This is a genomic window from Vallitalea guaymasensis (genome assembly GCF_018141425.1).
Classification (GTDB): Bacteria; Bacillota; Clostridia; order Lachnospirales; family Vallitaleaceae; genus Vallitalea; species Vallitalea guaymasensis.
The window spans coordinates 1153429-1211099 of sequence record NZ_CP058561.1 but is presented as its reverse complement, the minus strand read 5'-3'; the positions used below and the strand labels follow the sequence as shown (position 1 = coordinate 1211099).

51 protein-coding genes and 1 other annotated feature (2 of these 52 only partly in view) are annotated in these 57671 nt (G+C 31.8%); of the genes, 38 read left to right on the top strand and 13 right to left on the bottom strand.

The genetic code is table 11. From position 1 onward, the window contains the following. The 4 genes from HYG85_RS05505 to HYG85_RS05490 all read right to left on the bottom strand — a co-directional run. A protein-coding gene (locus HYG85_RS05505; protein WP_212692635.1) for a DegV family protein crosses the window boundary here: on the bottom strand, positions 1-399 show its 5' portion. It extends 459 nt beyond the left edge of the window; 399 of the gene's 858 nt are visible here — the first part of the coding sequence; its start codon is at positions 397-399; its stop codon lies beyond the left edge, outside the window. A 250-nt stretch (positions 400-649) separates the two neighbouring features. Further along, positions 650-1051, bottom strand: coding sequence for a hypothetical protein (locus HYG85_RS05500; protein WP_212692634.1), 402 nt, complete (start codon positions 1049-1051; stop codon positions 650-652). 18 nt (positions 1052-1069) lie between these two features. Continuing rightward, entirely contained in the window at positions 1070-1819 is a 750-nt protein-coding gene (locus HYG85_RS05495; RefSeq protein WP_212692633.1) for a hypothetical protein, read from the bottom strand. Further along, complete coding sequence (locus HYG85_RS05490; RefSeq protein ID WP_212692632.1) at positions 1797-2333, bottom strand: MotA/TolQ/ExbB proton channel family protein; 537 nt, start codon at positions 2331-2333, stop codon at positions 1797-1799. The genes HYG85_RS05495 and HYG85_RS05490 overlap by 23 nt, the downstream gene beginning before the upstream one ends. A 379-nt stretch (positions 2334-2712) precedes the next feature. On the opposite strand from HYG85_RS05490, the gene mgtE reads away from it, so the two are divergent. From mgtE to melA, 21 genes are all read left to right on the top strand, one after another. Continuing rightward, positions 2713-4041, top strand: coding sequence for a magnesium transporter (gene mgtE, locus HYG85_RS05485; RefSeq protein ID WP_113672011.1), 1329 nt, complete (start codon positions 2713-2715; stop codon positions 4039-4041). A 114-nt stretch (positions 4042-4155) separates the two neighbouring features. Further along, positions 4156-5007 carry a class II fructose-1,6-bisphosphate aldolase gene (locus tag HYG85_RS05480; RefSeq protein WP_212692631.1) on the top strand — a complete coding sequence of 284 codons (852 nt, stop codon included), beginning with the start codon at positions 4156-4158 and terminating at the stop codon, positions 5005-5007. A 468-nt stretch (positions 5008-5475) separates the two neighbouring features. Further along, positions 5476-7113 carry a transcription termination factor Rho gene (gene rho, locus HYG85_RS05475; protein ID WP_212692630.1) on the top strand — a complete coding sequence of 546 codons (1638 nt, stop codon included), beginning with the start codon at positions 5476-5478 and terminating at the stop codon, positions 7111-7113. A 143-nt stretch (positions 7114-7256) separates the two neighbouring features. After that, positions 7257-7469, top strand: coding sequence for a 50S ribosomal protein L31 (gene rpmE / locus HYG85_RS05470; RefSeq protein WP_113672008.1), 213 nt, complete (start codon positions 7257-7259; stop codon positions 7467-7469). A gap of 146 nt (positions 7470-7615) precedes the next feature. Next, positions 7616-8554, top strand: a complete 939-nt coding sequence (locus HYG85_RS05465) for a DUF1385 domain-containing protein (protein ID WP_113672007.1) — start codon at positions 7616-7618, stop codon at positions 8552-8554. Continuing rightward, positions 8523-9380, top strand: a complete 858-nt coding sequence (gene prmC, locus HYG85_RS05460; RefSeq protein WP_212692629.1) for a peptide chain release factor N(5)-glutamine methyltransferase — start codon at positions 8523-8525, stop codon at positions 9378-9380. The genes HYG85_RS05465 and prmC overlap by 32 nt, the downstream gene beginning before the upstream one ends. A 98-nt stretch (positions 9381-9478) precedes the next feature. Further along, complete coding sequence (gene prfA / locus HYG85_RS05455; protein ID WP_212692628.1) at positions 9479-10552, top strand: peptide chain release factor 1; 1074 nt, start codon at positions 9479-9481, stop codon at positions 10550-10552. A 380-nt stretch (positions 10553-10932) separates the two neighbouring features. Continuing rightward, entirely contained in the window at positions 10933-12168 is a 1236-nt protein-coding gene (locus tag HYG85_RS05450; protein ID WP_244971283.1) for a cation:proton antiporter, read from the top strand. A gap of 123 nt (positions 12169-12291) precedes the next feature. Beyond that, on the top strand, positions 12292-12699 hold the full coding sequence (locus tag HYG85_RS05445; protein ID WP_212692627.1) for a hypothetical protein: 408 nt from the start codon (positions 12292-12294) through the stop codon (positions 12697-12699). Positions 12700-12729: 30 nt separating this feature from the next. Next, entirely contained in the window at positions 12730-13083 is a 354-nt protein-coding gene (locus HYG85_RS05440) for a P-II family nitrogen regulator (RefSeq protein ID WP_212692626.1), read from the top strand. 112 nt (positions 13084-13195) lie between these two features. Further along, complete coding sequence (locus tag HYG85_RS05435) at positions 13196-13627, top strand: CBS domain-containing protein (protein WP_212692625.1); 432 nt, start codon at positions 13196-13198, stop codon at positions 13625-13627. A 490-nt stretch (positions 13628-14117) separates the two neighbouring features. Further along, the gene (locus HYG85_RS05430; protein ID WP_212692624.1) at positions 14118-15386 is read left to right on the top strand and encodes a dihydroorotase; all 1269 of its coding nucleotides are present in this window, start codon (positions 14118-14120) and stop codon (positions 15384-15386) included. Positions 15387-15410: 24 nt separating this feature from the next. Next, positions 15411-16334 carry an orotidine-5'-phosphate decarboxylase gene (pyrF, locus tag HYG85_RS05425; RefSeq protein ID WP_212692623.1) on the top strand — a complete coding sequence of 308 codons (924 nt, stop codon included), beginning with the start codon at positions 15411-15413 and terminating at the stop codon, positions 16332-16334. A gap of 124 nt (positions 16335-16458) precedes the next feature. Beyond that, positions 16459-17538 carry a carbamoyl phosphate synthase small subunit gene (locus HYG85_RS05420; protein ID WP_212692622.1) on the top strand — a complete coding sequence of 360 codons (1080 nt, stop codon included), beginning with the start codon at positions 16459-16461 and terminating at the stop codon, positions 17536-17538. Continuing rightward, a complete protein-coding gene (carB, locus tag HYG85_RS05415; protein WP_212692621.1) occupies positions 17531-20749 on the top strand; it encodes a carbamoyl-phosphate synthase large subunit in 3219 nt (1072 codons plus the stop codon). Before HYG85_RS05420 ends, carB begins: the two co-directional genes overlap by 8 nt. A 140-nt stretch (positions 20750-20889) precedes the next feature. Beyond that, on the top strand, positions 20890-21666 hold the full coding sequence (locus HYG85_RS05410; RefSeq protein WP_212692620.1) for a dihydroorotate dehydrogenase electron transfer subunit: 777 nt from the start codon (positions 20890-20892) through the stop codon (positions 21664-21666). Then, complete coding sequence (locus tag HYG85_RS05405; RefSeq protein WP_212692619.1) at positions 21666-22568, top strand: dihydroorotate dehydrogenase; 903 nt, start codon at positions 21666-21668, stop codon at positions 22566-22568. The genes HYG85_RS05410 and HYG85_RS05405 overlap by 1 nt, the downstream gene beginning before the upstream one ends. A gap of 424 nt (positions 22569-22992) precedes the next feature. Further along, positions 22993-23667 carry an orotate phosphoribosyltransferase gene (gene pyrE, locus HYG85_RS05400; RefSeq protein ID WP_212692618.1) on the top strand — a complete coding sequence of 225 codons (675 nt, stop codon included), beginning with the start codon at positions 22993-22995 and terminating at the stop codon, positions 23665-23667. A gap of 311 nt (positions 23668-23978) precedes the next feature. Beyond that, complete coding sequence (locus HYG85_RS05395) at positions 23979-27305, top strand: NPCBM/NEW2 domain-containing protein (protein WP_212692617.1); 3327 nt, start codon at positions 23979-23981, stop codon at positions 27303-27305. Positions 27306-27401: 96 nt separating this feature from the next. Beyond that, positions 27402-28286 carry an AraC family transcriptional regulator gene (locus tag HYG85_RS05390; protein ID WP_212692616.1) on the top strand — a complete coding sequence of 295 codons (885 nt, stop codon included), beginning with the start codon at positions 27402-27404 and terminating at the stop codon, positions 28284-28286. Between the two features lie 105 nt (positions 28287-28391). Then, positions 28392-29750: an alpha-glucosidase/alpha-galactosidase gene (melA, locus tag HYG85_RS05385; RefSeq protein ID WP_212692615.1), complete on the top strand. Its 1359-nt coding sequence runs from the start codon at positions 28392-28394 to the stop codon at positions 29748-29750. A gap of 58 nt (positions 29751-29808) precedes the next feature. Here the strand turns inward: melA and HYG85_RS05380 are convergent, their stop codons facing one another. Further along, on the bottom strand, positions 29809-31089 hold the full coding sequence (locus HYG85_RS05380) for a peptidoglycan-binding protein (protein ID WP_212692614.1): 1281 nt from the start codon (positions 31087-31089) through the stop codon (positions 29809-29811). Between the two features lie 554 nt (positions 31090-31643). Between HYG85_RS05380 and deoC the strand changes: the two genes are divergently transcribed. Further along, entirely contained in the window at positions 31644-32294 is a 651-nt protein-coding gene (deoC, locus tag HYG85_RS05375; protein WP_212692613.1) for a deoxyribose-phosphate aldolase, read from the top strand. A 40-nt stretch (positions 32295-32334) separates the two neighbouring features. Here the strand turns inward: deoC and HYG85_RS05370 are convergent, their stop codons facing one another. From HYG85_RS05370 to HYG85_RS05355, 4 genes are all read right to left on the bottom strand, one after another. Beyond that, the gene (locus tag HYG85_RS05370) at positions 32335-33432 is read right to left on the bottom strand and encodes a pyridoxal phosphate-dependent aminotransferase (protein ID WP_212692612.1); all 1098 of its coding nucleotides are present in this window, start codon (positions 33430-33432) and stop codon (positions 32335-32337) included. A gap of 101 nt (positions 33433-33533) precedes the next feature. Further along, positions 33534-34625, bottom strand: coding sequence for a GerAB/ArcD/ProY family transporter (locus HYG85_RS05365; RefSeq protein ID WP_212692611.1), 1092 nt, complete (start codon positions 34623-34625; stop codon positions 33534-33536). Positions 34626-34639: 14 nt separating this feature from the next. Then, the gene (locus HYG85_RS05360; protein WP_212692610.1) at positions 34640-36052 is read right to left on the bottom strand and encodes a spore germination protein; all 1413 of its coding nucleotides are present in this window, start codon (positions 36050-36052) and stop codon (positions 34640-34642) included. Between the two features lie 12 nt (positions 36053-36064). Further along, complete coding sequence (locus HYG85_RS05355) at positions 36065-37198, bottom strand: Ger(x)C family spore germination protein (RefSeq protein ID WP_212692609.1); 1134 nt, start codon at positions 37196-37198, stop codon at positions 36065-36067. Positions 37199-37383: 185 nt separating this feature from the next. Here HYG85_RS05355 and HYG85_RS05350 point away from each other — a divergent pair, with 185 nt between their 5' ends. From HYG85_RS05350 to HYG85_RS05340, 3 genes are all read left to right on the top strand, one after another. Beyond that, complete coding sequence (locus HYG85_RS05350; protein WP_212692608.1) at positions 37384-38532, top strand: hypothetical protein; 1149 nt, start codon at positions 37384-37386, stop codon at positions 38530-38532. Positions 38533-38751: 219 nt separating this feature from the next. Continuing rightward, positions 38752-39001, top strand: a binding site (T-box leader). 53 nt (positions 39002-39054) lie between these two features. After that, entirely contained in the window at positions 39055-39273 is a 219-nt protein-coding gene (locus tag HYG85_RS05345; protein ID WP_212692607.1) for a hypothetical protein, read from the top strand. A 97-nt stretch (positions 39274-39370) separates the two neighbouring features. Continuing rightward, on the top strand, positions 39371-42016 hold the full coding sequence (locus HYG85_RS05340; RefSeq protein ID WP_212692606.1) for a valine--tRNA ligase: 2646 nt from the start codon (positions 39371-39373) through the stop codon (positions 42014-42016). A 277-nt stretch (positions 42017-42293) separates the two neighbouring features. Here HYG85_RS05340 and HYG85_RS05335 read toward each other — a convergent pair whose 3' ends face one another. Together HYG85_RS05335 and HYG85_RS05330 are read right to left on the bottom strand one after the other, a co-directional pair. Next, the gene (locus HYG85_RS05335; RefSeq protein WP_212692605.1) at positions 42294-42701 is read right to left on the bottom strand and encodes a DUF443 family protein; all 408 of its coding nucleotides are present in this window, start codon (positions 42699-42701) and stop codon (positions 42294-42296) included. Positions 42702-42722: 21 nt separating this feature from the next. Then, positions 42723-42926: a helix-turn-helix transcriptional regulator gene (locus HYG85_RS05330; protein WP_113671981.1), complete on the bottom strand. Its 204-nt coding sequence runs from the start codon at positions 42924-42926 to the stop codon at positions 42723-42725. Positions 42927-43398: 472 nt separating this feature from the next. Between HYG85_RS05330 and HYG85_RS05325 the strand changes: the two genes are divergently transcribed. From HYG85_RS05325 to spoVAE, 12 genes are all read left to right on the top strand, one after another. Further along, positions 43399-44706, top strand: a complete 1308-nt coding sequence (locus tag HYG85_RS05325; protein WP_212692604.1) for a bifunctional folylpolyglutamate synthase/dihydrofolate synthase — start codon at positions 43399-43401, stop codon at positions 44704-44706. Beyond that, entirely contained in the window at positions 44699-44845 is a 147-nt protein-coding gene (locus HYG85_RS05320) for a hypothetical protein (RefSeq protein ID WP_193774394.1), read from the top strand. The genes HYG85_RS05325 and HYG85_RS05320 overlap by 8 nt, the downstream gene beginning before the upstream one ends. A 15-nt stretch (positions 44846-44860) precedes the next feature. Beyond that, positions 44861-46273, top strand: a complete 1413-nt coding sequence (locus HYG85_RS05315) for a tetratricopeptide repeat protein (protein WP_212692603.1) — start codon at positions 44861-44863, stop codon at positions 46271-46273. Positions 46274-46531: 258 nt separating this feature from the next. Beyond that, a complete protein-coding gene (gene spoIIAA, locus HYG85_RS05310; RefSeq protein ID WP_244971282.1) occupies positions 46532-46879 on the top strand; it encodes an anti-sigma F factor antagonist in 348 nt (115 codons plus the stop codon). A 99-nt stretch (positions 46880-46978) separates the two neighbouring features. Continuing rightward, positions 46979-47416, top strand: coding sequence for an anti-sigma F factor (gene spoIIAB, locus HYG85_RS05305; RefSeq protein WP_113671977.1), 438 nt, complete (start codon positions 46979-46981; stop codon positions 47414-47416). 7 nt (positions 47417-47423) lie between these two features. Next, positions 47424-48146 carry an RNA polymerase sporulation sigma factor SigF gene (gene sigF / locus HYG85_RS05300; RefSeq protein ID WP_317133796.1) on the top strand — a complete coding sequence of 241 codons (723 nt, stop codon included), beginning with the start codon at positions 47424-47426 and terminating at the stop codon, positions 48144-48146. 240 nt (positions 48147-48386) lie between these two features. Next, positions 48387-48530: a hypothetical protein gene (locus HYG85_RS05295; protein ID WP_193774393.1), complete on the top strand. Its 144-nt coding sequence runs from the start codon at positions 48387-48389 to the stop codon at positions 48528-48530. A gap of 4 nt (positions 48531-48534) precedes the next feature. After that, complete coding sequence (locus HYG85_RS05290) at positions 48535-49158, top strand: stage V sporulation protein AA (RefSeq protein ID WP_113671975.1); 624 nt, start codon at positions 48535-48537, stop codon at positions 49156-49158. Next, the gene (locus HYG85_RS05285; RefSeq protein WP_113671974.1) at positions 49158-49589 is read left to right on the top strand and encodes a stage V sporulation protein AB; all 432 of its coding nucleotides are present in this window, start codon (positions 49158-49160) and stop codon (positions 49587-49589) included. Before HYG85_RS05290 ends, HYG85_RS05285 begins: the two co-directional genes overlap by 1 nt. A 28-nt stretch (positions 49590-49617) precedes the next feature. Continuing rightward, positions 49618-50073, top strand: coding sequence for a stage V sporulation protein AC (gene spoVAC, locus HYG85_RS05280; protein ID WP_212692601.1), 456 nt, complete (start codon positions 49618-49620; stop codon positions 50071-50073). Positions 50074-50123: 50 nt separating this feature from the next. Further along, entirely contained in the window at positions 50124-51140 is a 1017-nt protein-coding gene (spoVAD, locus tag HYG85_RS05275; RefSeq protein ID WP_212692600.1) for a stage V sporulation protein AD, read from the top strand. Positions 51141-51161: 21 nt separating this feature from the next. After that, on the top strand, positions 51162-51518 hold the full coding sequence (gene spoVAE / locus HYG85_RS05270) for a stage V sporulation protein AE (RefSeq protein ID WP_212693703.1): 357 nt from the start codon (positions 51162-51164) through the stop codon (positions 51516-51518). Positions 51519-51583: 65 nt separating this feature from the next. Here the strand turns inward: spoVAE and HYG85_RS05265 are convergent, their stop codons facing one another. Beyond that, complete coding sequence (locus HYG85_RS05265; RefSeq protein ID WP_212692599.1) at positions 51584-54319, bottom strand: transglycosylase domain-containing protein; 2736 nt, start codon at positions 54317-54319, stop codon at positions 51584-51586. Between the two features lie 171 nt (positions 54320-54490). Next, positions 54491-57163: a transglycosylase domain-containing protein gene (locus HYG85_RS05260; RefSeq protein WP_212692598.1), complete on the bottom strand. Its 2673-nt coding sequence runs from the start codon at positions 57161-57163 to the stop codon at positions 54491-54493. A gap of 362 nt (positions 57164-57525) precedes the next feature. Here HYG85_RS05260 and yunB point away from each other — a divergent pair, with 362 nt between their 5' ends. After that, positions 57526-57671 carry the start of a sporulation protein YunB gene (gene yunB, locus HYG85_RS05255; protein WP_113671969.1) on the top strand. It continues 565 nt past the right edge of the window, so only the first 146 of its 711 coding nucleotides appear in the window; the start codon lies at positions 57526-57528; the stop codon falls past the right edge of the window.

The window sequence follows — 57671 nt, the reverse complement described above, 5'->3', positions numbered from 1 at the left end:
ACTCAAATAAACTATTAGACCAAAACCAAGAGAAGCAGCTTTTGAATCAATAACAGTTAAATCAAAATCTGGATATTCCTCTTTGATATCTTGCTCAACAATCTTAGCTGTTTGATATGTACCTGATAATTCTGAAGAGAAAGCGATATAAATACATGGCTTGCCACAATCCACATATTTCCTGAACATTATATCAATACTTTCATATGTTGCCTGAGCAGTTTTTGCTATGCCGCCCTCACGCATATATTTAAATAGTTCTGCTGGTTTAACATCTACATTATCTTTATACTCTTTATCATTCATATAAACAATCAATGGTAAAACGTCTATATCATATTTGCTAATTATATCATCAGGTAAATCACAGGCGCTGTCTGTTATTATTTTTACATTCATTTAGTATCCCTCCTTAGATAGTTATAACTATATTGTACACTAATTTCTAATTTTATACTATCATTTTTACTGATTTTTTAGGTATATACTCACAACAGAGTCCTAATACACGAAAATACCATATATAATGATAAGAACGCCTTTTACAGGTTGTTACTACATCTAAATTAGATAATAGCAACAAATGTAACAGAAGTGATTATCATTATATATGGTATCAACATACTACCGTTGTCTTATGCTACACAAACTAATTATCATTTATAACACTAGAAGTAATAACCTTAAAACTTCCCTCATTCAAATAATTCTCTATCCTAGTAAAAGTCTCATTATAAGCTCCATTATCCATCAAATTAATTGTACACTTATCAGAATCCAACTTAGATAACTCAGACTCTAGATTCTGTATACTCATAGATTTGTCATTTAAAGTAATCTCATCATCCTTAACTACAATATTATAATATTTACCATCCTTATCTTTGCTAGCCTTATTTGATTGTGCAGAATTAGAAGATTTATTCAAATCTATTTTAAAATTAAACCAATCAAAACCAAAATTATCAGCTCCTAGAAATACAAGTAACCCAAGAACGATGATTGTTAAAGAAACTTTACCCTTCCTACTTTTTTTTCTATATCTTGACATCTTCATTTCTCCTTTTATCTAACCTATCGGTAAGACATATTTTGTTTTGAAAATCTTATCTGTTCCGTGTTTCTGTTGGATATCTTTTATAGCATCCCATACAAGGTTAAAGGCATATCTATAAACGTGATCCTCTTCACTTAATGTAATCAATATGAAAGTATAACCACCTTCTCTATCATCAATAACTTTCTCAATAATATCTTTTAGCTGTTCTTTTTTATTATTTCTACCATCTTTGGAATCTATTTCTTCCAAGGTAATATAAGTATTCATATCTTGCTCGTTGATAAACAATTCATTTTGTGTCGATTTCAACTTGATATCAATAAAAAAATACTTTTTAGATATAGTTTCATATTTGTGGAGTTGATTTAAGATTGAATCATCATCAATCAACTTATCTATATCTTTACTATCAGCAATATCTTCTAGAGTTTTTTCATTATCAGAAAACCATTTTGTTAGGTTCTCTGACACATTAAGTAATGTATCCCTTTCATTAGCTATATCAAAAGACATCTCATCAATGTTATCATTAAGATTATCAACTTCTTTTTGCAGATCTATAATAGTATTTTTCAGGTCTGTTATATGTTTGTCTTTTTCGTTGATTGTAGATTGCAATTCATTATTTAACTTTTCTTCACCATTAATCTTGGTATCTTTCTCTGAACTAGCTGCATTTACATTTAACATAAATGCGAAAAGCAATATTAGTACAACATCAAGCAATGGCGTCAGATCAAGAAATATTTTTTGTTTCATAATCATCACCTTTACTTGTATATCTATCAATTCTGCTTATCAATAGATTGAAATTATCATCATTAAAAGCTATCTTAGGTGAAACTGTTCCATCAATTGCTTTAAAAATTATAGCACATACTAATCCCCAGAAAGTAGAAGTTAAAGCCGTAGTGAAATTCAGCATTATTGTATCACTATTAAAAGAAACAAGCCTAAGTAAAGAGATTATGGTTCCAAGTATACCCATAAGTGGGAAGATAGTTGTTATTGAAACAAATACGTGATAGCACTTTGTTTCTTTTTCTTTTAGTTTGCGTAATAAGTGCAGATCCAATTCAGAATTATTATTCTGTCTAATTGAATTGATTATCTTTTCTATGGGAAGATAGATAGTTGGTTGCAAAGAATGTTCTAACTCAGCATTATATTTCTTTAACCTAGGTAAAATATAAAATAGATTAACAAGGGCTAAAATAATAATTAAACCATCATAGCCAAGTAAGTTTTTAAAGATTATTACAAAAAACTGCATAGGTTACCCCCTAAAATTATGTTTACTCAATATTGTTGCTAACCAAATTATACCATAAAATGAGTTGATGGGTAGAAAAAAATAATTTGTCACCAATAGTTTATTAAATGAATATATTAAAAAAACTAGACAATATGTAAAGAGTGTAGTAAAGTACTAATGAAAAGGTAAAAATATAAATTAACTAATTAAATTAAGTGAATGATAAAAAGGAAAAAATAAACTTAACTTGGAAAGGAGATGGTAGCATGGACGCAGGGCCTGGGTGCAGTTATCATAAAAAAACTAAATATTATCTACCATCTCAAAACCAAGAGTATTAATAGCATTTAGCTCTTTGTGTTTCGTTTATGGTAGAATACATAAAGGGAGGATCTATATGGATTTAAAAACACTAAGAGAGCTATTAAAGGATAAACAATTAACTAAGATTAGAAATGAGTTATCAGTCCTCCAAGAGGCTGACATAGCTGAATTGCTTGAAGATATAGAGATAAAGGAATCATTATTAATTTTTCGCTTGCTTCCCAAAGAAGTTGCAGCAGAAGTCTTTTCTTTTTTTGATGTTGAGAGACAATCAGAAATTTCCTCTTTAGTTAGTGATAAGGAACTTGCAGATATAATTAATGAATTGGATTTTGATGATAAGATAGATTTAATTGAAGAAGTGCCTGCTAACTTGGTTAACAGGATATTACAACACTCTACAGTTGTTGAACGTAGACTTATTAATGAATTCTTAAATTATCCGGAAGATTCAGCTGGTAGTCTGATGACTATAGAATTTGTGGGTCTGAAAAAAGAAATGACAGTTAATGATGCTATGGATAAAATAAGACGTATCGGTCTTGACAAAGAGACTATTTATACAAGTTATGTAACAGGTTCAAAACGAACTCTAGAAGGAATAATATCCCTAAAAGATTTGGTACTCAGTGACAAAGAAACAGTTATATCCAATATTATGGAGACTGGTGTCATATCTGTTAATACCCATGATGACCAAGAGGATATTGCAGAAGTATTCAAGAAATATAATTTCTTATCATTACCAGTAGTTGATAATGAAAATAGATTAGTTGGTATTATCACCATTGATGATATCGTGGATGTTATTGAAGAAGAAACAACTGAGGATTTTCAACGTATGGCAGCGATTGAGCCTACTGAAATAGAATATCTTGATGCATCAGTATTAGTATTAGCAAAGAAGAGATTACCTTGGTTGATAATTCTTATGTTTTCAGCCTATTTGACTGAAATGGTAATGAACCATAACAATGGTCTGATTATACAGTTTGCATTAGCTATATATACTCCTATGCTTATGTCAACAGGAGGTAATGCAGGAGCTCAATCAGCAACATTAGTGATACGTAGTATAACTTTGGGAGAAATAAAATTCATGGATTTCTTTCGTGTATTATGGAAAGAGATAAGAGTAGGATTAATGGTTGGTACTACACTTGGTATACTTAATTGTATTAGAATATATCTTACTGATGGTGAAGTATCAAAAGCAATAATGGTAGGTTTAACATTAATATGTACTACTACGTTTGCAGCTATAATTGGTGGAACACTTCCAATAGTAGCCAAGAAATTAAGACTTGACCCAGCAATAATGGCAAGTCCAATGATTACTACTATTGTAGATGTGACAACATTACTAATATTTTTTAGAGTTGCATCACTTATTTTGGCATAGAATTATTTGCATTATTATATGTGTTTATGATAAAATAACTTGAATATCAAATATTGCTAAGGTAGAAATAATTATTAATAATAAATAACGTAAGACAAACAAGGAGGAAATTAAATGTTAGTAACAGGAAAAGAAATATTACAAAAAGCTCATGAAGAAGGATACGCAGTAGGTGCTTTCAATACAAGTAATCTAGAAATGACTAGAGCAGTAATTGAAGCTGCAGAAGAAGAAAAATCACCAGTAATCATTCAAACAAGCCAAAGTGCTATTACTTATGCTGGTAGTACAGAAATAGCTATGATCGTTAGATTATTAGCAGAAGAAGCTTCTGTACCTGTAGCATTACACCTTGATCATGGAACTGATTGGGATGTAGTTATGAAGTGTCTTAGAGACGGATGGACTTCAGTAATGTTCGATGGTTCAAAATATGAATTTGATAAAAATATCGAAATTACTAAGCAAGTAATAAGCATAGCTCATCCAATGGATGTTTCAGTAGAAGCTGAATTAGGTAAAATTGGTGGAGTAGAAGACCATGTTAAAGTAGATGCAAAAGATGCAACTATGACAGATCCTGATGAAGCAGTTGAATTTGTAGAAAAAACAGGTGTTGATTATTTAGCAATAGCTATTGGAACAGCTCACGGAGTATACAAAGGTGATCCAGAACTTGATTTTGATAGATTAAAAGATATAAAAGCTAGATTAAATATGCCTATAGTACTTCATGGTGCATCAGGTGTACCAGAAGAAGATATTAAAAAAGCAGTATCATTAGGCGTTAACAAAATCAATATTGATACTGATTTACGTCAGGCATTTAAAAAAGCTATGCATAAAGTTGTTAAAGAGCAACCAGACGTATATGACCCAAGAAAAATGTTAGCACCAACTTCAGATGCTATCAAAGAAGTTGTAAAGACTAAAATAAGAATGTTCGGTAGTAACAACAGAGCATAATAAAAAAAATAAAAAATTTACCATAAAAAAGTGTTAATTCACTTTTTTATGGTATAATATATATAATGTATTAAATTGCTTAATAAAATATAAGAAAACAACAGATATACTAATAAAGGGTATATAGACTATTAACATTGCTAAGACTAAGACATTATATTGAATTACATTATTTATATAAAATAAGTTCAATATAAGCATATCCAATTTATATTTCATATGACTTATCATTATTAATCCCAATATAAAATGTGTTTTATATATTAAATAATTAGATAGTAACTGATTTAATTAATAGATGGTTTATTATTATATTGTTAATAATCATCATGGGACAAACTTTGGTATATATTTATATTGGAAAATTTTTATTAATAAATTAAGTCTAACTAATATAACATATTTGATATAATATTTACATAGTTTCGGTTGGAGTAATAATTAATTAAAAACGAAAGGGGTGCTCTAATGAGTACAGATTTCAAAAAATTCACTTTAGCTGAGCTTCGCAAGAAAGCAAAAGAAATTGGCATTAGAAGTGTTACAACATTCAAGAAAGCAGAGCTTGTGCAAATTCTTACGGAAGTTGAAGCTAAACAACAAGGGAAAGAAGAAGAAAAACTAGAACAAAATATGGAACAAGAAAAGCCACAAAAAACAGAACCAGAACAAAAAGAAAAATCACAACCTAAAACAAAAAAGAAACTAGTAAAGAAACCGCAGCCAAAACTCGAAAAAGTGGAACAAAAAGAAGAGCCGAAGATAGAACAAAAAGCAGAAAAAACCATTAATAAAGAGAAAATTGTTCCTAAGAAAACAGATTATAAAAAACAGCAATATAAAATAGAAGATAGAAAAGAAGTTCAAAAAGTTATAAATAAAGAATCTAATGAAAATAACAAGGAAATCAAAAAAGAAGTACATAGAGATAAACCAGCTAAAACTGTACCTTCAGATTTCCAAGATTTAAATAGCGGAGAAATAGCTTACGGAGTATTGGAAGTATTACCAGATGGATTCGGTTTTATTAGATGTGCTAATTATCTACCAGGTGAAGATGATGTTTATGTGTCACCATCACAAATTAGAAGATTTAATTTAAAGACTGGAGATTTAATAATTGGTAATATAAGAGTACCAAAAGAAAATGAGAAATTTAGAGCATTACTATATGTCCAGTCTGTAAATGGCGATTCACCTGCCAATGCGGCTAAAAGACCTAATTTTGAAGACTTAACACCTATTTTCCCTGATGAAAGGGTTCGTCTTGAAACAATCTCTTCAGAATATTCAACCAGACTAATTGATTTTGTTGCGCCTATTGGTAAAGGGCAAAGGGGTATGATTGTGGCACCTCCAAAAGCAGGTAAGACAACATTGCTTAAAAAAATTGCCAATGCCATAACAAAAAATCATCCTGATTCTCATCTTATAGTTTTATTAATTGATGAAAGACCCGAAGAAGTAACAGATATAAGACGTTCTATCAATGGTGACAATGTAGAGGTTATATATTCTACTTTTGATGAACTGCCTGAACATCATAAAAGAGTTTCTGAAATGGTGTTGGCAAGAGCCAAGAGAATGGTTGAGCAGAAGAAAGATCTATATATATTGCTTGACAGTATAACAAGATTGGCAAGAGCTTATAACTTAACTATTCCACCTAGTGGAAGAACTTTATCTGGAGGTCTTGATCCAGCAGCGCTTCATATGCCTAAAAAATTCTTTGGTGCAGCTAGAAATATCGAAGAAGGAGGAAGTCTTACAATACTTGCTACAGCACTTGTTGAAACAGGAAGTAAGATGGACGAAGTAGTATTTGAAGAGTTTAAAGGAACAGGTAATATGGAGTTGGTTCTTGATAGAAAACTATCTGAAAAAAGAATATTCCCAGCTATTGATATTGCCAAATCTGGTACAAGAAGAGATGATCTACTATATACAAAAGAAGAGATGGAAGCTATTTATAGATTAAGGAAAGCAAGCAGTAATATGCGTTCAGACGAGGTTACTGAGAGTATACTAAAAGTTTTTGTTAAATCTAAGAATAACACGGATTTCTTTAATACAATCAACAATAATCTACTAGATAAATATAGATAAATAATAAAACTATTTAATTCAGTCCATGAAAAGTATTGCATAGTGTTATTTCATGTGTTATAATATAAAAGCTGTTTTAAAATATAAGTTCGACCTATGTCGGCATATAATATTAAGTTTAATATTTGAAAGAGGTGAAACAAATGAAGGAAGCAATTCATCCAAAATATCATCAAGCTAAAGTAAAATGTAACTGCGGTAACGAGTTTGTTACAGGTTCAACAGAAGAAAGCATTCACGTTGAAATTTGTTCAAAGTGTCACCCATTTTATACTGGAACTCAAAAAGCAGTTTCTGCTCGTGGACGTATAGATAAGTTCAACCGTAAATATGGTATGAACCAAGAAAATAACTAATTAGCTAAGAAGTTGAGGATTATCCTCAACTTTTTTTATCTTATACTATATACAATTTTTCACAAAATTAAATAGGTAGATAAAAAAAAGATAACATGTTATAATTTAATAAGTTTAAAAAATAATATAATATGGAAGTGATATAATTGAAACCAGTAGATATAGGAGGTCAAGCTGTTATCGAAGGTGTTATGATGAAAAACAAAAACACCTATGCGGTTGCTGTCAGAAAACCAGATAAAGAGATAATAATTGATAAAAGAGAATATACAAGTTTTTCCGAGAAGGTAAAACTTTTTAAGCTACCCATATTCAGAGGTATGTTAGCATTTGTGGAATCATTAATTATAGGTATGAAGATTCTTACTTATTCAGCTGAGTTTTTTGAAGTAGAAGACGAGAAAGAAAAAGAACCAGGTAAATTCGACAGATTTTTGACTAAAGTATTTGGAGACAAATTAGATAAAGTTGTAGTAGGTTTTTCTGTTGTATTGTCAATTATATTGGCAATAGGATTATTTGTGTTATTACCTTTAGGACTTTCTCAATTAGTCAAGGATAAATTACCAAATGAGAGTTTAATCAATTTGGTGGACGGAGTAATAAGAGTTGTTATATTCCTTGTATATCTTAAAATAATTTCATTGATGAAAGATATACAAAGAGTTTTTCAATATCACGGAGCAGAACATAAATCTATAAATTGTCTAGAACACGAAGAAGAACTTACTGTTGAAAATATCAAGAAACATTCAAGATACCATAAGAGATGCGGGACAAACTTCTTGCTTATTGTAGTTCTTATGAGTATACTAGTATTAATGATTATTGATGTTAGGACATTTTGGTTGAGGTTCGCTGTAAGATTATTATGCTTACCATTAATAGCTGGATTGTCATATGAAATTATAAAATGGTTAGGCAGATCAGAATCAAAACTTGCAGCTGTTATTGCAAAACCTGGATTATGGTTACAAAGATTAACAACAAGAGAACCAGATGGTTCACAGATAGAAGTTGCAATTGCTTCATTGAAAGGGGTCTTAGTTAACGATGAAGAAGACCATAAGGAACGCATTGGATGATGGAATTAAGACTTTATCAAGTAATAACATTACTGATGCTAGATTAGACGCTGATTTATTACTGGAACATGTACTTGGAGTTGATAAAGTATATATTATTATTAACGGTAATGAATTAATGGCAGAAGAAAAATATAATATGTATATTAATCTTATAGCAGAGAGAGCTAAGGGTAAACCCCTTCAATATATAATTGGATACCAAGAATTTATGGGGTTGACATTTAAAGTAAACGAGAATGTGCTGATTCCAAGACAAGATACTGAAATACTTGTATTAGAAGCAATCAAATACATCAAGGAAAACAATATAACCAATATACTAGAGATTGGTACAGGTACTGGTTGTATTCCAATAAGCATATGTTATAATTGTAATGATGTAAAAGCTACTACTGTGGATATATCAGAGGAAGCCCTTAAAATTGCTAAAGAAAATGCAATCATTAATAATGTTGCTGACAAGATACAATTTGTCAGAAGCAACTTATTTGAAGATATAGAAGAAAATCATGACTTTCAACTTTTTATATCCAATCCACCTTATATTAGAAGTAACGATATAGATGAATTGATGATTGAGGTGAAAGAACATGAACCTATAGGAGCCTTAGATGGAGGAGAAGACGGACTATATTTTTATAGGGAAATCTCCAAAGAGGTTAAAAACAGAACAAAAAAAAGGAGCTATATTTTATATGAAGTAGGACATGACCAAAGTGATGACGTTAAGAAGATTCTAAATGCATTAGGATACACGGATATCAAAATCTACAAAGATCTAGCTGGAATTGATAGAGTTGTAGCTGGTGCATATAATAAATAAGGGATAAGATATTCTCTGTGAGAATGAAGCGGCTTAGTCGCTTTTATTGAGGTAATTTCATAATTATAAATTCCCTAACAATATAGAGAGGTGTAGTTATGTTTGGTAAATTAGACGGTATTGTAAGTAAATTTGAAGAGATATCTGAGATGATAAATGATCCAGATATTATTAGTCAACAAGATAGATGGCGTAAGCTTATGAAAGAGCATAGTGATCTATTACCAATAGTTGATAAGTATAAAGAATACAAAAACACTAAGATTAATTTAGAAGATAGTTTAGCTATTCTGGAAGAGGAAGAAGATCCAGAAATGAAAGAAATGGCTAAAGAAGAACTAAACGAGAGTAAGGAAAGACTAGTTCAGATAGAAGAAGAACTAAAGATTTTATTATTGCCAAAAGATCCTAATGACGATAAAAACGTTTTTGTTGAAATTAGAGGTGGAGCTGGTGGAGATGAAGCAGCTCTATTTGCTGGAAGTCTATTTCGTATGTATTCAAGGTATGCTGAAAGAAATAGGTGGAAAGTTGAATTAATAAGTTTCAACGAATGTGGCGTTGGTGGTTTCAAAGAAGTAGTATGCATGATTACTGGTAACGGTGCCTATTCAAAATTAAAATATGAAAGTGGAGTGCATCGTGTTCAGAGAGTTCCTGTTACTGAGTCAGGAGGAAGAATCCATACTTCTACAGTTACGGTAGCTGTATTACCTGAAGTTGAAGATGTAGCTGTTGAGATTAATATGAATGATATTAGAGTAGATGTATTCAGAGCCTCTGGTAATGGTGGGCAATGTGTCAATACTACTGACTCTGCTGTTAGAATTACTCACTTGCCAACTGGTTTAGTAGTTAGTTGCCAAGATGAAAAATCTCAGCTGAAAAATAAAGATAAGGCTTTAAAAGTACTTCGTTCCAGATTATTTGATATGGAACAAGCAAAACAGCAAAAAGAATTAGCTGAGAACAGAAAAAGTCAAGTAGGTACAGGAGATAGAAGTGAAAAAATACGTACTTACAACTTCCCACAAGGTAGAGTGACTGATCACAGAATCAAATTAACATTGCATAGACTGGACAGTATACTTGATGGAGATATAGAAGAAGTAGTTGATAGTCTAATAACAGCAGATCAAGCTCAGAAATTAAAAGATATTGCAAGTGTATAATATGATTGGTATTTAAAACGAAATAGAGATTTTTGTAGAATCAAATAAGGTATTGCTTTGACTGATTTTATATGATGTGAACTGTCTCATAGGGATTTATTTTACTAAGATGAAATTGTAAAATATATTATGAGACAGTTTTGTTTATATATAACATAATTTAGATATATATTTGTTAGAGTATTAAAACACTCATTTTATTATGCACATTTACTACATATAATGATGCATGTTATAAGATTAGCCGAAATATAGATATATTTTACTAAAAATATGATAAAAACATTGTGATATTCGACATTATTACCATTGCATATTGCACATAATAGTAGTAGAATCTAATTTGTGCTATTTTAAATTTATATTAGGGGGCATAAAAAATGGATTTTTCAGCAATGATGCAACATGCACAAGAGTATCATTTTTTATTACAACTGGCAATATTATTAGTAGCCGCTGCAGTTGGCGGATGGTTGGCTTCAAAAGTATCAATGCCACCAGTTCTTGGACAAATACTAGTAGGAATTATTATAGGTCCGACAGTTTTTGATTTGGTAGATGGTGAAGATATACTAATACGTGACATATCACAAATAGGTGTGGTATTTTTAATGTTTCTAGCTGGTTTAGAAACTGATTTAAAGGAACTTAAGGCATCAGGAAAAGGTGCTTCAATTATTGCAATGGGTGGTGTACTGTTGCCGTTGGGTCTAGGAACGCTGGTTCCATTATTATTCTTCAAAGGTTTTTTACCAGACGGAGATGCACATCATCAATTAATGTTTGCATTATATATAGGTACGATATTAACAGCAACTTCTGTTAGTATTTCTGTTTCAGTTCTTAGAGATATGAAACAATTAGCAAGTAAACAAGGGATTTCTATCTTGGGTGCTGCTATAATAGATGACGTTGTAGGAATCATTTTATTAGCTGTAGTATCAGGTATGGTTAATCCTTCAGCAGATACAAATGTAACACAACTAATGATAAAGATCATATCATTCTTTGTTATAGCTGTTATTGGAGGTATAATCATCTCAAAGGGTATCACCAAATTTGCTCAAGGCTCAGTATGGAGAGATAGAATTGTAACATTTGCTATAATATTATGTTTTGTCTTTGCGTATTTAGCTGAGATGTTTAGTGTAGCAGCAATTACAGGAGCATATTTTGCAGGTGTAGCACTTGCTACAACACCATATAGACATCGTGTTGTCAGTAAGATACAATCATTTGCTTATGCATTATTTACACCAATATTTTTTGTAAGTATTGGACTGAGTGCAGTTATAAAAAGTGATATTGTTAATTATATAGGTTATGCACTAGTGATAGTAGTAATCGCTATATTTGGTAAAATAGTAGGTTGTGGTCTTGGTGCAAGATTATCCGGATTTAAAGGAAGACAATCATTACAGATTGGTGTGGGTATGATAGCCCGGGCAGAAGTAGCGTTGATTGTTGCTAATCAAGGGCTGAGAAGTAATATAATAACGAATAAGACTTTTACAAGTATAGTTTTATTGGTGGTTATATCAACAATCGTTACACCACCTCTCCTAAAAATGTTATTTAAAAGTGAAAAACCAGTTGAAGTATCACAGTGTGAATAGTATAATGATATTTTAAATAGGGAATGTCATATAATAGAAATAAATATTATTTAAACTAATCGTTGACTAGTAACAGTCCTTAAAATAAGGACTTTGTATAATAAAACATAAAGGAGTGATAGTGTGTACGTATTGTTTATTGTATTAAATGAACCTGAGTATTTACCTGAAGTTTTATTTAAAATGAAGCAATTAGGTATTAGAGGGGCGACTGTCATTGATAGTATGGGTGCTACAGCAATAAGTAAAGATATCTATAATATACCTGTAATTGGTGGTTTCATGAAATCTATCGATGGTGATACTCATTATAACAAAACGGTTTTTTCTGTTATTGAACGTGAAGAACAGGTAGAACTAGTGATGAACCATATAGAAAGAGTGATAGGTGGAGATATGAAAAAACCTAATAAAGGTATTATGTTTGTATTACCTGTTACTCATATGCGAGGCGGAGAATTACAACGTCATATTGAAAGTAGAGAGAACAAAAAAGTTATGGCTAAGGAATTCGAAAGTGAATATTATTAAAAAATCCTATTTAAGAAAAGAGGATGATATATGCTAAACTGTAAGTATATTCTTTTTATAGTTATTAATGATGTGAAAAAATCCAAGAGTGTCAAGAAAAAGTTGGCTGACTTAGGTATATCAAGATATACCGTTATAGATACATTTGGATTATCAGCGATAGAAGGATGTAATGCAAAAATATCGTCTAAGATGTTTAATTACATGAATAATCCTGATAACAAAAAATATAATAAAACTATATTTGTTGCACTTCCTACTGAAGAAGCTGCAATAAGTGTAATGGATGAAATTGAAATAATTCTTGACTTGAATAGTGATAAAACAGGAAAAGGAATAATGTTTACTGTTCCAATCTATAAGAGTCATGGTATAAGGATATAGTTGAAAAATCTCTGATTAAGTAATTCATGCTTAGTTGGAGATTTTTGTGTATATTATATTACTTTTCTTCTAATAATAAATGTGTAGATTATAAGAAGGAGAGTGTAGATATATGAAAGCTAAAGAAATAATGACATCTGATATAGTTTCCGTTAATGAAGATACATCTATCAAAGAAGCTGCAAGAAAAATGAGAGATGAAGATGTAGGGTCAATACCAGTAGAAGATAATGATGAGCTAGTCGGAATAATAACCGATAGAGATATCGTCTTAAAAACTATTGCAGAAGATCTTGATGCCCAAGATGCAAAGTGTAAAGATATCATGTCAAAAGACGTTATAACTGCAACACCTGATATGAATGTAAAAGATGTAGCTGATCTAATGTCACATAACCAAGTAAAAAGAATTCCTGTTGTAGAAGATAAGAACGTAGTTGGTATAATTTCTTTAAAAGATCTATCTCAGGCTAGAGCGTTTGAAGATGAAGCTGGAGAAGTATTGAATGATATTACAGAAGATGATCACAATACTTTTAGATAATAGAAAGTACTCATACTGAATAATGAATTGAAAATTTTTCTTGTACTATTAGAGGTAAGGGAGTTAAAGGGTTGCGTATACTTACTGTTAATCTTTCTCTCCCTTTTTTAATACAATAGATGATATGGTTTGAAACCCGATAAACTCCAATAAAAAATATTGACTTTTATATTAGACTATGATATTATTTATAAAAATATATAAAACTAATTCGACAGTACGCAAGTCGACCTTTAATTTGGTACAGAGAGACCAGCAAGGGAGGAAATTATGATGCGAGACATCGGTGCGTTCTTTTATTGTATAAAAAAATATACAAACTGCATAATGGATAATATGAAGACAGATAATATTATTATGGCAATTCTGTCCTCATTTGTAATTGAAAAAAATAAATTTTGTAATATTAGGGAATATACATGGTGATTGATTATTACCATGTGTATTCCCTTTTTCATTATTTACAAATAAACTCAGGAGGGTTGAATTAATGAAATTATTAATTAAGAATGGAACAATAATTAATCCAAAAGAAGACTTAGTCAAAAAACTAGACTTGCTTATTGAAGATGATGTAATAGTAAAGATACAAGAAGATATTACTTGTGAGGCAGATGAAATTATAGATGCAGAAGGATTATGGGTTACACCGGGACTTATTGATGTTCATGTACATCTAAGAGAACCAGGATATGAACATAAGGAGACTATAGCAACAGGAAGTAAAAGTGCAGCGGCTGGAGGATTTACAACAATATGTGCTATGCCTAACACTAACCCAGCTATAGATACAAAAGAACTAGTTGAAATGGTAAAACAAAAAGCAGAAAAGGAAGCTGTAGTGAATGTTCTGCCAATAGGAGCAATAACATTAGGACAGAATGGAGAGCAGCTGGTAGATATTGAAGCTATGTCAAAGGCAGGTATCTGTGCTATAAGTGAAGATGGTAAATCAGTAATGGATGCAAAGATACTGAATGATGCTATGATACAAGCTGAAAAATTAAATATACCTGTATTATCACATTGCGAAGATGCCAATTTAGCTAAAACAGGAATTATGAATGAAGGCATTGCCAATAAATTAGGTGTAGAAGGAATACCACCAGAATCAGAAGACATAATTGTATCAAGAGATATAATCCTTGCAGGAAGAACAGGAGCTAGACTTCATATCTGTCATATTAGTACGAAAGAGAGTATAGACTTTCTAAGAAATGCTAAGGAAAGTGGTTTGAATGTGTCTGCAGAAGTATGTCCACACCATTATACGTTGACAGAAGAAGATGTAACAATAGAAAATACGAATACTAAAATGAATCCGCCATTAAGAAGTAAGAAAGATGTTGAAGCGGTAAAAGAAGCATTAAGAGATGGAGTAATAGAGATAATAGCCACTGACCACGCTCCTCATCACATTGATGAAAAAAATCAAGGATACGAAAAAGCACCAAACGGTATAGTTGGACTTGAAACAGCTGTGGCATTAGGAATAACTGAATTAGTTGAAACAGAGATATTAACGCCTCTACAACTTATCAGGAAAATGAGTTATAACCCAGCTAAAATGCTAGGAATTGATAAAGGAACATTGGAGAATGGAAAAATCGCTGATATAACAATTATTAATCCTACAGAAGAATATGAAATAGATGTAAACAGATTTCATTCAAAAAGTAAAAATAGTCCTTTCCATGGAAAACATGTAAAAGGAAAGGTTAAATATACAATTGTAAATGGAAAAGTAGTTTTCAAATAAAGATTTATAAGGAGGAAGATAGAAATGGTAGATCAATTAATAAGAAAGATTAAAGAGATGGATAATGCAACTGTTGTAGGATTAGACCCTAGGTTGAATTTTGTACCAGAATATATAAAAGAAAGTTCATATGAGAAATATGGAAAGACTCTTAAGGGAGCAGCTGATGCATTTTATAATTTTAACAAAGAAATAATAGATAATGTATATGACCTAATACCTGCTGTGAAACCACAGGTTGCCATGTATGAGCAATTTGGTGTTGATGGACTGAAAGCTTATATAGATACAATAGATTATGCAAAAGAAAAAGGTCTTATAGTAATAGGAGATATCAAAAGAAGTGATATAGCTTCAACAGCTTTAGCATATTCCAATGGACATATTGGTAGAGTAGAAGTCGAGGAAGAAGCATTCGAAGTATATAAAGAGGATTTCATAACTCTAAACCCTTATCTAGGATATGATTCCATAGAGCCTTATATAGGGAATTGTAATGAGTATGATAAAGGATTGTTTGTGCTAGTAAAGACATCCAATCCAAATAGTGGAGAGATACAGGACCTTATTGTAGAAGGTGAAAAGATATATGAGAGAGTAGGAAAGCTAGTAGCTGGTTGGGGAGAGAAATCAATGGGTGAGCTTGGCTATAGCAGAGTTGGAGCAGTTGTTGGAGCAACTTATCCAAAGCAGAGTACTGAGCTTAGAAAAATTATGCCTAAGACTTTCTTCTTGGTGCCAGGTTATGGTGCACAAGGGGCTACAGCAGAAGATTTGGCTGGATGTTTTAACAAAGATGGATTGGGAGCAATAGTTAATTCTTCTAGAGGAATTATTGCGGCTTATACTAAGGAAGTTTATAGGAAGAAGTTCAAGGATGAGGAATTTGGTAAGGCTGCTAGAGAAGCTGTGATTAGTATGAGGGATGATTTGAATAGGGTGAGATAGAGATTTAAGTGGTGCAGGACGGTCAGGTAGTAAAGGGTGGACTAACGTATGGATAATTAAAATAATAAATTAAAGATAAAGTTTATGATGATAGATAATTGATGACTTAGAAGGAGTTTACTATATGAGAGCTAGATTGATTCTTGAGAATGGGACTGTATTTCATGGGAGAGCTTTTGGGTATCTTAAGGAGACGGTTGGAGAGGTTGTTTTTAATACTGGAATGACAGGATATCAGGAAGTGTTGACTGATCCGTCTTATTATGGACAGATTGTTACTATGACTTATCCTTTGATTGGTAATTATGGTATCAATTTGGATGATATGCAGTCTAAGGGAGCTAAGGTCAGAGGATTCATTGTTAGGGAAAAATGTGATGATCCTAGTAACTGGAGATGTGAGTTTGAGCTTGATACTTATTTGAAAGAGAATAGAATATTAGGTTTGGAAGATATAGATACTAGGGCATTGACTAAGATAATTAGAAATTATGGTACCATGAAAGGTATTATCACATTAAGGGATTTAACTGATAGTCAGATAAAATTACAGTTGGATGGATTTAACAATAATAGTGCGGTAAAAGAAGTTACTACTAAGGAAGTACAGGTTGAAGATGGTGATGGGTTGCATATCGCCATGATGGATTTTGGGATTAAGCAGAATATTATTGATTCGTTCAAGAGTAGAGGATGTAAATTGACTATTTTTCCAGCTGATGCCAAAGCAGAAGAGGTATTGGCGGTAGAGCCTGATGGAGTATTCCTTAGTAATGGACCGGGAGATCCAAAGGATATACCAGGGTCTATAGAGGAGATTAAAAAGATAGTTGGGAAAAAGCCTATAACTGGTATATGTTTGGGACATCAACTTTTAGCTTTAGCTCTTGGTGGTAATACTGAGAAACTGAAATTTGGACATAGAGGTGCTAATCACCCAGTGAAGGACATGAAAACTGGCAAAATCATGATAACATCCCAGAATCATGGTTATGTGGTTACTGATGAGGGTCTGCCAAAGGATGTTAGTGTGACCCATATAAATATGAATGATAATACTATTGAAGGTATGAGGCATAATAAGTATAAGATCTATAGTATACAGTTTCATCCGGAAGCTTGTCCGGGACCATATGATACAGATGGGATATTTGATGAATTTATTGACACAATGAATGACCAAGGAGGTAAATTAGATGCCTAAAGATATGAGCATAAAAAAAGTATTGGTAATAGGATCAGGACCTATAGTTATTGGGCAGGCTGCAGAGTTTGATTATTCAGGGACACAAGCTTGTCAAGCGTTAAGAGAAGAAGGAATCGAGACTATATTAGTTAATAGTAATCCAGCTACAATCATGACTGATAAAGAAGTAGCTGATAAAGTATATATAGAACCACTTACTATAGAGTATCTAGAAAAAGTAATTGATATTGAAAGACCTGACAGTTTGATTGCTGGTATGGGTGGACAGACAGGACTTAATATAGCTGTTGAGCTCTATGATAGTGGAATATTGGACAAGTATAATGTTAGAGTTATAGGAACATCCATTGAGGCAATAAAAGAAGGAGAAGACAGGGAAGATTTTAAGAAATTGATGGAGAGAATTGACCAGCCTGTTATAGAGAGTAAGATTGTAACCAGTATGGAAGAGGGTGTAGATTTTGCTGCTAAGATTGGTTACCCTGTTGTAGTAAGACCAGCTTATACACTTGGTGGAAGTGGCGGCGGTATCGCCGAAGACAGAGAAGAATTAAAACAAATATTAGCTAAAGGTCTGCAATTAAGTAGAGTTGGGCAAGTTCTATTAGAAAAATCAATTAAAGGTTGGAAAGAAATAGAATATGAAGTTATGAGAGACTCTTTTGGTAACTGCATAACTGTATGTAATATGGAAAACATTGACCCTGTTGGAGTACATACAGGTGATAGTATTGTTGTAGCACCATCACAGACTTTATCAGATGTAGAATATCAAATGTTGAGAAAAGCATCTATAGACATAATAAATGCCATAGGGATTGAAGGAGGATGTAATGTCCAGTTAGCACTTCATCCAGATAGCTATGAATATGCAGTAATTGAGATTAATCCAAGAGTTAGCCGTTCATCAGCCCTAGCATCAAAAGCGACAGGATATCCAATAGCCAAAGTAAGTACCAAGATAGCGTTAGGCTATGGACTAGATGAAATCAGTAATGCAGTAACTAAGAAGACAAAAGCATGTTTTGAACCAACACTTGATTATTGTGTAATAAAAATACCAAAATGGCCTTTTGACAAATTCAGAAGAGCTAAAAAGACATTGGGAACTAAGATGATGGCGACTGGAGAAGTTATGGCAATAGGAAATAACTTTGAATCGGCACTATTAAAGGCAATTCGTTCCCTTGAGATAGGAGAATACTCACTATATCATAAAAAAGCCGCTACAAGAAGTTTGGAAGAGCTGAAAAGAAGGGTACAGATACCTGATGATGAAAGATTATTTGACTTGGCAGAGCTTCTAAGAAGAAATTATAGAATAGATAAAGTATGTAGAATAACTGGAATAGATGAGTTTTTTGTTAATAAAATAAAAGGAATTGTTAATGAAGAAGAGAAACTAAGAACTAAGACAATAGATGATGTAGATAGAGAATGGATGTTATATCTCAAGAAAAAAGGATTCTCTGACAAAGCCATAGCTGATTTTGTGAAATGTAAGCCAGTAGAGGTATACAACCTTAGAAAAGCCTACCATATAAAAGCAGTGTTCAAGATGGTTGATACATGTGGTGGTGAATTTGAAGCTTTATCACCATATTATTACTCAACTTATGATGAATACGATGAGGTTGAAGTGTCTGATAAGAAAAAAGTTATGGTTATAGGCTCAGGACCTATTAGGATAGGACAGGGGATAGAATTTGATTATTGTAGTGTACACAGTATATTAGCTCTTAAAAAAGCAGGGATAGAAACAATAATAGCCAATAACAATCCAGAAACGGTTAGTACAGATTTTGATACAGCTGATAAACTGTATTTTGAACCGCTTACAGAAGAAGATGTACTGAATATCATTGAAAAAGAAAACCCAGATGGGGTCATTCTACAATTTGGAGGACAAACAGCCATTAAGCTAGCTGGATTCCTAGATGAAATGAACGTAAATGTGTTGGGAACTAAGCCTAAGCAAATAGATGAAGCAGAAGATAGAGAAAAATTCGATGAATTAATGGAGTCACTTGGAATAGAAAGACCTAAGGGTAAAGCTGTTTGGAATCTACAGGAAGGCTTGGAAGAAGCAGATGTATTAGGATATCCAGTACTTGTAAGACCATCCTACGTACTTGGTGGACAAGGTATGGAGATAACTTACGACAAGATAGAATTGGAAAGATACCTTGTACAAGCCTTTGAGAGAGACAGCAAAAACCCAGTATTGATTGATAGATACTTGATAGGTAGAGAGATTGAAGTAGATGCAATATGTGATGGAGAAGATATCTTAATCCCTGGAATCATGGAACATCTTGAAAGAGCTGGAGTCCATTCGGGAGATAGTATATCAATATATCCATCCAAGAATATCCAGCAGGAAATAAAAGACAAGATTCTTCATCATACAAGACAGATAGCTAAAGCGTTAAAAGTAATTGGTATGATTAATATTCAATACATTGAATATAAGAATGAATTATACATCATAGAAGTAAATCCTAGGTCTTCAAGAACAGTTCCATATATAAGTAAAGTAACTGGAGTTCCAATGATTGACTTAGCTACGAAAGTAATGTTAGGAAGCAAGCTTAGTGAGTTAGGATTTGGAACAGGTTTATATAAAGAGGCAGATACAATAGCTATTAAAGTTCCAGTATTCTCTACTCAAAAACTGCCTGATGTAGAAGTCAGCTTAGGACCAGAGATGAGGTCAACAGGTGAGGTTCTAGGAGTTGGAAAGACTTTTGAAGAAGCATTGTTCAAAGGATTCATAGCTTCTGGTATGAATATGCCAAAAGAAGGTGGAACAATCCTAGCTACGATAAAACCTTATGACCAGGAAGAATTCATACCTATAGCAAAAGGATTTGCTGATAAGGGATATAGATTCCTTGCAACAGAGGGTACTGCAAAAATTCTAAAAGAACATGATATAGATGTAAGTATTGTAAAGAAAATCAGTGAAGGCGTACCAAATATTCTAGACTTAATTAGAAGTGGTATGTTAGACTTAGTAATAAATACACCTACTAAAGCAAATGATTCAACAAGAGACGGATTCAGGATTAGGAGAGCGGCAATAGAAGCTTCGGTACCAGTTTTGACTTCTCTTGATACAGCTAGAGGGTTGTTAGATATCTTGTGTACAGATCTGAAACATGAGGATACGGATGTGTACAATTTAGGGGTCAGGGTAAAGTGTTAGAATCACTTGCCTTACTCTGAGAAGCGATCGGTCTGCGTGATTCTAATACTTTACCCTTCGGTCGTTAAAGACAGAAACCGGTAATTGATTTAAAGTAAGTTGTGTTTATAGAAATTAATAACAGCTGGAAAGGAGATATTATGTGTCAAGATAATTTTAGAGATAAGCAAGGGGCAGAGATAATATCTAATGTGGAAATAGCGGATAATGTATATAGGATGGTTATTAGGCAGGAAGAGATTGCTGTTAATGCTAAGGCAGGACAATTTATTAATGTTTATTGTAAGGCTGAAAGTAGGATATTGCCTAGACCTATAAGTATTTGTGAAGTGGATAGAGATAAAGGATTAGTTACGATTGTTTATATGATTGTTGGTATGGGAACTAAGGAGTTTTCTGACCTTGATTCAGGGGATAGAATTGAAGTGTTAGGTCCATTAGGTAATGGGTTCAAGATTAAAGATTGTGATGAGAGTATTATTGTCGGTGGTGGAGTTGGTGCACCACCTCTTCTTGAGCTTGTGAAGAATCTGCCTGGTAAGAAAAAAGTTTTTCTTGGATTCAAAAGTGGGGAGTTTTTGACGAAGGAATTTGAGAAATATGCAGAAGTTCATGTTGCGACTGATGATGGTTCGATTGGAGAAAAAGGAAATGTAGTTGAGTTAATGGAAAAAGTTGGAGCCAAAGGAAGTATGATATATTCATGTGGACCAAAACCTATGTTGGCTGCTGTAAAAGATATGGCTGAGAGATTAGAAGTAGATGCTCAGATATCATTAGAAGAAAGAATGGGCTGTGGTATAGGGGCTTGTGTAGGATGTATATGTAAGATTAAAGCAGATAATGAACTAGGATATATTCATAAGAAAGTATGTAAGGATGGACCTGTTTTTGATGCTAAGGAGGTAATGTTTTAATGAATACTTCAGTAAATATAGCAGGGATTGATTTTAAGAATCCTGTAATGACTGCTTCTGGAACTTTTGGGTCTGGGAAAGAATACTCGGAATTCGTAGACCTCAATAGACTTGGGGGAGTAGTTGTTAAGGGAGTTGCAAGTAAGGAATGGTTAGGCAATCCAGTGCCTAGAATTGCAGAGACTTATGGTGGAATGCTTAATGCAGTTGGTTTGCAGAATCCTGGGGTAGATGTTTTTATAGAGGAAGATATTCCTTTTCTTAGAAAATATGATACCAAAATTATTGTTAACATAGCTGGAAAAACAGTGGATGAATATGTAGGTGTTGCTAAGAAACTTCAAGATGCAGATATAGATATGATAGAACTTAATATATCTTGTCCTAATGTTAAAGAGGGTGGTGTAGCATTTGGGACTGACCCTAAAATGGCTGAGTATGTTACATCTCAGGTCAAGAAACATGCTAAACAACCATTGATAGTTAAATTGAGTCCTAATGTGACAGATATTACAGAAATAGCTAGAGCAGTAGAAGCAGGTGGAGCGGATTGTGTTTCATTAATTAACACTTTGCTAGGTATGAAGATAGATATTTATAAGAGGAAACCTGTACTTGCTAATAGGGTTGGAGGATTTTCAGGACCTGCTATAAAACCTGTTGCAGTAAGAATGGTGAATCAGGTATATAACAGCATTAAATTGCCTATTATAGGTCTTGGAGGGATATGTAATGGGGAAGATGCTATTGAGTTCATGTTGGCTGGTGCTACGGGAGTTGCTGTAGGGACTGCTAATTTTATGAATCCTAGGGCAACGGTTGATGTCATTGAGGGAATTGAGAGATATATGGAGAGTATGGGAGTTAAGGATGTTGGGGAGTTGATTGGTGGGGTTGAGTAATAAGTAACGGTCGGGGAGTAAAGGGGTATGTTTCGCCGGCAGGTTATACGTCCTGTATAAATTGCCGGGCTCGCCGTCCATGGCTCGCTACTCCACATACCCCTTTACTCCCCTCGGTCTTGACTTATTAAGTTTGGTGGGGAGACTGAGAGAGTGATTTATAAACCCTATAGTCGGGGTATTAACATATATCCGTACTAAGATATGATTAAAATATAGAGTGGAGATAGTATAGGGGAATATGGAGCAGTGAGCCATGGATGGCGAACTCAGCCTTTTAAACATGGACGTTTAATTGGCTGACGGAATATTCCCCTATACTATCGGAGTGACTGTTAGGCACTATTATAAAATTGCCTATACAACAAAATAGAAACTAAATAAAGTATTGAAATTAAAAAATATACTTTTAGGAGGATTAAAAATGGAACAATACAAGAAAGAGTTTATTGAGTTTATGGTTGAGTGTGGAGTATTGACTTTTGGAGATTTTACTACTAAGAGTGGTAGAAAGACTCCATTTTTTGTGAATACGGGGAATTATAGGACTGGGAGTCAGTTAAGTAGACTTAGTGAGTTTTATGCTAAAGCTATTATGGATAATTTTGATACTGATTTTGATGTGTTGTTTGGACCAGCTTATAAGGGAATACCTCTTAGTGTAACTACAGCAGTGGCACTTAGCAATAATTATGATAAAGAAGTGGCTTATTGCTCTAATAGAAAAGAAATAAAAGATCATGGTGATAAAGGAATTTTGCTTGGAAGTAAGTTGCGTGATGGTGATAAGGTTATTATTATTGAGGATGTTACAACTGCGGGGACATCAATCTATGAGACTATGCCAATAATTAAAGCTAATGGTGATGTGGATGTAAAAGGATTGATCATATCTGTAGATAGAATGGAAAAAGGGCAGGGAGATGAAAGTGCTCTTAATGAATTATCCAAGAAGTTTAACATGAAAACTTGTGCTATTGTAACTATGGATGAGGTTGTAGAGCATTTATATAATAAAGAGATTAATGGTAAAGTATTGATAGATGATAAGATGAAAGGCATGATAGATTCTTATTATAGTATTTATAGAGGAAATTAGAAAAGAGTAAATTTAATATAATAAAGATAATATAAGACACCTTGATGTTATATGAGAATATATATTTTGTATTGGGCTATCCTATTGGATGGCCTATTATTATAGGTAAATAGTATTAATTTGAAAAATGGAAAAATTTATAAGGAAGTAAATTTTATACACCTGATATCAATTATTTAGACTTCCATATTATTCCAAATATTTTATAATAAAATTAGGTAAACATGCTTTAAGTATTACTTAATAAATGTTTACCTTTGATAAGTAATAACACTTATCAATAATAAAATATTAGAGTTGGAGGAGTTTATATGGGTAACAAAAGCATTAACAAATTGATGTCATTATTATGTATTATTACGTTATTAAGTGTATTTGCAGCACCAGTTTTAACTAGCAGTAATGTATTTGCTAACACTTCAATTAGTTACTATGTATCACCAGAGGGAAATGATCAGAATTCAGGGACACAGCAAGAACCCTTTGGTACACTAGAAGGAGCAAGAAATGCTATTCGTACTCTTAAGAGCAGTTCTTCATTACCAGCAAGTGGTGTAACTGTTTATTTGAGAGAAGGTACCTATAATATGAGCAGTTCTTTTGAATTGACAGCTGAGGATTCAGGAACTGAAAGTTCTCCTATTATTTACAAAGCATATAATGGTGAAGATGTAAGGATTATGGGGGGATACGATATTGATTCTACTGGGTTTGTAGGGGTTACAGATCAGACTATTCTTAATAGACTACCAGCAGAATCAAGGGATAAGGTATTACAGATTGATTTAAACACACAAGGTATTAGTCAATATGGAGAAATATCCAAAGCTGGTTTTGGATGGCCTAAGTTACCACCAGCACCAGAGTTATTCATTAACAATAAGACTATGACATTGGCTAGATATCCTAACCAAGGTTATATGACTACAGGAAGTATAAATAACCAAGGTTTCATTCCAAGAAATCACGTTGATGATGATCCTTCTGATCCAGGTTATGTATCACCTGATGAGTATATTAATCAACAAGGACCTATTTTTTCGTATTCTGATACTAGAGCTTCAAGATGGACTGATGAAGATGAAATATGGTTATTCGGTTATTGGAAATGGGATTGGGCAGATGATAACCTAAAAATAAAAAATCTTAATACTTCTTCTAAGCAGATAGAAGCTGATCATCCAAGTTTCTATGGTATTATTAGTGGCAAACGCTATTTTGCGTATAATCTATTATCAGAGATTGACATGCCAGGTGAATGGTATCTTGACAGGACAAGTGGTATTTTATACATATATCCAGAGAGTGATTTAGCAAGTAGTAAAATACAGCTTTCAACTCTAAATGTTCCACTAATCAAGATGGCAGGAACTTCCTACGTAACAATAGAAGATATTACATTTGAATTATCACGTAGTGATGGAATTCATATGACTAATGCAGATAACAACCTAATTGCAAAATGTACATTTAGAAGATTAGGACAAAGAGCGGTTGTAATCGGAGACCCTTCATCAATAGGTCATTCAACTAATGATCCAGCAACTATACCAGATGGTGGAACTAATAATGGTATCGTAGGTTGTGAAATCTATGAAACAGGGGCAGGAGGAGTTTTCGTAGCAGGTGGAGACAGGATATCTCTTACACCAGGAAACAATTATGTTGAAAATAATCATTTTTATGATTTTGCTCGTATTATAAGAACTTATACACCAGCTATCTCATTAAAGGGAGTTGGTAATAGAGCAAGTCATAACCTTATTCATAATGCACCTCACTTTGCAATTGAATTTGGTGGTAATGACCATATAATCGAGAATAACGAATTGTATAATGTTGTTTATGAAACTAGTGATGCAGGTGCAATTTATACAGGTCGTGATTGGACATACAGAGGAAATGTTATCAGAGATAATTATATCCATAGTATACCAACTATAGGTGGACATGGTTCTCACGGGGTTTATCTAGATGATGCCATGAGTAGCGCAGAAATTACAGGTAATGTATTCTATAACATCAGTAGTAGAGCATTCTTGATCGGTGGTGGTAGAGACAATATCATTAGTAATAACATCATGATTGATTGTGGTATGTCTTTATCATTGGATGACAGATTACTTGGTTGGGCATCAGATTCAGCTAAAGCTCCAGATGGAACACATTATAAAAGATTAATTGCAATGCCTTATCAACAAGAACCTTGGAGTAGTCGCTATCCAGAATTAGTTAATATTTGGTCAGATAGTCCAGCAATTCCAAAAGGTAATGTTATAACAAACAACGTTATATATAAAAGTGGAGCAATGAGTATAGCTAGTAAAGCTTCTCAATATGGTACCATCAATAATAATTTAACCCTAAGTGCTAGTGATAATCCAGGCTTTGTGGATGAGGCTAACAACAACTTTGCCTTAAGATCAGATTCTATGATTTATCAGCAATTACCTAATTTCCAAGCTATTGATTTTGATAACATGGGATTAAAAGTTGATACATACCGTAGTAACTTAAATTCTGCTTTCGGCGATTTTACTGCTGTTTCTCCACAAAATAATGATACTGACTTAAACGCAGCAGGTGTAGAATTAGAATGGACACCATGTGAAGGTGCAGATTATTATAACGTTTTAGTTGCAACAGATTCTGATTTTACTAATATCGTATTTGATGAAAATGTAGAGACTAATAAGAGATCAATAGGTGGTTTAACTCCTAATACTACATATTATTGGAAAGTAGTAGCATCATCCAATGCTAATTGTCTATCAGGAGTAGAAAAGATGAATACAAATGGTATCTTACAATTCACTACAGGTGAAGCATCAGGAAGTACATTTTTAAGTGATATGAACTGGACTTCTTGGACTGGATATCAAGAACCAAATAAAGATGTAGATAGAGATGGAGATTCATTAAATATCAATGGACAGACTTATACTAAAGGAATCGGTACTCATGCAAATTCTACTATCATATACAACTTAAATGGTAATTATACTAGATTTTTAAGTGATATTGGTGTAGATGATGATGTTAACGATAAGGGAACTATAGTATTCAAAGTCTATCTTGATGATGTTTTGAAATATGATAGTAATGAAATGACTGGTTCTAGTGCTACAAAATATATTGACATTGATGTAACTAGTGGTAATGAATTAAAATTAGAAGTAACAGATTCAGGTGACGGTATCCATTATGATCATGCCAACTGGGCTAATGCTAGACTTGAAGGCGGTAACGGAGGAATACCTACTACTCAACCTATTATGATACAAGCAGAAAATTACAGTAGTATGAGTGGTATAAGCAATGGTGGCGATATGATAGGAAGCTGTGATAATGGTGATTGGGTATGTTACAATAATATAGATCTTAGTACAGGGTATAATCTTCTAAAAACAAATGTTGCAGTACCAGCTCAATACGCAGGATCTAGAGCTGAAGTAAGACTTGATAGTACTACAGGTACATTAATAGGAACTTTTACAATTCAGGCTACAGGTGCATTTGATGTATTTGAAGAACAATCTATAAATATAGTAGGGGCTAGCGGCACACATGATATCTATGTTGTTTTCAAAGATTATTATGGTGTAGGTAACTTCGATTGGTTTGAATTCAGTAATTAGATTAATTAGTTAGGCAGCTTACCCTTGTGGTAAGCTGTTTAGTTATGTGCTAATATATTTACATAATCATAATTTATTAGAATGTGTGGTGAAAAAATGAGGTCACATCATAGTTTATATAATCCTATGTGGATAGAAGATAATTATCAGCTGGAAGTTAGAAGTTATTATTATAGACATTGGAAGCAGTTTAACATGAAATTCCATAAACATGATGAAATAGAAATAATGTATGTCATTAAAGGCAGATGTACCATAAGAACAGAAGAACAAAAATATATCTTGAAAAAGGGAGATTTCATTTTATTAGATGCAAACGTACCACATGCTCTAATAGTTGATGAAGAAGAAACCTGTAGAATGCTTAATATTGAATTCAGATTCATAAAATCAGTAACCAGGTATCTGACATTTGGAGAATTGGTGTCACAAGTTAAATCAGTACGTACAATGTTGGAGATGAAAAAATCACATATACAATTAATAGATACAGGTGAAGTTTATAATGATTTACACAAAATCATCAATGAACTTAATCAGAATAAGGAAAATCTAATGATACAGATATTATTGATGCAGTTGATGATAGATGTTTCTAGACAGCTTGTACATTTTACAGACCAAAGTATATCAAGTAAAAATAAATATGTAAAAAAGGCTATAGAATATCTTTATCATCATTATGACTGCGATATAAAAGTATCTCATATAGCTGAAAGTATTAATATACATGAAGGTTATTTGTATAGAATTTTTAAACAAAGTACTGGGAAGACAATTATGAATTATCTAATGGAAATAAGACTTGATAAAGCAAAATTAATGTTAGAGAATACAGATGTTTCTATTACTGACATAGCTGAATATATAGGAATTAACAGCAGACAATATTTTACATATATCTTTAAAAGATATTATAAATTAACACCAAGTAATTATAGAAATAATTTTACCACAAGCAGAAAAAATAAAAGAGTATAGAATTCTTTTCTTTTTTATTCTATGTGGTGAGAAATTTTAAAGCTTAATTAATATATAATTGTTATAATCCTATCATAAATTGATTTTTATGAAGGAGGAAGTAATATGGCTTTTAAAGTAACGTTTATTGGAGCAGGAAGTATTGGTTTCACAAGAAAATTATTACAGGATTTATTATCAGTACCAGAATTCAATAACATCCAGGTAGCATTTACGGATATAAATGAAAATAATCTTGATATGGTTACAAAACTTTGCCAAAAGGATATAGATGCAAATGGATTAGATATCAAGATTTTTGCTACATGCAATCGTAGAGAAGCTATAAAGGATGCTGATTATGTAATAAACGTAGTTAGGATAGGAGGGCTTGAGGCATTCAAACCGGATGTGGAAATCCCAATGAAATATGGAATCAGTCAATGTGTTGGTGATACTTTATGTGCTGGTGGAATAATGTACGCACAAAGAGGTATACCTGCAATCCTAGAATTCTGTAAGGATATCAGGGAAGTAGCACATCCTGATTGTATAATGCTGAATTATTCTAATCCTAATGCTATGATAACATGGGCATGTAATAAATATGGTAAAGTAAAGACAATTGGTCTGTGCCATGGAGTACAACATGGACATGAGCAGATGGGAGAAGCACTTGGTATTCCTTTTGAAGAACTAGATATCATATGTGCAGGAATCAACCATCAGACTTGGTATATACAAGTGAATCATAATGGCGAAGATATGAAAGATAAATTATTAGAAGCTTATGAAAATCATCCAAAACTTAGCCAGGCAGAAAAAGTAAGAATAGATATGTTAAGAAGATTTGGTTATTATAGTACAGAATCAAATGGACATCTAAGTGAATATTTACCTTGGTATCGTAAACGTTTGAATGAGATAGAAAATTGGATAGGTCATGAACTATGGAATCAAGGTATCTATGCAGGTTATTTAAATGAATGTATACGTACAAGAGATTCATTTGAAACAGATTTTCCAAAATGGATTAATGAACCAGCAAAAGTTTACAAACAAGAAAATAGGAGTAATGAGCATGGTTCATATATAATTGAAGGACTTGAGACTGGAAGGATATATAGAGGACATTTCAATATAGTAAATAACGGTACAATTACTAATCTACCTGATGATGCTATAGTTGAAGTTCCTGGATACGTGGATGCTAATGGTATTAACATACCTAAAGTTGGAGATCTTCCACTTGGTTGTGCAGCGGTATGTAACAGTAGTATTAGTGTTCAAAGATTAGGAGTGGAAGCGGCTGTTCATGGAGATGATAAGTTATTAAGGCAAGCTATGATGGTAGATCCTTTGGTAGGCGCAGTATGTAACCCACCTGAAATATGGGAGATGGTTGATGAAATGCTAGTTGCAGAAGAAAAATGGTTGCCACAATATGCTCAGACCATTGAACAGATAAAAAAGAATAATAAATAGTATCAAGGGCTGTATTAGAGATTTGATATCTTTATACAGCCCTTATTGGTTAAGTTTTTCATACTAATTCAGCTAATCTAGTAACAGCTACAAATATGTCAGAAATCTTATACCATGTTGGGTAGTCAACTATTCCAGTAACTGGAAGTAAAAACGCTTTTTGGAAAATCTCTACAGCTTCTTTTGTTTTTGGACCATAGACTCCATCCACTTTTAATCTAGGTATAGCGGGATAATTTTTGGATATAGCATTCAGTTGACGTTGGATAACTCTGACAGGTTCTCCTGTGGAACCTTGCTGCAAATTATAACCTGGGAAAGATGAAGGTATTCCACTCACTTTTTCGGCAGTATTGATATACATGTCACTTCCATAGAAGTATCTAAGGATCTCTATGGCATCGTCACCTAGGTCACCTCTATATTTACTTCCCCATTGAGTCATCCAATTCTCACATTGAACTCTGACACCATCACAATATTGAGTAAGTATAGGTTGAACAATTCCAGGTCTTGATAGATAATTCACGAATAATTGATCTACTATATCTGAGATATTTCTATATATGTTTCTACCATACACGAATTTATGGTCAAATGCTGTAGAAGATGTAATGTTAAAGTTTTTGCCTTTTGCTCTATACCATTCTGTATATATTCTATTTAATGTAAACGAAAGTATAGCTAATATATTAGCTTGTATAGTACTTTCAGGCCAAGTGGAATATATTTCAGATGATGCCACATTTTTAATGTAACTAGTGAATGGAACAAAATAATTAGGTGCACTTGTATCATCAGGTGATCCGTCATGAACAATAATAATGCTAGGTACAACAGGCTGGTTCAATACAATGAAGCTATCTTCAACATCATCTTTTACTTCACTTTCTGGAATTTTTGGTGGATATTCTGCATATAGAGTATGAGGGTCTATAACTAATATTTCTTGCTGTTGCTGCTTGATCTTTGAAGAAACCTCTACAGAAGGAATCATTCTTACATCTTGTAGAGCTAATTGATCTGGTAATATCTGACATCCTGCAATTTTAACTGTTTCAAATTCTGGTGCTGTTATTTCAAGATTATATTCTGAATAAGGTTTTGGATTATTTGGTTCAAGGCTATATTCAAGTGGTGGAGCATCTAGGTCTATAGTTACTGTTCTACCAAGATTAGTGGTAGTCAATTCTTCAACGATTTCATTTTCAGGAGTAGCTTTTCTAATAGTTACTTTTGCAGAATTGATAGGCTTAAAACCTAATTGAGTGACCGTATTCACTGATAACTGACCAAAAGATTGAGTAGACGTTTCGGCTGGATAAATCCTTTTTCTCATAATTCTCCTTACTATTTTGGGCATGATTTTACTTACTTTCAGTATATGAGAAGACAAGTATTATTGATAAAAAATAAATCTAATATTTTTAGTTATGATAATAAAAAAAGAGAATACTACTTGCGTAGTATTCTTATGTGGGGGAGAACATATTGTAAACAGGGATACTAAGTAACCTGTTACAACCAATCTATAAGCTAGCCTTTATATAAAGACCAGAATAAGGTTGTTTGATCCTTATATAAAGGCTAATTTATTATCCATAAAAAAGCTTCCATACAATGAATCGTTATTTGGTATCCCTGTAGTAATAAGTATATCCAAATATAATTTTTTATATTCAATCATAGTCCAAAATTATTAACTAAAATAATCACAAATTTTAGTTAAAATTAGATATTTATTGACTATAGTTATATGTAAAGGTAAACTATAATTAAACTCGAATTTTATGACATAATAACAATTATGATTTATCCATAAAAAGTAATTCAGTATTATATTAAAACTTTTACTTTTTTGGAATAATACAATTTTTATAGGAGGTATCAAATATGAATATAGCTAGTTACATAGACCACACAATACTTAAACCAGATGCGACAAAAGAACAAGTCATTAAAATATGTGAAGAGGCAAAAGAATATAATTTTGCTTCAGTATGCGTAAATGCATTTAGAACCAAATTAGTGAAAGAGCAGTTACAAGGTTCTAATGTAAAAGTGTGTACAGTAGTAGGATTTCCACTTGGTGCTGTACCAACAGAAGTTAAGGCTTTTGAAACTAAATTAGCTATTGACCATGGAGCTAATGAAATAGATATGGTTATTAATATTGGTGCATTGAAGGACAAGGATTATGACTATGTCTATGAAGATATCAAAGGTGTTGTTGATGCTTGTAAGAATAAAGCGTTGGTTAAGGTAATTATTGAAACTTGTTTATTGACAGATGAAGAAAAAGTTAAGGTTTGTGAATTGTCTGTTAAAGCAGGAGCAGAATTTGTTAAGACATCAACTGGATTCAGTAAAGGTGGAGCAACTGTAGAAGATGTTTCACTGATGAAGAAAACAGTTGAAGAAAATGCAAAAGTAAAAGCTTCTGGTGGCGTTAGAGATTATGAAACAGCTAAAGCTGTTATAGATGCTGGAGCTGATAGAATAGGAGCAAGTGCAGGAATTGCAATTGTAGAAGGTTCTAAATAGATCTTACCATCAGTAAATTATAGGCAAGCCTTATGCTTGCCTAATTGAATATTTTAGATAATTCATCTAATATGAAATCATTTTGTTCTTTATTCATAAAACAAAAGCGGAAAAATTGTGAATTAAGAAATGGGAATGTAGAAGCATCTCTAATCATAATTTTTTTCTGTATCAATGTTTCAAATAATTGATGTGAATCTATATCGTTTCTTAATATCTTGATTAAAATAAAATTAGCTGTTGGTGGATATACTTTAATATCTTTCCAGCTATCCAATTCCTTGTATATTCTATTACGTTCTTGTTCAATGAAATCTTTTGTCATTTTGATATATTCTTCATCTTCAAACATAACCTCACCAGCAAAACTTGCTAAAGAGTTGATTGTCCAAGGATTTTTTAGATTATTGATCTTCTCCATAATTGTTTTATTACCACAGATACCGTATCCTAATCTTAAGCCAGGTGAAGCATAGAATTTTGAAACTCCTCTAGTTATAAACAAATTATCATATGAATTTGTAAGTCCAACAGAAGTTATTTTATCCATTTCCTTTGTAAATTCAATATATGTTTCATCTACCATAACATATATATTTTTTTCATGGCAATATTCTAATATGCATTTTATGTCTTCAGAATAAATTGATGTTGATGTAGGGTTATTAGGATTACATATAACCAGTAAATCCATATCATCAGTTATATTTAATAATAAATCTTTAATATCTATCTTGAAATCCAGTTCTTCTTTCAAAGGATAATAATTAGAAGAACCACCGCCTATTGAGATTTCTCTTTCATATTCTGAATATGTAGGACCCACAATAAGAGCTTTTGTTGGTTTGATGATATTAATGAATATGGAAATAAGTTCAGTTGAACCGTTACCAACAATTATATTTTTATAATTAACATCTATATATTTTGCCAATTGCTTTCTTAATTTTGTATACGCCCTATCAGGGTACATTCCTATAACATTAACATTTTTCGATAGTAGTTCTAATAGATTTTTAGAAACTCCTAGTGGATTGACATTTCCGCTAAAATTGATGATATCATATTTATTTATATTATATACTGATTCTATTTTTTCTAGGTCGCTACCATGAAAATGACTTTTTTTATTTGACACTTAATCACTTCCTTTACATCTATCATTATACCTATTAAGATTCAAAATGCAAGTCAAATTCAAGATAGTTAGTATATTGTTGATAACAATTAATTATAGAATTATATTTTCTTGAAATGTTTTTTTATTAAAGTTATTATAGATAGTAATATCGGCATAACCAATAAGATACCTATACCTAAATAACTTACATAATCAAGGGCTTGTCTTAGCATATCCATAGTTGTAGGTATTAAAGTTAGGATGAATACTATAGCTATAAGGATAAACACGATAATATTACGATTTATTTTAGAAAATAATTTATTAAGTAAAAATACTGCCATGTATAACGAGAGAACAATTGTACCAAAAGTACTCAAAAGCCATGCTACTATAAAAATGGAATCTAATCGTTTTAAGAATTGCAAGGCATCAATTTCAATTCTTCTTATTGAGGCGAATCTAGCATCTTCATAGTGAATAATGCTATCAACTCCCATAACAGATATAGATGATTCTACATTTATGATATAGACTATTCCTATTAAAACCAAAATACCTAATATATATCTAAAAACCTTTTTATTTTCTTTTTTAAAATCCATTGGTATTACAGCTAATAATTCTATACCCACAAAAGGGAAAATTATTTTAGGAAGAGTTTTTATTAAACCTTCTACATCTAACAAGAAGAAAGGCTTTATGTCAGTTAATTCACCCTGTGAGAAGATTGCAATATCCAATATTAGGGCGAAGATAATGAAAACTAAACAAAATATCTCAAATATTCTTCCTAAAACATGGATATCATTAAGCAATGTATAAAAACACACAATAAGCATAAAGGTAGTTAAAGCCCATATAGGTGTGTTTATTAAGAAAGAAAGTTTTATTGTTTCGCATGTCAATTTAGTTACAACAGTAGCTGTAGATATTGAATAGATACTGATGATAAATATAATACAGTATGATATAAATGTACCAGTAAGAATTCTACTATATTCAAAGATAGTTTTATTATTAAAGGTTTTTGCTAAATAAGTAAATAGAAATGCTGAAAAAATAATAATAATATCACCTATTACTATAGATATCCATCCACCAGTACCCATGTCTTCTGCAATGTTTTTAGGAAGAGATATTATTCCGTATCCTACTATATAAGAAAATATTAAAAAGATTATCTGTTTGTTTGTAAGTGGCTCTTTCAAAAAAATACCTCCAGTTATTGTCGGGTGTCATCTTTTGTTTTTAAATATTCTGGTCTTTTTTTAGATAAATGTATATCGCTTAAAAATAAATGTTTTAAAGCTCTAAAATTTAATGGTGATAAAGGAGCAACATAAGATACTCCAAAACTATCCATGGAGCAGAGATTTACTGTTATTAGAATTACTCCCATAGTAAAACCAAATAATCCGAAAACACTAGTAACTATTATCATTAAAAATTTCAAAATCCTAATAGTATTAGTGATTGAATAATCAGCAGTTGCAAAAGAACTCATAATAGATAATGATACTATGATTACCAGCAAAGGACTAACTAAACCTGCTGAAACAGAAGCTTGACCAATAACTATTGTACCTACTATACCAATAGCGGGACCTATTTGTTTAGGAAGTCTTACACTTGCTTCTCTAAGAATTTCTGCAACTGTTTCCATCAAGAATGCTTCTAGAAAAGCATTAAAAGGTACAGTTGCTCTTGATGTAGCTAAACTAATTATATATTGCGGTGGCAGTATATCCGAATGAAAGCTTACAACGGCAACATATAATGAAGTCAAGAATAAAGAAATCATTATACATAGAATTCTAATAAACTTTGAAAAAATACTTATGAATGTATTGTCAAAATGATCATCACCAGTATCAAAAAATTCTATAAAAGTCTTTGGTACAACTAATGCCAGATTTCCACCTTCCACTAGAATTATTACCTTGCCGTCCAAAATATTGGCGCATGCAGTATCTGAACGTTCAACAATACCAGATTGAGGGAAAAAATTATATGAATTATTTAATATGAATTTTTGTATATAACTGGATTCCAATATTCCGTCAATATCTATCTTGGATATTTTATCTTTTATAGTACCAACTAAGTGTGAATTGGCTATATCTTTAATATATATCACAGCCACTGTAGTCTGTGTTCTTTTTCCTACTATTAATTCATCAATACGTAATTTGGGGTCTTTTAATCTATATCTGATTAATGATAGATTATCATTATAATTTTCATTAAAAGCATCTCTAGCACCTTTTATAGTATTTTCTATATTTGGTTCTTGTACTTGACGTTTTTCAATTTTTAAGGTATTGGCAACAATATATTTTTCTTCTGTAGGTATAATAATGACTGAATTACCTTTTAGAACATAGTTAATGATTTCTTTTTCTTTAGTATCTGTATATAAATCATCAATATAAATCGTATTAATAATCTTGTCAGTAGTGATAGCTTTTTTTTGACATAATAGTAATGGTTTGATGATATTTAATGAAAGCATATTTCTATCAGTTATTTGTTGAATATATAAAATAATAATTTCGGTACCGCCAACATCAAGATATCTAGTAATTATACCAAGTTCTTTAGATTTTTTTTTCCATGAAGTATCAAAAATATTCATCTTGCTGCCCCTTTATTTACTATTTTTAAAATTATCATCGCTTTTTAAGTTTTTGTTTACTATTGTTGTTTTCACATTAGCATTGATATTTGCAGATAGAAACGCTTGTTCCCAATCTATTTCCTGATATTGATAATAATGTTGAGCTTTGAATTCTTCACCAAAATTAAAAATATCACATTTGAAATTTTTTTGAGCTTCTTTGACAAAATCAATAATTTCGTTAGATATTTTATTAGAAAGTTCGGTTTCTAACTGTTTAATCATTTCATCTGAGATATTATGTTTATAATACTGATAACGTAATTCTGCATGTAGGTCTAAATTGATAGTTATGTTTACTATATCATCTTTCAATGAAGTTGATATTTTCCTTTTGTTAATATGAACTCTAAATGAATATTTATTTTGATTATCAAGAGGATCGGGGATTAGTTCTACTAACTTAGTATTATCAGCTAGTATATACAAAAGAGGTTCAGTATCATGAACATCTATTATATCAATTAGTTTAGAGTCTTTGAAAACAGCCAGTCCTAAATATTTTAAATCGTTAGATTCTATACCGATATATGGAAGGACATAACCCACTGAACCAAATGCAATATCAGAAAGTAAATCACCAACATCAAGACAAATTGAATTTCCTTCGTCTTTTAGATTCCTTAATATATTCTCTATAAATAAACCAATTGCTAGAGCCTTATCAGTTTCTATATTAAAACATTCTTTTGTTGGTTCACGGCATACTACAGTATTTAACGTTTTTCTATAATCAAATAAACTATCAACTCTATTTAGATATGATTCTATTCCACGTTTTGCAAATTCTTCACTGAAGAGTACAACCCTAGTAGCGCCAAGAAACGAAGGGTAAGGAATATTTGAATTATAGTTTACTCTAGCTTCTTCAAATGTTTTACCTTGGGCAAATATAGTGTATACGCTGGATGATTGTGATTCACCTGTATCTTCTCTTGGAGATCCGGTTAGTTTTACTATTTCACCACAAAACTGTATGTTATCATCAACATAATCTATTCCCAAAGATATATTTACACATTTTTTATTGATGTCTTTTGAATCCCAGCAACCTGTGAATAATAGCAGGGGTATAAGAAAGATACATATTATCTTTTTGTACATGATTTCACCTTTAATTAATTTTATATAGTAGTAAAGATTATTGAAATTAGTATTACCAATATATGAAATATTAAACATAAATTGACACTATTCTTGACACTTAATTAAGTGAACAATATAATAAATATATACTTTAATTCTATTTACTAATAATCATGATGTTAAAATATGAAAGAGGTAACTAAATGGGACTGATAGCAAACTTAAAGAACATATTTACCAAAAAAGTTATTGCTGATATTGATGAAAAAAATTATCTTGGAGTCGATATCAATAATATTTATAATGATGTAGAAAACACAAGTAAATTGTGCAGCAAACTGAAAAATACTTATAAGGATAAAGAACAGGTAATAGCAGAATATGATAGATTGAATAAGATTCATACCAGTATTCAGCAGATAGAAAAAATGAATAAAAAGCAATTGGCAGAATTCGAAAATTGTGCTAATAATTATATTGCTATTAAAAATGATAAAGTAGAATATGTGGATAGAATAAAGGGAGCAGGACAACAATTCGATTATCTTCAGGATTATGAAGAAAATATTGAGGATGTAATTAAGAATCTAAAAAGTGTTGAGCAACGACAACGAGATGTTAAAAATGATATTACATACATAGAGGGAGAAAAAGGTGATTTGCTATATGGTAAAGAAAGGTTAATCAAGGCACAAAAATTCGTTAAGATCTTGATGATTGGGTTATTAACCATTTTTGCTTTTTCAGCATTGATATTAAGTGTTGTCTATACTAATAATGATGTTGACATTTTTATTCCTTCAATAATTATGATTGTAGTGATAGGGTTTTTTAGTTTGTGGATATATATCTTCAGGAGATACGTCATACATGAAATCAAGAAAAACAATATTTTGATGCAGAGGGCTGTTGAGCTTCTGAATAAAGTCAAACTTAAATATGTAAACAATGAACAGTTCCTTGCTTATGAATATAATAAATACAAGGTTAAGAGCGGTGAGATGCTAGAAGATAGATGGAAACAATTCCAGCAAAACAAAAAAGATAAAAGTAATATACATAAAATATCAGGTAATATAATCATTTTGGAAGATGATATTGAAAGAGTACTTAAAAAACATGATATCCAATCAATTAATTATATCTTGGATAACATTGATATATATTTAAATAAAGATAATAGATACACGGGTATGGAAAACATTAAGCAGGATAAAAAAACGCTAAAGAATACTTTGGAACAATATAATAATGAGATACAGCTTATAACCAAAATATTGATTGATGTTAGGAATAATGATACTACTAATGAAAAGGCTATAACTAAGATTATTAATGAGGTACTTATATAATTAAAAATTATTTTTGGGTGCAAGTCAAAAAAATAGTTTTGTTCTGACGTGGCATTAGCAAAATAGTATATGTATATGTTACGCCAGCAACTTGCTCGTCCTGAGCAAAAAGCTGGGTTCGGCGTTTTTATTATATATGTGAAGAAAAGATAAAAATAAAATAGCCTTGACAAACAAAAAATATTATAATACCATATAATATAATTAGTAATAGATAGTATAAATGCAGTGAGAAAGAGGAGTATGTTTGATACGGCTTACAGAGAGGAAAATTACTTTGAACTTAGTTCAGGTAGCTGAGAAATTTTCTATGATATGACAAACAGAAGGTAGCTTTTTAGCAATTTATCTGAAATTATAGTAGGATAGATCGGATGACTCCGTTAATGGTTATTAAGTGCTTATTTGGTATTGGCTATGCTGATACATTTAAGAATTAAGGTGGTACCACGGTCTTATCGTCCTTATTTGGATGATGGGATTTTTTTATTTTTAGGAAACTATTTTTGATGAGGTGATTAAATGAAAATAATAGGTATTATTTTAGTAGTAGTTGGCGCAATTATTTTTTATGGTGCAAAGCTTATGTATAAAAGGAATAAGAAGAAATTAGATTATAATCCGAATAAGAACGATAATGAGGAATTTTTGGCGTTGTTGAATAATGGAATGATTGTTACTAGAATAATCGGAGCATTATTAGTAGTAGTTGGTGTAATAATGATAGTACTATTTAGTTAATCACTCAACTTTACTATTGGTAAGAAAACATGTAATCATGCTTAATTAAAAGATTTGTAGAATAAAAATAATTACAAAAATATGTAGGAGGCAAGTTATGGCGAAAAATTTAGATAAAACTTACGATCCTTCTAAGGTAGAAGGAAGATTATATCAGAAATGGATGGACAATAAATATTTTCATGCGGAAGTAGACAGAACTAAGAAACCATTTTCCATTGTGATTCCACCACCAAACATTACAGGGCAGCTACATATGGGGCATGCTCTTGACAATACTATGCAGGATATTCTTATTAGATTCAAAAGAATGCAGGGTCACAGTGCCTTATGGCAACCAGGAACAGACCATGCAAGTATTGCTACAGAAGTAAAAATTGTAAAGAAAATGGCTGAAGAAGGAATTACTAAAGAAGATATCGGAAGAGAAAAATTTCTAGAACGAGCTTGGCAGTGGAAAGAAGAATACGGTGGAGTAATAGTTGATCAGCTTAAGAAATTAGGTTCATCTTGTGATTGGGACAGAGAGAGATTTACTCTTGATGAAGGATTATCCGAGGCTGTTGAAGAAGTATTCATCAAATATTACAACAAAGGTTATATCTACAGAGGGGCTAGAATTGTTAACTGGTGTCCAGTATGTCAAACAGCAATATCAGAAGCAGAAGTTGAACATGGAGAAAAAAATGGATATTTCTGGCACATTAAATATCCTATAGTAGGTTCAGATAATTTTGTTGAGATAGCGACAACAAGACCAGAAACTATGCTTGGCGATACTGCAGTAGCTGTAAATCCTGATGATGAACGTTATAGCCACCTTATTGGTAAAAAAGTAATTCTACCATTAGTTAATAAAGAAATACCTATAGTTGCAGATAGATATGTAGATATGGAATTTGGAACAGGAGTAGTTAAGATTACACCAGCTCATGACCCTAATGACTTTGAAGTTGGACTCAGACATGATCTAGAACAGATAAATATAATGAATGATGACGGTTCCATCAATAAAAATGGTGGAAAATATGAAGGATTAGATAGATACGAAGCAAGAAAGCAAATGGTAAAAGACCTAGATGAACAAGGATTACTTGTAAAAGTAAAAGAACATACACACAACGTAGGTATGCATGATAGATGTAATAGCGTTATTGAACCAATGATAAAACAACAATGGTTTGTTAAGATGGAAGAATTGGCAAAACCTGCAATCAGAGTTCTAAAATCTGGTGATTTAAAATTTGTTCCAGAGAGATATGGTAAGATATATCTTCATTGGTTAGAAAATATTAGAGACTGGTGTATATCAAGACAGTTATGGTGGGGACATCGTATTCCAGCTTACTATTGTGAAGATTGTGGAGAAATCATAGTTAGCAAAGAAGCTCCTGAAAAATGTACTAAATGTTCTGGTACCAAGTTCCATCAAGATGAAGATTCACTCGATACATGGTTCAGTTCAGCATTATGGCCTTTCTCAACACTTGGCTGGCCTGATAATACTGATGAATTAGGTTATTTCTTTCCAACTAATGTATTGGTAACTGGATATGATATTATTCCATTTTGGGTAGTTAGAATGGTATTTTCTTCAATGGAATTCATGGGTGAAGTACCTTTTGATACAGTACTTATTCATGGTCTTGTGAGAGATTCACAAGGAAGAAAAATGAGTAAATCCCTTGGAAATGGTATTGATCCATTAGTAGTAGTTAAACAATACGGAGCAGATGCTCTAAGATTAACATTAATGACTGGTAACGCACCTGGAAATGATATGCGTTATTACGATGAAAAAGTTGAAGCTAGTAGAAACTTTGCCAACAAAATATGGAATGCATCTAGATTTATATTAATGAATCTTGAAAACATAGAAGAAAGAGAAGTAGCATTAGATGAATTGACACCAGCTGATAGATGGATATTATCTAAAGCCAATACTTTAGTAAAAGATGTTACAGAAAACATGGAAAAATATGAGTTAGGTATTGCTGTAGCAAAATTATACGACTTTATCTGGGAAGAATTCTGTGACTGGTATATTGAAATGGTAAAACCTAGATTATACAATGATGATGATGATACCAAAGCAGCCGCATTATGGACACTTAAAAATGTATTAATAACATCACTTAAGCTATTACATCCATATATGCCATTCATCACTGAAGAAATATTTACTTTCATTCAAGATAAAGAAGAATCCATTATGGTTTCTGAATGGCCAGGATTTAAAGAAGAATGGAATTTTACAGCAGAAGAATCAGAAATCGAATTGATTAAACAAGCTGTAAGAAGTATTAGAAATGTAAGAGCTCAGATGAACGTACCACCATCAAAGAAAGCAAAAGTATTTGTTGTATCCGATAAAGAAGAAGTAAGAAATACATTCCAAAAAGGAAAAGTATTCTTTGCAACTCTTGGATATGCTAACGAAGTAGTTATTCAAAATAACAAAGACGGTATTGATAATGACGCAGTATCGACTGTTATAGAAGATGCAACTATATTTATGCCTTTCGCTGAACTTGTAGATATTGAAAAAGAGATAGAAAGATTGAAAGCTGAAGAAAAGAAACTTGAAAGTGAATTAGACCGTGTAAATAAAAAATTAGCTAATGAACGATTTGTTAGCAAAGCACCTGAAAAAGTAGTTGCCGAAGAAAAAGCAAAGCTTGAAAAATATTCAAGTATGATGGAACAAGTAAAAGAAAGATTAAATAACTTGATTGCAAAATAAATATAAAAGCAAGTAAGACAGTAATAAAACAGACAACGGCAGTGTGATAAAGGGGCTGTCTGATAATACATTTTTTGGAGAAGGCTAAAAGTTTTGGAAGATAGACTAGGTTTAGCTATTCATACCCTTAAACGTCCTGTTTAAAGGGTATGAGCTACGCCGTCCATGGCTTCGCTTACCGCTAAACCTAGTCTATCTTCCTTGATATTGACGTTAAAAAATGTATTATCAGACAGCCCCTTCTTACTTATATGCCGCTCTTGAGCCAGTAGAAGCTCTAATATTTCTTTAGATTATAAAAGAAAAATGAAAAGTAAACGATACACATTAAAACCAGGATAATATTTCCATAATCAGCAACAGTCAATTTTGTGAACTGGCTAAGATTACTGGATATGGCTATTGCACCAAATGTAATCCAAAAAGCAGATTTGCCTGCCTTATCACGTATAAAAACACTTCGTTCCTCTTTTTCAGCTTTAATTTTATCAACGTATTCAGGTTTATTTCTAACTGATAGATAAATTGCTATTTGAGCAATTCCAATAATTGTAAATGCTAAACATAGAGCATACAAACTTTTTTGATCCTTACCATCTTGGAAATAACCAAGCACACCAATAATGATACCACCTAAAATAAAAGCAAATGACTTTTTAATCTCATTCTTAACATATTTATTCATAAAATATCTCCCTTCAACTAATTAATCTTCTTCCTCATTATAAATAAAAATATCTTCTATTAATTTATCAAAGGCCTTAGAAACCTTAAATGCCAGATTAATAGAGGGGTTATACCTACCATTCTCCAAAGAAATTATAGTTTGCCTTGATACCCCCACCTTTTTAGCCAACTCTTGCTGAGTCATCCTAAACTCTTCTCTCAACTCCCTTATCCGATTCTCCATTCAATACCTCCTTTAGTAAAAAATAATACTTACCTCTTAACAAATGTAAAGTGAACTTTACCACACCAAAAGTATAGCACGCTTTACATTTCATGTCAAGCAAACTTTACATTATATTTTAACTCAACAACATTATACACAATCCCCATTAAGATACACATCGAATTGAATAGAGAGGTTACTAAGAACTCTTAAAAACTAACTACAATGAAATACCTGAATTGACGTACACAATAAAAAAGGTGGTATAGGACTCGTTTTACGCAGACCGTTCCTTGGAGTAAGGCAAGTAAAACGAGTCCTATACCACCTGCCCCCATATACTAACCCCAATCATCTATTTTACTATTGAAACTCCCAACCTAATATGATACATTTATATAGAATTTAATCATCAAAAAAAGTCAAAAAATACAACTATATGCATCTTAAACTTATGTATTTTAATATAAATCCCTGGAGGTATTAACCCTTGAACTATAATAAAGCTGTAAAATATATACTTGATATACCAAAATTCGGAGTAAAATCAGGACTCGACAACATAAAAACCCTTCTAAAACTATTAGATAACCCCCAAAACAACCTAAAATTCATACACGTAGCAGGAACAAACGGCAAAGGTTCCGTATGCACAATGCTCTCATACATACTATGCGAACATGGCTACAAAACTGGATTATTCACATCACCACACCTTGTAGAAATAAACGAAAGAATAAAAATAAACAACACCAACATAAGCAACGACGACCTAACAAACATACTAATCCTAATTAAAGAAAAAATAGATTATATGGTAGATAACGGTTTCAACCATCCAACTTTTTTTGAAGTACTTGTAGCCATAGCATTAGTATATTATAAAAATAAAAACGTAGATTATGTAATCCTAGAAACAGGCTTAGGAGGCAGACTAGATTCAACCAATGTAATTGAAAATCCTATACTAACTATAATAACATCAATAGGACTTGACCATGTTGCTATTCTTGGAAATACTATAGAAGAAATTGCAAAAGAAAAAGCAGGTATAATCAAACAAGGCAGACCTACAGTTTTATATTATGATAAAAAAGAGATATTTGACACAATAAATGTCGAATGTGTAAATAAAAAATCGAAACTTTATAGTTACAATGATTTCCACTATAGTATTTTAAAAAGAACCAAGAAAAACATTGATTTTTCTATAAATAACAAGTATTATAATTATGAAGAAGTTTTTTTAAACACTATAGCAAATTACCAAATTATTAATGTTTCCATTGCACTTACCGCTGTTGAAGTATTAATAGATGAAGGTATGAATCTAAACACAGAATCTATATTAAAAGGTCTTAAAAAATTCAAGTGGCCAGGTAGAATGGAATATGTAATGGACAATATGCTAATTGATGGAGCACATAATGCCCAGGGTATCAGCATGTTTGTAAATAATATTAATAATTTATATGATAATACAGAAATCAACATTTTATACGCTAGTTTAAAAGATAAACCTTACAATGAAATGATTAGTGAACTGAAAAAATGTAATAATATAAATAGGATGATTTTGACTCAGATAGATAGTGATAGAGCAACAGACGTTAATCTACTTAAGGAATCCTGCGAAAAGTTAGGTTACGATAATATTTGTCCAATAGCTAACATACATGATGCAGTTGATTATGCAATGCAGTTAAGTAGGGAAGGTAGAATGGTATGTTGTATCGGTTCATTATATCTGGTTGGCTATATTAAAAGTAAAATCAAAGAGGAGGACCAATATGATTAATTTTGAAGAAGAAATTAAAAGATTTAAACCATGCTTGGAAATTGAACAAGCAGAAGAATCAATATATGCTTATGATTCAAAAGATGTGTCCGATATTTTACAAGAGATGATTAGAGAAATAAAAAATGATGATAAGTAGAGTGGTGAGATAATAATGAGTAGATTATGCCTAAAATGCGGTAGTGAATTAAATGATGAGTATACATGCACTAATTGTGGATTGAAAATTGATATATATGAAAAAATTCAGAATACTTCAAAATTACTATATAATCAAGGTTTGCAAGTTGCTAAGCTCAGAGATCTTACTGGAGCTATCAGCTTATTGAAAAGAAGTTTGAAATTAGATAAAAACAATATAGATGCCCGTAATTTATTAGGACTTATATATTTTGAGATAGGTGAAGTTGTATCTGCACTTCAACAGTGGGTAATAAGTAAAAATATACAAAAAGATAATAATATTGCTGATTATTATATTGAAAAGATTCATCACAATCAACACAAATTAGATACAATAAATTCTGCTGTTAAAAAATATAATCAGGCATTGAAATACATTGAACAAAAAAGCGAAGATCTAGCAGTTATACAACTTAAAAAAGTAATAAGTCTTAATCCTAATTTTGTAAAAGCTTATTGTTTGTTAGCACTTTGTTACATACATGACAATAATTTGACAAAGGCAAAAAAAATATTATTAAAAGTTTTATCTATTGATAAAAGTAATTATGTAGCATTAAAGTATTATGAAGAAATAACCTCACAAGACCCAGAAGAATCCAAAGAAAAAGAGAAGATATATGCAATTGATAAAAAACAAGAAAATTATTTAATCAAGGCTAAGCCCAAGAAAGAAAGCAGGATTAACCCATCAGTATTACAGTTTGGTTATGTAATATTTGGTGTTGTCATTGGACTTCTAGTTGCAGTATTCCTGATTGTACCGGGAAAAGTGAAAAGCAAGACAAAGGAAGCTGATAACCTGAGAAAAGAGATATTAACCAAAGAAAATGAATATGATACTTTATTAGATTCTCTTAATAGTGACAAGGAAAAATTACAATTAGATTTAGATGAAAAAAATGAGCTTGCTAAACAGTATGAAGAAAAAGCAGCCAACTTTGAAGCGTTGGAAAATCTTCAAAGTGCAGTGGCATTTTATCTAGATAATGACAAAGAAGCTGCAGCAAATAAATTATATGTTGTTAAATCAGAGAATTTGACGTCAAATTCAAAACAACTATATAATAAGTTAAGACAGGAGATATACCCTGTCATGGCAAAAAATGCATTTACTGAGGGTTCAAGATTATATAGCAGAGGTAAAAGCCCTGTGGTAGAAAAAAATCTCAATCAGGCTGTTGCTTATTTCAAGACTGCTACAAAATTTGCAAGCAGTGATGATTATTTTGCAGATGATTTGCTTTATTACGAAGCAAGATGTCATCAATTATTGGGTAATAACAAAGAGGCAATTGATTTATTTCAGAAATTGATTGACCAATATCCAAAATCAAGCTTCAAAACTTGGTCAAATAATTATTTGAGTCAATTAAAAAACTAAAAATATAAATTAAGGAGCTGTTTCATAATAATTTTTATGGTAAACATTTCGATGGAGTTTTAATCTATCAATTGATTATTAAAAAATATTATGGAACAGTTTTTTTATACAATAATATATTGGGTTAAAAAGATAATAGTCAAAACAAAATATAATATATTCCTTATTTTAAAAAAAATTACAAATAAAAAAAGGAAATTGGAAATAAATGGAGAATTTATAAAAATATGTAAAATATTTACAGGAGGAGGTAATCTAGTGTCTACCCAATGTAAAATTGTTAAGAGAAACTTAATTGTAAATGTTTCAGAAGAACTCGATCACCATAATGCAGAAATAATCAGAGATAAGATTGATAAGCTTATAATAAAGCATAATATTAAGTGTGTCATATTTGATTTCTCCAATACCAAGTTTATGGATAGTTCGGGAATAGGGGTTATAATGGGGCGGTATAAGAACATTAAAAATATGGGAGGTAATGTTGTTGTTACCAACGTAAATACTAGAATGGATAGAATCTTTAAATTATCAGGTTTATATAGAATAATCAATAGTTATGACGGTGTAGACCAAGCACTAAAAGATATTTCTAATATTAGCTGAATGAGGTATTTGATTATTATTGAACTTATTGAAATAATTAATAGATATTAAAATTCGATATAAAAATAACAAATATTGGTAATAATAAAGGGGGATATTATGAAGTACGAAAATGAAATGAAAATAGAGTTTAGCAGTAAATCACAGAATGAGTCTTTTGCAAGAGTGGTAATTGCATCTTTTGTGGCTCAACTAGACCCAACACTTGAAGAATTATCAGATATTAAGACAGCTGTTTCAGAAGCTGTAACCAATGCAATCATACATGGTTATGAAGAATATGATGGACAAGTTTATATGTATTGCAAAATTACTGATAATAAAGTCTATATAGAAATAAAAGATTTTGGAAAAGGTATTGGTGATATTGACAAAGCACGTGAACCCCTGTTTACTTCAAAACCTGAATTAGAACGTTCGGGAATGGGTTTCACAGTCATGGAGACTTTTATGGATGAAGTGGAAGTAGAATCCAAAGTGGGTGTTGGATCAAAAATAATTATGAGGAAAAAGCTAGAGAGTTTAGAAAAGCTTTAAGAAGGTGTTGAATATGGATAAAACACTAGAACTTATAAAAAAATCTCAGCAAGGAAATCAAAATGCAAGAGAACAGATAGTAGAAGAGAACATTGGATTGATCTGGAGTATTGTAAAGAGATTTTCTAATAGAGGATACGATTTGGACGATTTATTTCAAATAGGTAGTATTGGGTTGTTAAAGGCAATTGATAAATTTGATTTATCTTATAATGTAAAATTCTCAACTTATGCGGTTCCTATGATAATGGGAGAAATAAAAAGGTTTATGAGAGATGACGGGATGATAAAAGTCAGTAGATCATTAAAAGAAGTAGCAAATAGAGTACGTATCAATAAAGATCTTTTAAATAAAAAATTAGGTAGAGAACCTACCATAGAAGAAATATCTCATGAGATTGGTACATCAGTAGAAGAGATCGTAATGGCTCTGGAATCTAATGCAGAAGTAGAGTCTCTCTATAAAACCATACATCAAGGAGATGGTCATCCTATTTTTCTAATAGATAAACTTGAAAAAAACACAGATGAAAACACAGTGATGATAGATAAAATAGCATTACGTCAGGTAATTAGTCAGTTATCTCCAAAAGAAATGGAGTTGATTATATTAAGATATTATAAAGATAAGACTCAGACAGAAATAGCAGAGAAGATTGGTATATCTCAAGTACAAGTTTCAAGGCTAGAAAAGAAGATTCTAACTCAAATTCGTGAAAAATTATCATAAATTAGAGTAATTATTTGAAAGAATTACCCTTATCATATATTTGTTTATTTGTATTTTTCATTCCCATTAAGGAAGATAAAATATAATTTTATCTTATCCAAACCTATGATTATTGATCATAGGTTTTTTTTCAAATTTTTTAAATGAAAATAGTCACTTTTCTTGTAATTACCAGAATAGTTATGGTTAATACTTCAAAAAATATTAGTAACTTATATAAAATTCTAAAGAGGTGATTTAATGAAATATAAAAGGATATTGATAGTTGCTATTATGCTTGTATTAGTATTAGTATCTGTTATGACTTATATGTACTTAAATAAAGAAACAGATATATCATATCAAGGAACATTTGTTAATCGTACCTTTAACCAAAAAGGGTGATTAGATGAATAATGTATATATAAAAGCTAGTAAAAAAACATGTATTATAGGAAAAAAAGATGTTATCATTGACGATATTGCTGATATAGAAGGTAGAAAAGATATAATTGACAAGTTAAAGAATATAATAGTATTTACTATTGATACTGATGAAAAAAAGAATTACTTATTATCAATAATTACAGTAATTACAGAAATACAAAAAGTATTTGAAAATATAACTATCCATAATGTTGGTGAAGAAGATATTATTATCTCCTATAGCCCTAAAAAGAAAGAATGTAAATATAAGAACCTAATTAACATCTTCAAAGTTATATTTGTTTGTATTACCCTTTTTACTGGCGGTGGTATTGCAATAATGACTTTTCATACAGATGCAGCTGTACCAGATGTTTTTGTGAAATTATATAGTTTATTTTTGGGAGAAGAAAATCTTAATCCTCTAATTATTGAAATACCCTATTCTATAGGTTTGGCAGTAGGTATAATAGTATTTTTCAATCATTTCTCTTCAAAAAAATTAACTGATGATCCTACTCCAATAGAAGTAGAGATGAGATTGTATGAAAGAGATGTTGAAGATTGTATAATAGAAAATCTTAGTGATGAAGGGAATAAGCAATAATGTTTTTGCAATATCTATTATTAATTATAATTGGATTTGGCGGTGGGGTAGTTATAGCAGGTGGTGTCTTTGCTTTCATAGCTATTATCGGAATTGTTCCTAGATTAGCTCAGAAAACAGCAACACAAAAATATATCTGGGTATATGAAGATGCCATTATGTTTGGTGGAATGTTTGGAACCTTAGTAATGATTATTAATTTTGAGTTACCGCTAGGGAATATAGGAGGGATTATATACGGATTTTTTTCCGGTATATTTGTGGGATGTTTAGCTGTTTCACTAGCAGAAGTATTAGATGTAATACCTATTTTAACTAGAAGGTTTAATATAAAAGTTGGGATGGCATATTTTATTGTAACATTAGCAATGGGAAAATTGATTGGTTCATTACTGTACTTTATCATACCAGGATTTTATAAGCTAAAGTAAAGTAGAGAGGTAAGAAAGGATATATATGATGGGAAATATTAATGAGCAGCAGAAAGAATTTCAAAAATTAATTGATAAAACGTCGCCAAAAGCTAGTCTGTTAAAAAATTGTATATGGGCTTTTGTAGTTGGAGGAATTATATGTTGCATTGGTCAGGGAATTACTGATTTGTTAATGTATGTAGCAGAACTTCCCAAGGATGCAGCATCTACTTTTACTAGTATTATTCTAGTATTCCTTGGGGCATTGTTAACAGGACTTGATATATATGATAGTATCGGAAGAAGAGCAGGTGCAGGTTCAATAGTACCTATTACAGGATTTGCTAACTCTATTGTATCTCCAGCAATTGAATATAAAAATGAGGGTTATGTGTTTGGAGTTGGAGCTAAGATTTTTACTATAGCAGGACCAGTTATTTTATATGGTATGCTTTCTTCGGTAATAGTTGGATTGGTTTATTATATGGTGGGGTTAGGATAAGATAGATTTAGTAGAATTTACAGCATTGATTTTGAAAGGATGATTATAGCATGGGTAGTCAGGTAGGAGAGCAAACTATAGCTTTTGATAATCCCCCTACTATTATAGGACATGGTAATATTGTAGGACCAAAAGAGGGAGATGGATTATTAAAAGAGTATTTTGATAAAATATTAGAAGATACTTTGTGGGGAGAAGAATCTTGGGAAAAGGCCGAGAGTAAAATCCTTAATGCAGCAATAAATTCAGCAATTGATAATGCGAATATAGCAAAAAATGATATCAGGTATATTTTTGCAGGGGATCTTTTGAACCAATTGACAGCTAGTACTTTTGCTATTAGAGATTTCAAAAAACCTTTTTTCGGGTTATATGGTGCTTGTTCAACAATGGGAGAATCTCTAATCTTAGCATCTATGGCAGTAGAAGGTGGTTTTGCAAATTATTGTGTTGCAGCTACATCCAGCCATTTCTGTGGTGCTGAAAAACAATTTAGATATCCATTGGAATTTGGTAATCAAAGACCTTTGACAGCTACTTATACTGTAACAGGTAGTGGTGCTGTTGTTGTTGGGAATACAGGAATAGGACCAAAAGTTACCCATGTGACACCTGGTAAGATTGTTGATCTTGGTGTAAAAGATGCTATGAATATGGGGGCGGCTATGGCACCAGCAGCGGCTGACACTATAATTGCTCATTTTAAAGATACAGGTAGAAGTGCAGTAGATTATGATTTGATAGCAACTGGAGACCTTGGAATGATAGGTAAAAAATTGACCATTGAATTGGTGGGAAAAGCAGGATACGATTTGAGCGATAATTATACAGATTGTGGTATTGAGATATTTGATAATGAAAAACAGGATACACATGCAGGTGGAAGTGGATGTGGTTGTTCAGCAGTTACTTTGACAGGTTATATTTTAAAAGAGATGGCTAAAGGTACATTCAATAGAATTTTATTTATACCTACAGGGGCATTATTAAGCCCTAGCAGCAGTTTTCAAGGTGAGAGCATACCAGGTATAGCTCATGCTGTTGTAATAGAAAATAGCCAAGAATAGTGTGAAGGAAGGGACATTATGATTGATTATATTAAGGTTTTTGTTACAGGTGGAATAATATGTGTAATAGCACAGATTTTGATGGATAAGACAAAATTGATGCCTGCTAGGGTTTTAGTTATTTATGTTTCATTGGGAACATTTCTAACTGGACTAGGTATATATGAACATGTTGTAGAATTTGGTGGAGCAGGAGCGACTGTACCCTTGATAGGATTTGGTTATTCTTTAGGTAAGGGAGTAATAGAAGCAGTGAAGACATCAGGTTTTTTGGGGGTTTTTACAGGAGGAATGACTGCAACTGCTGGAGGAATAACGGCGGCTTTATTATTTGGTTATCTAGCGGCTGTATTATTTAAGCCAAAAGATACAAAATAGAAGAAATAATATGGGCTGTCTGATAATACCTTTTTTAAAAAATGTATTATCAGACAGCCCCTTTGTTATTCTTGATATATGAATGGTGGTGGAGAATAATAATCATCATCAAGATATGGTTTTTTGTCTTTGTCTTCAATTTCAATAGGTTTGTCTTCTGGTGCTATGAATTCTTCGTCTTCGTTAATTTTATCATCAAGGTCACTATCAATATAATCAGTTGGTAATTTCACTTCTGGTTTCTTGACATGAGGTCCATGTACATTGCAATATTCACCGATAGTGCTGTACAGTAATTCATATTTTCTATCTTGTATCCTTGGAGGATGTTTAGGGTCCCAGTTGGAAGGAACAAGAGGTTCAGGTCTTTTTATGAATACTTTTGTATACTTGCTATTGCTTGGACAATATTTATTAGCAGGAAGTCCAGAAACAGAACATATAGTTTGCTTCACATGAACGTCACAAGTCTCAGTTGGAACGGTACCTTTTTCAAAGAATTCAGTCATGATTGTAGAACCACGTGGGTCTTTATTGCATAATCCTAACTTAGCCAGTTTACCCGATTCTGTACATATCTTAGCTGTTACAATATTATCAGGTTTGTAGAATTCTTTTCTAGGCAATCCTTTATGAATTTCTTCCATAATTTTTCGCCAGAGTATCTTATGATAGCTTCTCTTATAAACTTGTTCTTTTGGTGTGTCATAACCTTGCCATATACTGGCAACATAATAAGGAGTATATCCTGTAAAAACAAGGTCTTTCTTCTCGGAAGAGGTTCCTGTTTTACCAGCAATGGGCATACTAACACTATTGAACTTTACAATTGTTCCAGTACCTTTTTTAACTACATCTGTCATAGCATTAGTCAATAAAAATGATGTTGTCTCTTTCATGACCCTAACAGGCTTTGGTTGTTCATTGGTGAGGATTAGGTTATTGTCATGATCTAGTACTTTTGTGTAGAAGATAGGTTTGACATATTCACCATTATTGGCTATAGCGCCATAAGCTGCTGTTAGCTCTAATAGACTAACTCCTTTAGTAACGCCTCCTAGAGCTAGAGAATAGTTTTTATCAGAATATATTTTCCCGTTTATGGTTTCCTTTTCTACCAATGATGTAAATCCAAGATTCAATAAATAATTAAAACTTGTTTCTATTCCTATATCCATTAATGTCTTTACTGCATGAATGTTGATAGAATAGGTGATACTGTCTCTTACAGTTGATAATCCTTTATAATTATATTTGTACTCACTGCTGTCATACCAATTGTGTACTTCCCATGGTACAGAATTTTTTGAAACAGAATATGAAAATGGAACATCATCCAGTACTGTAGCTAATGTGTATCTACCAGTATCAATGGCTGGTAGATAGGCAGCTAATATCTTGAAAGTTGAACCAGGATGACGATAGGTCTGTGTAGCTCTATTTAAAAGTTGATTTCCGAGTTTTTCACCACGACCCCCTGCGATAGCTTTTACATGCCCTGTGTGATAATCAATTATTACCATAGCGGCTTGTGGCTGAGGTACTAGAATGCTTGATTCTGATATTACTTCATCTACTTCAGAAATCCATGAAGCTTTTAATTCTTCTACATAGGCTAGTGCTTCTTTGTCTGTATCAAATTCTTTCTCTTTATAGTAATGCTTTATACCAGAATCCTTTTTATCCACTGAGAGACTATACATAATCTTTACAGAGTAATCTTCTTTCTTAGGAGGATAGTTGGATTCATCAAGGAATTCTTTATCTACTATGTTCTGTATATTGATGTCTTGAGTAACATATACATTAAGACCACCAGTGTATATAAGGTCGTAGGCTTGTTTTTCTGTATAACCTTTCTTAATGACCAAGTCATCTTTTACACGAAGAATGACTTCATCCACGAAATAAGAATAATTGGAATTCTTATTAGCATTTTTATTAGTTAATTCAATCTTGGAATATACATCTTCTTCTATGGCTTGGTTATATTCAATTTCAGTAATCTTACCTTGTTCAAGCATTTTATTAAGAACTATAAGTTGACGTGAATGATTGTTTTCAGGGTTAGCTATTGGGTCATATCTAGTAGGATATTTGGTTATGCTTGCCATAACTGCTGATTCTGCAAGAGTAAGGTCTGAAACATCTTTGTTGAAATATCTATTGGAAGCTGCTTGGACTCCATTAGTACCACGCCCAAGAGCAACTGTGTTCAAATAACTTTCCAGTATAATATTTTTATCAACCCTTTTTTCAAGTTCTATGGCTAGGTATTGTTCTTGGATTTTACGCTGAAATGTTTGGGTAGCTGATAAGACATTATTCTTTATGACCTGTTGAGTTATAGTACTTGCACCTTCACCGGTCAGATCTTTTGATTTTATATTATTTATGATGGCTCTTAGAATACCCTTAAGATCGATGCCTTGGTGTTCATAGAATCGTTCATCTTCAATTGCAATAAAAGCGTCCCTCAGGTGTTCAGGCATTTGGTCTAGTGATGCATATATTCTATTAGCATCAGTTCCATGAAGTGTGGTTATTTCATTCCCAAGTTGATCATATATAAAAGTTCTATATCCTTTTGGCATAATATCTTTATCATAATCAATTTCTGGTGCTGCATCAATGATTGCTTTAGTTATACCAAGCCCAGCTATTATTATGAGTCCAAAGGTTATTAATAGAGTCAATACTAAGATTCGGATGAACGATGTACTGATTGATTTTTTTACTTTATTCGATTTTGATTCTAATTCTTTTTCTCTTTTGCTTTTAGAGTGATTGCTATAATTCATGTAATAGCTCCTTATAATGCATATTGACTGTTTCTTGGTATTTTTCCTATATTAAAAGGATGTCTTTTTTGGGAGTCTATTATTCACAAATTAGGGGAAAATTTACAGTTTTTTTTATGTGTGTATATACAACAAGAGAAACCCCTATGAAGAGGTTTCTCTTAATTATAATCAATCATTTGTATTATCACTATCTGGGTCGTTATTATGTTCATTAGGTAAAAATGGTGTAAATAAATCTGAGTTTACATCAGTATTATCGCTATTACCGTTATTATTATTATTATCACCATCAGGGTCTATAAAATCTGGTGGTAGAATATCTGGTACTTCTGGTTCTGGACCATGAATATTACAATATTCACCTATCATTGAAGGTGGAAGCTCATATTGTCTATCCTGAATTGTAGGTGGTCTTCTTGGGTCCCATTCTTCTGGTACGAATGGAACAAGTCGTTGAATGTATACTTTTTCTTCCTTACTTGATTCAGGACAATATTCTGTAGCAAATAATCCAGAGTCTTTACATATTGTTGCTTTTATATGAACATCACATGGTTCAGTTGGTTCAGTTCCTTTAGCAAAATATTCCGTTCTTACAGTGGAACCTCTTGGATCTTTATCGCATAGTCCAGGAACAGCTAATTTACCTGATTCTGTACATATCTTAGCGGTTACAATTCCAGAAGGCCTATCAAATTCTTTTCTAGGAAGTCCTTCATGTACTCGCTGCATTACTTCTTTCCAAATCTTTTTGTGATAATTTAAGTATCTTTGCTCTTTTTGAATATCATAGCCTTTCCATACAACAGCTGTATAATAAGGAGTGAATCCAGCAAAAACTAAGTCTTTATCACCTGTAGATGTACCTGTCTTACCTGCAATAGGCATGCCAGTAAATTTTACTTTTTTACCAGTACCATGATCCACAACATCAACCATAGCATCTGTTAACAAGAATGCAGTTGTTTCTTTCATTACAGTTCTTGTAGCAGGTTCTTTTTGCATAAGTAGTTTACCATCATGGTCAAGTACTCTTGAATAGAATGTAGGTTCTATATATACTCCATTATTTGCAATAGCAGCATAGGCACCAGTTAGTTCTAACACAGTAACACCTTTTGTCAGACCACCAAGTGTCAGGGATAAACCTTTGTCAGTAAAGCTTTTCCCGTTTACGGTTTTCTTATCAATCAATGTTGTAAAACCTAAATTGATTAAGTAATCAAAGCCTGTCTGAACACCTATATCATTCAGGGTCTTTACAGCTAGTATATTCATTGAATATCGTATACCTTCTCTAACGGTTGTAAGACCTCTAAACTTATAATCATAGTTTTTAGGCCAGCCCTTAGGTTCATTAGGAAATTGAGTAGGGACATCATCAATAACTGTAGCTAATGTATAACCAGCTGTATCAATAGCAGGTAAATAAGCAGCAAGTATTTTAAATGTCGAACCAGGGGAACGAGTGGAAGTTGTAGCACGGTTAAATGTGAGGTTTCCTACTTTTTCACCTCTACCACCCGAAAGTGCTTTTACTTGACCAGTGTGTTGATCAATGATTACCATTGCTGATTGGGGCTGTGGTATATATGTAGGATTTTCAGCAACTATCTCATAGCCTTCACCAGTTAATTCTTTCTTCAATTGTTCAATATAATCATTAGCTTCTTGGTCTGTTTCAAAGGTTTTATTTTTATTAACGACTTTTTTGTTACCATCTTTATCTTTTACTGTTACTGAATAATCTAGAATAACACTGTAATCAACATTTTTCTTAGGGAAAAAGTCTTCATTAGTGTAAGTTTCATCTACGATTTTCTGCATATCAGTGTCTTGATTGATATAAATGCTTAATCCACCACGATAGATTAAGTTAAATGCTTGGGTTTCAGTATATCCTTTTTTAACCATAAGGTCATTTTTTACTCTTGAAATAACTTCATCAACGTAATAAGAATAACTTGAATTACCAGCATAAGATTTGTTTACTATTTGAATATTATTATATACGTCTTCTTTTAGTGCTTCATCATATTGTGCTTGTGTTATTTTCTCCTGTTCTATGAGTTTCTTAAGAATTCTTGTTTGTCTTCTTTTGTTATTCTCAGGATAAGTAACAGGATCATAAAAACTAGGGTTCTTAGTTATTGAAGCAATAACTGCTGATTCAGCAATTGTTAATTCACTTACATCCTTATTAAAATATTTATTAGCGGCTGCTTGTACACCATTGGTTCCTCTACCAAGGGCAACAGTGTTTAGATAGTTCTCTAATATAGTTTTCTTGTCGGATTTCTTTTCAAGCTGTACTGCTAAATATTGTTCTTGTATTTTTCTTTGAAGCGTTGTTTCTGTTGATAATATATTATTTTTAATAAGCTGCTGAGTGATGGTGCTGGCACCTTCACTGAAACTTTTTTCTTTTATGTTAGTGAAAATAGCTCTAAAAATACCTTTTACATCAATTCCATTATGTTGCCAAAAACGTTCATCTTCTATAGCAATAAAAGAGTCTTGAAGATAAGTAGGTATTTCATCAAGTTCTACAAATATTCTATTAGCATTAGACCCATGTAATTGAACGATTTCGTTACCATCTTGATCATATATAAATGAAGTGTATCCTTTTGGAACAATATCTTCTACGTTAATATCAGGTGCAGAGTCAATGATGGATTTAACGAACCCTAAACCAGCACAAACACCTACAATGATTAGTAACAAAAATGCAAAAACTAAAATCTTAATAAAAGATGTGCTTACACTTTTCGTGGCTTTACTTGATTTTGAATCAAGTTCTTTTTTCTTTTTCTCGTTGGAATCCTTACTAAAATTCATAATTTTCCTCCTTCATACAGATGATATTATATCAAATATAACTAGATATAGAAAGCAAAATATATATTTTGGCATAAATTTAATATTTATTAACAGATTATTCATAAATTGTATTGTGTTTGTAATTATTCTGCAAAGGCTTTATTAAATATGGTTTCAGGGATTACATAATAAGGTTTTATTAATATTATTAACATAAATTTCCTGTATAACAGATTGAACTTATATTAGAATTAAATATATGCTCCCTTCAATTAGGTCAACTTATATAGGTAGACATACACAAAATATAATTGCTTATCATATACTTTATATAAGGATTAAGAAATGCTGTTAATGCAACAATAGACATAGGAGGAGATATGAGAAGGAATATAAAAGGCAGAAAGCCGAGAAAGAGTAGAAGTAAGAAAAAACGATTTGGTGCATATATATGTATCCTCATAGCAGTCATAAGTCTTAGTTTTATTTTTGTATATACATATTTAGATAAGCAGATCTTACCTAT

Coding starts and splice junctions, on each gene's coding strand:
- HYG85_RS05500 (WP_212692634.1), bottom strand. CDS start 1,051: ATGTCAAGATATAGAAAAAAAAGTAGGAAGGGTAAAGTTTCTTTAACA.
- HYG85_RS05495 (WP_212692633.1), bottom strand. CDS start 1,819: ATGAAACAAAAAATATTTCTTGATCTGACGCCATTGCTTGATGTTGTA.
- HYG85_RS05490 (WP_212692632.1), bottom strand. CDS start 2,333: ATGCAGTTTTTTGTAATAATCTTTAAAAACTTACTTGGCTATGATGGT.
- mgtE (WP_113672011.1), top strand. CDS start 2,713: ATGGATTTAAAAACACTAAGAGAGCTATTAAAGGATAAACAATTAACT.
- HYG85_RS05480 (WP_212692631.1), top strand. CDS start 4,156: ATGTTAGTAACAGGAAAAGAAATATTACAAAAAGCTCATGAAGAAGGA.
- rho (WP_212692630.1), top strand. CDS start 5,476: ATGAGTACAGATTTCAAAAAATTCACTTTAGCTGAGCTTCGCAAGAAA.
- rpmE (WP_113672008.1), top strand. CDS start 7,257: ATGAAGGAAGCAATTCATCCAAAATATCATCAAGCTAAAGTAAAATGT.
- prmC (WP_212692629.1), top strand. CDS start 8,523: ATGAAGAAGACCATAAGGAACGCATTGGATGATGGAATTAAGACTTTA.
- prfA (WP_212692628.1), top strand. CDS start 9,479: ATGTTTGGTAAATTAGACGGTATTGTAAGTAAATTTGAAGAGATATCT.
- HYG85_RS05450 (WP_244971283.1), top strand. CDS start 10,933: ATGGATTTTTCAGCAATGATGCAACATGCACAAGAGTATCATTTTTTA.
- HYG85_RS05440 (WP_212692626.1), top strand. CDS start 12,730: ATGCTAAACTGTAAGTATATTCTTTTTATAGTTATTAATGATGTGAAA.
- HYG85_RS05435 (WP_212692625.1), top strand. CDS start 13,196: ATGAAAGCTAAAGAAATAATGACATCTGATATAGTTTCCGTTAATGAA.
- HYG85_RS05430 (WP_212692624.1), top strand. CDS start 14,118: ATGAAATTATTAATTAAGAATGGAACAATAATTAATCCAAAAGAAGAC.
- pyrF (WP_212692623.1), top strand. CDS start 15,411: ATGGTAGATCAATTAATAAGAAAGATTAAAGAGATGGATAATGCAACT.
- HYG85_RS05420 (WP_212692622.1), top strand. CDS start 16,459: ATGAGAGCTAGATTGATTCTTGAGAATGGGACTGTATTTCATGGGAGA.
- carB (WP_212692621.1), top strand. CDS start 17,531: ATGCCTAAAGATATGAGCATAAAAAAAGTATTGGTAATAGGATCAGGA.
- HYG85_RS05410 (WP_212692620.1), top strand. CDS start 20,890: ATGTGTCAAGATAATTTTAGAGATAAGCAAGGGGCAGAGATAATATCT.
- HYG85_RS05405 (WP_212692619.1), top strand. CDS start 21,666: ATGAATACTTCAGTAAATATAGCAGGGATTGATTTTAAGAATCCTGTA.
- pyrE (WP_212692618.1), top strand. CDS start 22,993: ATGGAACAATACAAGAAAGAGTTTATTGAGTTTATGGTTGAGTGTGGA.
- HYG85_RS05395 (WP_212692617.1), top strand. CDS start 23,979: ATGGGTAACAAAAGCATTAACAAATTGATGTCATTATTATGTATTATT.
- HYG85_RS05390 (WP_212692616.1), top strand. CDS start 27,402: ATGAGGTCACATCATAGTTTATATAATCCTATGTGGATAGAAGATAAT.
- melA (WP_212692615.1), top strand. CDS start 28,392: ATGGCTTTTAAAGTAACGTTTATTGGAGCAGGAAGTATTGGTTTCACA.
- HYG85_RS05380 (WP_212692614.1), bottom strand. CDS start 31,089: ATGAGAAAAAGGATTTATCCAGCCGAAACGTCTACTCAATCTTTTGGT.
- deoC (WP_212692613.1), top strand. CDS start 31,644: ATGAATATAGCTAGTTACATAGACCACACAATACTTAAACCAGATGCG.
- HYG85_RS05360 (WP_212692610.1), bottom strand. CDS start 36,052: ATGAATATTTTTGATACTTCATGGAAAAAAAAATCTAAAGAACTTGGT.
- HYG85_RS05355 (WP_212692609.1), bottom strand. CDS start 37,198: ATGTACAAAAAGATAATATGTATCTTTCTTATACCCCTGCTATTATTC.
- HYG85_RS05350 (WP_212692608.1), top strand. CDS start 37,384: ATGGGACTGATAGCAAACTTAAAGAACATATTTACCAAAAAAGTTATT.
- HYG85_RS05345 (WP_212692607.1), top strand. CDS start 39,055: ATGAAAATAATAGGTATTATTTTAGTAGTAGTTGGCGCAATTATTTTT.
- HYG85_RS05340 (WP_212692606.1), top strand. CDS start 39,371: ATGGCGAAAAATTTAGATAAAACTTACGATCCTTCTAAGGTAGAAGGA.
- HYG85_RS05335 (WP_212692605.1), bottom strand. CDS start 42,701: ATGAATAAATATGTTAAGAATGAGATTAAAAAGTCATTTGCTTTTATT.
- HYG85_RS05330 (WP_113671981.1), bottom strand. CDS start 42,926: ATGGAGAATCGGATAAGGGAGTTGAGAGAAGAGTTTAGGATGACTCAG.
- HYG85_RS05320 (WP_193774394.1), top strand. CDS start 44,699: ATGATTAATTTTGAAGAAGAAATTAAAAGATTTAAACCATGCTTGGAA.
- HYG85_RS05315 (WP_212692603.1), top strand. CDS start 44,861: ATGAGTAGATTATGCCTAAAATGCGGTAGTGAATTAAATGATGAGTAT.
- spoIIAB (WP_113671977.1), top strand. CDS start 46,979: ATGAAGTACGAAAATGAAATGAAAATAGAGTTTAGCAGTAAATCACAG.
- HYG85_RS05295 (WP_193774393.1), top strand. CDS start 48,387: ATGAAATATAAAAGGATATTGATAGTTGCTATTATGCTTGTATTAGTA.
- HYG85_RS05290 (WP_113671975.1), top strand. CDS start 48,535: ATGAATAATGTATATATAAAAGCTAGTAAAAAAACATGTATTATAGGA.
- HYG85_RS05285 (WP_113671974.1), top strand. CDS start 49,158: ATGTTTTTGCAATATCTATTATTAATTATAATTGGATTTGGCGGTGGG.
- spoVAC (WP_212692601.1), top strand. CDS start 49,618: ATGGGAAATATTAATGAGCAGCAGAAAGAATTTCAAAAATTAATTGAT.
- spoVAD (WP_212692600.1), top strand. CDS start 50,124: ATGGGTAGTCAGGTAGGAGAGCAAACTATAGCTTTTGATAATCCCCCT.
- HYG85_RS05265 (WP_212692599.1), bottom strand. CDS start 54,319: ATGAATTATAGCAATCACTCTAAAAGCAAAAGAGAAAAAGAATTAGAA.
- HYG85_RS05260 (WP_212692598.1), bottom strand. CDS start 57,163: ATGAATTTTAGTAAGGATTCCAACGAGAAAAAGAAAAAAGAACTTGAT.